The organism is Xanthomonas sp. SS, assembly GCF_014236835.1.
Lineage (GTDB): Bacteria > Pseudomonadota > Gammaproteobacteria > Xanthomonadales > Xanthomonadaceae > Xanthomonas_A.
Window position 1 is genome coordinate 1,772,281 of the sequence record NZ_CP051190.1, and the last position, 57,102, is coordinate 1,829,382.

The 57,102-nt window shown below is 69.5% G+C and carries 46 protein-coding genes (2 of these 46 cut by a window edge); 25 read left to right on the forward strand and 21 right to left on the reverse strand.

Features of this window, described 5'->3' with window-relative positions; genetic code table 11:
- Window positions 1–1,172: the 5' portion of an MFS transporter gene (locus HEP74_RS07135; RefSeq protein ID WP_185815821.1), read on the reverse strand. The gene continues 229 nt to the left of window position 1, outside the view; the window shows 1,172 of its 1,401 coding nt (coding positions 1–1,172); the start codon lies at window positions 1,170–1,172; its stop codon lies off the left edge, out of view.
- A gap of 191 nt (window positions 1,173–1,363) precedes the next feature.
- Between HEP74_RS07135 and HEP74_RS07140 the strand changes: the two genes are divergently transcribed.
- Window positions 1,364–2,182, forward strand: coding sequence for a helix-turn-helix transcriptional regulator (locus HEP74_RS07140; RefSeq protein ID WP_185815822.1), 819 nt, complete (start codon window positions 1,364–1,366; stop codon window positions 2,180–2,182).
- Between the two features lie 68 nt (window positions 2,183–2,250).
- Entirely contained in the window at window positions 2,251–3,807 is a 1,557-nt protein-coding gene (locus HEP74_RS07145; RefSeq protein ID WP_185815823.1) for a phospholipase D family protein, read from the forward strand.
- 119 nt (window positions 3,808–3,926) lie between these two features.
- Here the strand turns inward: HEP74_RS07145 and cheB are convergent, their stop codons facing one another.
- From cheB to HEP74_RS07200, 11 genes are all read right to left on the reverse strand, one after another.
- The gene (cheB, locus tag HEP74_RS07150) at window positions 3,927–5,006 is read right to left on the reverse strand and encodes a protein-glutamate methylesterase/protein-glutamine glutaminase (RefSeq protein ID WP_185815824.1); all 1,080 of its coding nucleotides are present in this window, start codon (window positions 5,004–5,006) and stop codon (window positions 3,927–3,929) included.
- A gap of 31 nt (window positions 5,007–5,037) precedes the next feature.
- Window positions 5,038–5,844 carry a CheR family methyltransferase gene (locus HEP74_RS07155; protein WP_185815825.1) on the reverse strand — a complete coding sequence of 269 codons (807 nt, stop codon included), beginning with the start codon at window positions 5,842–5,844 and terminating at the stop codon, window positions 5,038–5,040.
- Between the two features lie 13 nt (window positions 5,845–5,857).
- Complete coding sequence (locus HEP74_RS07160; protein ID WP_458309681.1) at window positions 5,858–7,117, reverse strand: EAL domain-containing response regulator; 1,260 nt, start codon at window positions 7,115–7,117, stop codon at window positions 5,858–5,860.
- Between the two features lie 53 nt (window positions 7,118–7,170).
- Window positions 7,171–7,704, reverse strand: coding sequence for a chemotaxis protein CheW (locus HEP74_RS07165; protein WP_185815827.1), 534 nt, complete (start codon window positions 7,702–7,704; stop codon window positions 7,171–7,173).
- 9 nt (window positions 7,705–7,713) lie between these two features.
- A complete protein-coding gene (locus HEP74_RS07170; protein WP_221893171.1) occupies window positions 7,714–9,642 on the reverse strand; it encodes a HAMP domain-containing methyl-accepting chemotaxis protein in 1,929 nt (642 codons plus the stop codon).
- 103 nt (window positions 9,643–9,745) lie between these two features.
- A complete protein-coding gene (locus tag HEP74_RS07175; RefSeq protein WP_185815829.1) occupies window positions 9,746–11,743 on the reverse strand; it encodes a methyl-accepting chemotaxis protein in 1,998 nt (665 codons plus the stop codon).
- 76 nt (window positions 11,744–11,819) lie between these two features.
- Window positions 11,820–13,868: a methyl-accepting chemotaxis protein gene (locus tag HEP74_RS07180; protein WP_524540790.1), complete on the reverse strand. Its 2,049-nt coding sequence runs from the start codon at window positions 13,866–13,868 to the stop codon at window positions 11,820–11,822.
- Between the two features lie 406 nt (window positions 13,869–14,274).
- Window positions 14,275–16,362 (reverse strand): chemotaxis protein CheA, encoded by a 2,088-nt coding sequence (locus tag HEP74_RS07185; protein ID WP_185815831.1) that lies wholly within the window; start codon window positions 16,360–16,362, stop codon window positions 14,275–14,277.
- A 13-nt stretch (window positions 16,363–16,375) separates the two neighbouring features.
- Window positions 16,376–16,696, reverse strand: a complete 321-nt coding sequence (locus HEP74_RS07190; RefSeq protein ID WP_185815832.1) for an STAS domain-containing protein — start codon at window positions 16,694–16,696, stop codon at window positions 16,376–16,378.
- Window positions 16,697–17,088: 392 nt separating this feature from the next.
- Window positions 17,089–20,784: a transcription-repair coupling factor gene (gene mfd, locus HEP74_RS07195; RefSeq protein WP_185815833.1), complete on the reverse strand. Its 3,696-nt coding sequence runs from the start codon at window positions 20,782–20,784 to the stop codon at window positions 17,089–17,091.
- A 233-nt stretch (window positions 20,785–21,017) separates the two neighbouring features.
- On the reverse strand, window positions 21,018–21,560 hold the full coding sequence (locus HEP74_RS07200; protein ID WP_145707860.1) for a GNAT family N-acetyltransferase: 543 nt from the start codon (window positions 21,558–21,560) through the stop codon (window positions 21,018–21,020).
- A gap of 115 nt (window positions 21,561–21,675) precedes the next feature.
- Here HEP74_RS07200 and HEP74_RS07205 point away from each other — a divergent pair, with 115 nt between their 5' ends.
- Together HEP74_RS07205 and HEP74_RS07210 are read left to right on the forward strand one after the other, a co-directional pair.
- Window positions 21,676–22,605 carry a cation diffusion facilitator family transporter gene (locus tag HEP74_RS07205; protein WP_185815834.1) on the forward strand — a complete coding sequence of 310 codons (930 nt, stop codon included), beginning with the start codon at window positions 21,676–21,678 and terminating at the stop codon, window positions 22,603–22,605.
- Window positions 22,606–22,651: 46 nt separating this feature from the next.
- The gene (locus tag HEP74_RS07210) at window positions 22,652–23,611 is read left to right on the forward strand and encodes a YwqG family protein (RefSeq protein ID WP_185815835.1); all 960 of its coding nucleotides are present in this window, start codon (window positions 22,652–22,654) and stop codon (window positions 23,609–23,611) included.
- Between the two features lie 60 nt (window positions 23,612–23,671).
- On the opposite strand, the gene HEP74_RS07215 is transcribed toward HEP74_RS07210, so the two are convergent.
- On the reverse strand, window positions 23,672–24,529 hold the full coding sequence (locus tag HEP74_RS07215; RefSeq protein WP_185815836.1) for a 23S rRNA (adenine(2030)-N(6))-methyltransferase RlmJ: 858 nt from the start codon (window positions 24,527–24,529) through the stop codon (window positions 23,672–23,674).
- Window positions 24,530–24,711: 182 nt separating this feature from the next.
- On the opposite strand from HEP74_RS07215, the gene HEP74_RS07220 reads away from it, so the two are divergent.
- The 12 genes from HEP74_RS07220 to HEP74_RS07275 all read left to right on the forward strand — a co-directional run bounded on the left by HEP74_RS07220 (window position 24,712) and on the right by HEP74_RS07275 (window position 37,640).
- The gene (locus HEP74_RS07220) at window positions 24,712–25,374 is read left to right on the forward strand and encodes a response regulator transcription factor (protein ID WP_185815837.1); all 663 of its coding nucleotides are present in this window, start codon (window positions 24,712–24,714) and stop codon (window positions 25,372–25,374) included.
- The gene (locus HEP74_RS07225) at window positions 25,371–26,825 is read left to right on the forward strand and encodes an ATP-binding protein (protein WP_185815838.1); all 1,455 of its coding nucleotides are present in this window, start codon (window positions 25,371–25,373) and stop codon (window positions 26,823–26,825) included. Before HEP74_RS07220 ends, HEP74_RS07225 begins: the two co-directional genes overlap by 4 nt.
- Window positions 26,826–27,176: 351 nt before the next feature.
- Window positions 27,177–27,533: a YgiW/YdeI family stress tolerance OB fold protein gene (locus tag HEP74_RS07230; RefSeq protein WP_185815839.1), complete on the forward strand. Its 357-nt coding sequence runs from the start codon at window positions 27,177–27,179 to the stop codon at window positions 27,531–27,533.
- A gap of 153 nt (window positions 27,534–27,686) precedes the next feature.
- Window positions 27,687–28,400, forward strand: a complete 714-nt coding sequence (gene creB / locus HEP74_RS07235) for a two-component system response regulator CreB (protein WP_185815840.1) — start codon at window positions 27,687–27,689, stop codon at window positions 28,398–28,400.
- Between the two features lies 1 nt (window position 28,401).
- Complete coding sequence (creC, locus tag HEP74_RS07240; RefSeq protein WP_185815841.1) at window positions 28,402–29,844, forward strand: two-component system sensor histidine kinase CreC; 1,443 nt, start codon at window positions 28,402–28,404, stop codon at window positions 29,842–29,844.
- A 455-nt stretch (window positions 29,845–30,299) separates the two neighbouring features.
- On the forward strand, window positions 30,300–31,616 hold the full coding sequence (gene creD / locus HEP74_RS07245; RefSeq protein ID WP_185815842.1) for a cell envelope integrity protein CreD: 1,317 nt from the start codon (window positions 30,300–30,302) through the stop codon (window positions 31,614–31,616).
- Window positions 31,617–31,641: 25 nt separating this feature from the next.
- Window positions 31,642–32,073, forward strand: a complete 432-nt coding sequence (locus HEP74_RS07250; protein ID WP_185815843.1) for a hypothetical protein — start codon at window positions 31,642–31,644, stop codon at window positions 32,071–32,073.
- A gap of 585 nt (window positions 32,074–32,658) precedes the next feature.
- Window positions 32,659–33,264 carry a GNAT family N-acetyltransferase gene (locus HEP74_RS07255; RefSeq protein ID WP_185815844.1) on the forward strand — a complete coding sequence of 202 codons (606 nt, stop codon included), beginning with the start codon at window positions 32,659–32,661 and terminating at the stop codon, window positions 33,262–33,264.
- Window positions 33,261–34,148, forward strand: coding sequence for a carbon-nitrogen hydrolase family protein (locus tag HEP74_RS07260; protein ID WP_185815845.1), 888 nt, complete (start codon window positions 33,261–33,263; stop codon window positions 34,146–34,148). Before HEP74_RS07255 ends, HEP74_RS07260 begins: the two co-directional genes overlap by 4 nt.
- A 292-nt stretch (window positions 34,149–34,440) precedes the next feature.
- Complete coding sequence (locus HEP74_RS07265; protein ID WP_185815846.1) at window positions 34,441–35,523, forward strand: DUF3616 domain-containing protein; 1,083 nt, start codon at window positions 34,441–34,443, stop codon at window positions 35,521–35,523.
- A 205-nt stretch (window positions 35,524–35,728) separates the two neighbouring features.
- Complete coding sequence (gene gltX, locus HEP74_RS07270; RefSeq protein WP_185815847.1) at window positions 35,729–37,135, forward strand: glutamate--tRNA ligase; 1,407 nt, start codon at window positions 35,729–35,731, stop codon at window positions 37,133–37,135.
- A gap of 16 nt (window positions 37,136–37,151) precedes the next feature.
- On the forward strand, window positions 37,152–37,640 hold the full coding sequence (locus tag HEP74_RS07275; protein WP_003472952.1) for a transcriptional repressor: 489 nt from the start codon (window positions 37,152–37,154) through the stop codon (window positions 37,638–37,640).
- Between the two features lie 256 nt (window positions 37,641–37,896).
- On the opposite strand, the gene HEP74_RS07280 is transcribed toward HEP74_RS07275, so the two are convergent.
- Window positions 37,897–38,262, reverse strand: a complete 366-nt coding sequence (locus HEP74_RS07280) for a hypothetical protein (RefSeq protein WP_185815848.1) — start codon at window positions 38,260–38,262, stop codon at window positions 37,897–37,899.
- A gap of 118 nt (window positions 38,263–38,380) precedes the next feature.
- Here HEP74_RS07280 and HEP74_RS07285 point away from each other — a divergent pair, with 118 nt between their 5' ends.
- Window positions 38,381–38,518, forward strand: a complete 138-nt coding sequence (locus HEP74_RS07285) for a hypothetical protein (RefSeq protein ID WP_185815849.1) — start codon at window positions 38,381–38,383, stop codon at window positions 38,516–38,518.
- A gap of 104 nt (window positions 38,519–38,622) precedes the next feature.
- Here HEP74_RS07285 and HEP74_RS07290 read toward each other — a convergent pair whose 3' ends face one another.
- Window positions 38,623–39,924 carry a sugar MFS transporter gene (locus tag HEP74_RS07290; RefSeq protein ID WP_185815850.1) on the reverse strand — a complete coding sequence of 434 codons (1,302 nt, stop codon included), beginning with the start codon at window positions 39,922–39,924 and terminating at the stop codon, window positions 38,623–38,625.
- A gap of 647 nt (window positions 39,925–40,571) precedes the next feature.
- Between HEP74_RS07290 and HEP74_RS07295 the strand changes: the two genes are divergently transcribed.
- Window positions 40,572–41,042, forward strand: coding sequence for a (R)-mandelonitrile lyase (locus HEP74_RS07295; RefSeq protein WP_185815851.1), 471 nt, complete (start codon window positions 40,572–40,574; stop codon window positions 41,040–41,042).
- A 160-nt stretch (window positions 41,043–41,202) separates the two neighbouring features.
- Here HEP74_RS07295 and HEP74_RS07300 read toward each other — a convergent pair whose 3' ends face one another.
- Window positions 41,203–41,805 (reverse strand): TetR/AcrR family transcriptional regulator, encoded by a 603-nt coding sequence (locus HEP74_RS07300; RefSeq protein ID WP_185815852.1) that lies wholly within the window; start codon window positions 41,803–41,805, stop codon window positions 41,203–41,205.
- 139 nt (window positions 41,806–41,944) lie between these two features.
- On the opposite strand from HEP74_RS07300, the gene HEP74_RS07305 reads away from it, so the two are divergent.
- From HEP74_RS07305 to HEP74_RS07320, 4 genes are read left to right on the forward strand one after another with little or no spacing between them, the layout of a single operon-like run.
- Window positions 41,945–43,156, forward strand: a complete 1,212-nt coding sequence (locus tag HEP74_RS07305) for an efflux RND transporter periplasmic adaptor subunit (protein ID WP_185815853.1) — start codon at window positions 41,945–41,947, stop codon at window positions 43,154–43,156.
- Between the two features lie 14 nt (window positions 43,157–43,170).
- Entirely contained in the window at window positions 43,171–46,320 is a 3,150-nt protein-coding gene (locus HEP74_RS07310; protein WP_185815854.1) for an efflux RND transporter permease subunit, read from the forward strand.
- A gap of 1 nt (window position 46,321) precedes the next feature.
- Complete coding sequence (adeC, locus tag HEP74_RS07315; protein WP_185815855.1) at window positions 46,322–47,788, forward strand: AdeC/AdeK/OprM family multidrug efflux complex outer membrane factor; 1,467 nt, start codon at window positions 46,322–46,324, stop codon at window positions 47,786–47,788.
- Between the two features lie 14 nt (window positions 47,789–47,802).
- Window positions 47,803–48,486: a TetR/AcrR family transcriptional regulator gene (locus HEP74_RS07320; RefSeq protein WP_185815856.1), complete on the forward strand. Its 684-nt coding sequence runs from the start codon at window positions 47,803–47,805 to the stop codon at window positions 48,484–48,486.
- On the opposite strand, the gene HEP74_RS07325 is transcribed toward HEP74_RS07320, so the two are convergent.
- Together HEP74_RS07325 and HEP74_RS07330 are read right to left on the reverse strand one after the other, a co-directional pair.
- Window positions 48,483–49,709, reverse strand: a complete 1,227-nt coding sequence (locus tag HEP74_RS07325) for an MFS transporter (protein WP_185815857.1) — start codon at window positions 49,707–49,709, stop codon at window positions 48,483–48,485. The genes HEP74_RS07320 and HEP74_RS07325 overlap by 4 nt on opposite strands.
- Entirely contained in the window at window positions 49,706–50,149 is a 444-nt protein-coding gene (locus HEP74_RS07330) for a MarR family winged helix-turn-helix transcriptional regulator (protein WP_185815858.1), read from the reverse strand. The genes HEP74_RS07325 and HEP74_RS07330 overlap by 4 nt, the downstream gene beginning before the upstream one ends.
- A 261-nt stretch (window positions 50,150–50,410) precedes the next feature.
- Between HEP74_RS07330 and HEP74_RS07335 the strand changes: the two genes are divergently transcribed.
- Window positions 50,411–51,562, forward strand: coding sequence for a winged helix-turn-helix domain-containing protein (locus tag HEP74_RS07335; protein ID WP_185815859.1), 1,152 nt, complete (start codon window positions 50,411–50,413; stop codon window positions 51,560–51,562).
- Window positions 51,563–51,730: 168 nt separating this feature from the next.
- Here the strand turns inward: HEP74_RS07335 and HEP74_RS07340 are convergent, their stop codons facing one another.
- Window positions 51,731–52,552 carry an alpha/beta fold hydrolase gene (locus HEP74_RS07340; RefSeq protein ID WP_185816539.1) on the reverse strand — a complete coding sequence of 274 codons (822 nt, stop codon included), beginning with the start codon at window positions 52,550–52,552 and terminating at the stop codon, window positions 51,731–51,733.
- Between the two features lie 363 nt (window positions 52,553–52,915).
- Between HEP74_RS07340 and HEP74_RS07345 the strand changes: the two genes are divergently transcribed.
- Window positions 52,916–53,989 carry an XdhC family protein gene (locus tag HEP74_RS07345; protein ID WP_185815860.1) on the forward strand — a complete coding sequence of 358 codons (1,074 nt, stop codon included), beginning with the start codon at window positions 52,916–52,918 and terminating at the stop codon, window positions 53,987–53,989.
- The gene (locus HEP74_RS07350; protein WP_185815861.1) at window positions 53,986–54,591 is read left to right on the forward strand and encodes a nucleotidyltransferase family protein; all 606 of its coding nucleotides are present in this window, start codon (window positions 53,986–53,988) and stop codon (window positions 54,589–54,591) included. Before HEP74_RS07345 ends, HEP74_RS07350 begins: the two co-directional genes overlap by 4 nt.
- A gap of 171 nt (window positions 54,592–54,762) precedes the next feature.
- Here HEP74_RS07350 and HEP74_RS07355 read toward each other — a convergent pair whose 3' ends face one another.
- Both HEP74_RS07355 and HEP74_RS07360 read right to left on the reverse strand, forming a co-directional pair.
- Complete coding sequence (locus HEP74_RS07355) at window positions 54,763–56,958, reverse strand: xanthine dehydrogenase family protein molybdopterin-binding subunit (RefSeq protein WP_185815862.1); 2,196 nt, start codon at window positions 56,956–56,958, stop codon at window positions 54,763–54,765.
- Window positions 56,959–56,980: 22 nt separating this feature from the next.
- A protein-coding gene (locus HEP74_RS07360) for an FAD binding domain-containing protein (protein ID WP_185815863.1) crosses the window boundary here: on the reverse strand, window positions 56,981–57,102 show its end. It continues 880 nt past the right edge of the window; the window shows 122 of its 1,002 coding nt (coding positions 881–1,002); its start codon lies beyond the right edge, outside the window; it ends in the stop codon at window positions 56,981–56,983.

The following is a 57,102-nucleotide window of genomic DNA, read 5'->3' on the forward strand; positions in this document are numbered from 1 at the left end:
AGCTTGATGCAGAACAGGTTGAAGGCGAAGTTGATGCCGGAGGAACGGATGCGGTTCTTCCACGCGCCGTAGTCGTCGGCGAAGGCCATGATCGAGAAGTGCAGCGGCAGCGCGAAGCCCAGCACCAGGCAGTTGACGAAGATCAGCCCCAGCCACAGCGTCTGCTGCGCCGGCCCGGTGGGCATGCACCACTGCAGCACGCCCAGCGCGGCCAGCGCCAGGTTGGTGTGCAGGTACAGCGCCAGCGGATCGAAACGGCGGCACAGCGCGTTGACCACGATCGCGCCGAGCACCGTGGCCAGCGCCACCATCGCGAAGAACAGCGAGGTGTAGCCGGCGCCGCCGCCGAGCACGTAGCTGATGAAGTACAGATAGCCGCCGCCGCGGATGTTGAATACGTTGATCAGCAGGAACGACATCAGCAGCACCAGCCGCATCTGGTCGTTGCGCAACAGCCCGCGCAGGTGCTCGCCGATGCCAGCCTCGCCCAGCAGGCTGACCGGCACGCGCTCGCGCACGGCGAAGAAGCAGCACAGGAACATCGCCACCGCCAGCAGGCTGAGCAGGCCCACGCCGAGCTGGTAGCCGTGCGCGGTATCGCCATTGCCGAGCACCCGCACCAGCCACGGCAGCCCGACCGAGACCAGGAAGCCGGCGATGCCGCACAGCACGAAGCGCCACGACTGCGCCGACACCACTTCGCGGTGGTCGCTGGTCATGCTGTTGATCAGCGCGCAATACGGCACGTTGATCGCGGTGTAGCACAGCGACAGCAGGAAATAGCTGGCGAAGGCGTAGGCGACCTTGGCCGCGTAGCTCAGCTGTGGGGTGCTGAAGGTCAGCACGCAAGCGATGCCGATCGGCAAGGCGATCCACAGCTGCCAGCCGCGGAAGCGGCCCCAGCGGCTGCGGGTGCGGTCGGCGAGCAGGCCCATCAGCGGATCGGACACCGCATCGGCGATGCGCAGCACGGTGAACAGCGTCCCGACCAGCGCCGGGGTCAGGCCGAACACGTCGGTGTAGAAGAACGTCAGGAAGTTGGCGATCAGGCAGGTGACGATGGTGCCGCCGGCATCGCCCAGGCCATAGCCGAACTTTTCCAGGCGCGAGAGGCGGTGCGTGGCGGCCTGTTCGGCGCCTGCGGCAACGGGGCCAACGGCGGTCGCATTCAACGGGACGGTTCCTGGCGGGCGCGGGATGCGGCGCCACCGCAAAGTCGCATGCCGGCGGCATCGGGACAAGAGCCGGTGCGGTATAAAAACGGTACGATTCCGACCTGCGCGGCTACGGCGGCGCGTGCGGCAATGCCGCGCCTTATTTGCTGCAGTGCAGCGTGCCATTCTCGCGGGGAGACGCTTCCGACATGCTCGAACTCGCAGTCGCCTATCCGATCCGGGTCCAGAACGGCGGCCTGTTCATTTCCCGCGGGGTCGGCGCGCATCCGACGCGGGTGATCCAGTCCTACGAGCTGATCTTCGTCGAGCGCGGCACTTTGTCGATCCGCGAACAGGACGACGACTTCCATATCGGCCCCGGCGAGACGCTGATCCTGTGGCCGGGGCGCGAACACGCCGGCCTGGGCCGCTTCTCCGACGAGCTGCGGTTCTACTGGGTGCATTTCGAACTGGCGCCAACCGCCGTCGCCGCGGACGAGGCGACGCTGCTGTCGATGCCGCAACGCACTGCGATCCGCGATCCGGAGCGTTTCGTCGGCCTGTTCCGCTGGTTCCTCGGCGAGCAGGAAGAACGGCGCACGCTGCCGATGCTGGAGCCGATCGTGCTGTCGATGCTGCAATGCGTGGCCGGCGCCTGGCCCGATCCGCACGACTCCGATCGCGCCGGCGTGGCGCTGGCGTACCGCGCCAAGCAACTGATCGGCACCCAGTTCCACACCGCGCTCACCGCGTCCACGCTGGCCGCGCAGCTGCATTGCAATCCGGACTACCTGGGCCGCATCTACCGCCGCGCGTTCGGCACCACGCTGACCGAGGCGATCCATCGCCAGCGCATCGCCTTTGCCGAGAAACTGCTGCTGGTGAACACCTGCACCGTCGACGAAGTCGCGCAGCGCGCCGGTTTCAGCGATTGCGGCTATTTCCGCCGCATCTTCCGCCAACGCCTGGGCATGACCCCGACCGCGTATCGGCGCTTGTACTGCAAGGAGCACATCAACTCGGGGTGAGCGCGTTCGCGCAGCGGCCTACACAGGGCATTGCCTACACTGCGCCGATGTCACGGAGAGTCCGCAAGATGAAGAAGGCGCTGAAATGGAGCGGCATCGCCCTGGCCGCATTCGTGCTGGCCTCGCTGGCGGCGCTGTACGGCTACGGCCGCTTCGCCGACCGCGCGCAGGGGCCGGCCAGTCACGCCTTGCCGGCGACCGCGCTGCAGACCCCGATCGACCGGGTGGTGGCGCCGCTGACCGCCGCGCATCCTGGGCACAGCGGCATGGTGATCCTGCCCGACAACGTGGAGGCGTTCGCGGTGCGCGCGGCGGCCGCGCGCGCGGCCGGGCGCAGCCTGGATCTGCAGTACTACATCTGGCATGCGGATTTCACCGGCAACCTGCTCTACAACGAGCTGCTGCGCGCTGCCGACCGCGGCGTGCGGGTGCGCCTGCTGCTGGACGACATGAACGTGCACGGCAGCAATTCGGTGCTGGCCGCGCTGGACAGTCATCCGCTGATCGAGGTGCGGCTGTTCAATCCGACCCGCGCCCGCGAAGGCACGCTGATGCGCGGGGTGGAACTGGTGCTGCGCTTCTTCAGCGTCAACCGGCGCATGCACAACAAGGCCTGGATCGCCGATGGGCGCATGGCGGTGGTGGGCGGGCGCAACGTCGGCGACGAATACTTCGATGCGGCGCGCGACACCAATTTCATGGACACCGATGTGGCGGTGGTGGGGCCGGCGGTGGCGCAGGCCGCGCAGATCTTCGACGCCTACTGGAACAGCCGCACCGCGGTGCCGCTCGGCGCGCTGGTACAGGCCGAGCCGGAGGCGCTGCCCAGGCTGCGCGCCAGCATTGATGCCGGCCTGGGTTCGGCGCGGGCGCATCCCTACGTGCAGCGCCTGCGGCAGGCGCCCAGCGTGCGCAACCTGGTCGAGGGCGAGCGCCCGATCCACTGGAGCGCCGAGGCGTCGATCGTGTCCGACCCGCCGGAGAAGGCCGAGGGCGCGCCGCCGCGCGCGGACTGGATGACGCCGCGGCTGGTCGGCGAAATGGCGCGAGCGCAGCGCGAACTGGCGCTGATCTCGCCGTACTTCGTGCCGGGCGCGGAGGGCATGCGCTGGATCGGCCAGTTGCGCCAGCGCGGCGTCGCGGTCGGCGTGCTGACCAATTCGCTGGCGGCCAACGACGTGGTCGCGGTGCACGGCGGCTATGCCGGCTACCGGGTGCCGCTGCTGCGCCAGGGCGTGGCGCTGTTCGAACTCAAGCCGCAGGGCGATCCGGGCGGCAGCCTGTTCGGCTCCAGCGGCGCCAGCCTGCACACCAAGGCGTTCGTGGTCGATGGGCGCGAAGGCTTCATCGGCTCGTTCAATCTCGACCCGCGCTCGATGAATCTCAATACCGAGATGGGCCTGCTGTTCCGCGATCGCGCGGCGGCGGCCGAACTCGAGCGGCTGTACCGGACGAAGGTGTCGGCGCCGGTGAGCTATCGGCTGGCGCTGCAGGATGGGGCGGTGCGCTGGCACGATGCGGCGGCGCGGCCGCCAACGACCTGGGAGCGCGAGCCGGAGGCGGGGATCTGGCGGCGTGCCGCGGCGCGCGTGATCGGTTGGTTGCCGGTGGAGTCGCAGCTGTAGCGGCACGGACCGTAGCGAAATTGTAGGAGCGGCTTCAGCCGCGACAGGCACTACCGATGGAATCTGTCGCGGCTGAAGCCGCTCCTACAGGGATGGCATTTCGGCGGCGGCGAGCCGCGCTAGGTCAGCTGCTGCACGATCTCGCGCGCCATCGAGCCCAGCGGCAGGATCTTTTCCGCGCCGCCGCGCTTGATCGCTTCCTTGGGCATGCCGAACACGATGCTGCTCTGTTCGTCCTGGGCCACGGTACGCGCGCCGGCCTGGCGCATCTCCAGCAGGCCGACCGCGCCGTCGTCGCCCATGCCGGTCATGATGATGCCCAGCGCATTGGCGCCGGCGGCGCGCGCGGCGGAGCGGAACAGCACGTCCACCGACGGCCGGTGCCGGTTCACCGGCGGCCCGTCCACCACCTCGACGAAATACTGCGCGCCGCTGCGGCGCAGCAGCATGTGCTTGCCGCCGGGCGCGATCAGCGCGCGGCCCGGGACCACGCGGTCGTTGTTGGCCGCTTCCTTCACCGCGATCTGGCACAGGCTGTCCAGCCGCGCGGCGAACGCGGCGGTGAACTTCTCCGGCATGTGCTGGACGATGACGATGCCGGGGCTGACCCGCGGCAGCGCGGTCAGCACTTCCTCCAGCGCCTGGGTGCCGCCGGTGGAGGTGCCGATCGCGATCACCCGTTCGGTGGTCTGCGCCAACGGGCGCCCGCCCTGCGCCGGCAGGATCACGTCGGCGGTGTGCTTGACCTCCGCTTCCACCGGCGGCGCGGCGCTGCGCGCGGCCAGGCGCTTGACGTTGGCGCGCGCGGCGGTGCGCACCGTGGCGACGAGTTCCTCGGCCGAGTCGGTAAGGAATTGCTTCAGCCCGAGCTTGGGCTTGGTCACCACCGCCACCGCGCCGGCGGCCAGCGCGTCCATGGTCACCCGCGCGCCCTTTTCGGTGAGGGTGGAACAGATCACCACCGGGGTGGGGCGCTCGCTCATGATCTTGCGCAGGAAGGTGATGCCGTCCATCTTCGGCATTTCCACGTCCAGCACGATCACGTCCGGCCATTGCTGGCGCATCTTCTCGATCGCCAGCAGCGGATCGGCCGCCGCGGCGATCACCTCGATCCCGGGCGCGTCGTTGAGCACCGCCACCAGCACCTGGCGCACCACCGCCGAATCGTCGACCACCATGGCCTTGATCGTCGTCGTCATCGGTCGTTCCTTGTAGATGCAGCAGGGGCGCTCATGGCTTGCGGTAGACCGACGGCGCCACCTGCACGACTTCGTTGTTGACGTCGTTGAGGCTTTCCGAATGGCCGATGCAGAAGATGCCGCCGCGCTTGAGCGTGGACAGCACCCGCGCGACCACTTCGCGCTTGGTCTGGCCGTTGAAGTAGATCATCACGTTGCGCAGGAAGATCACATCGAACTGGCCGAGGTTGGGCAGCGACGCATTGAGGTTGGCGTGCAGGAAGCGCACGTTGTCGCGCAGCTTGCGGTCGATCAGCAGGCTGCCTTCGTATTCGCCGCGGCCTTTCAGGCAGTAGCGCTTGAGCAGGGCGGGCGGCATGTGCTCGATGCGCTGCAGCGGATAGTGGCCGGTGCGCGCCTTGGCCAGCACCCGGGTGCTGATGTCGGTGCCGACCACTTCGTAGGCGCGTCCCTGCAGCGTGTCGTCCAGCACCATCGCCATGCTGTAGGCCTCCTCGCCGGTGGAACTGGCCGCGCTCCAGATGCGGAACGGCGTGTTGCCCTTGTGCTCGCTGGCCAGCTTGCGCAGCAGGTCGAAGTGCTTGGGTTCGCGGAAGAAGTAGGTTTCGTTGGTGGTCAGCAGGTCGATCGCGGTCTGCACCTCGCCGCTGCCTTCGCGGCTTTCCAGCAGCTTCATGTACTGCGTGTAGGTCTGCAGCGAATGCGCCTTCAGGCGCTTGCCCAGGCGCCCGCACAGCATCGCCTTCTTGGCCGGGGAAATGGTGATGCCGGCGGCGTCGAAGATGAAGCGCTGGAACCTGCCGAATTCCTGCTCGGTGATGGTGTCGGTGCTGGTCATGGTGGTCCGGGAGTCAGTGGTGCGGCGCTTGCGCCGAGGTGGGGCCGTGTTCCTGCAGCCGGGTCTGGTGCTCGAGCAGCCACGTGGTCAGTGCGCCGCCGCCCATCGGCCGCGCCAGCAAATAGCCCTGGCCCAGGTCGCAACCCAGTTCCTGCAGCAATTGCCAGTCCTCGACCGTTTCGATGCCTTCGGCGACGGTGCTCAGGCCCAGCCGCTGGGCCATGCCCAGCGCCGATTCCAGCACGGTGCGCAGATTGCGGCTGCGGTGCGCGTCGTGCACGAAGATGCGGTCGATCTTCAGTTCGGTGAAGGGGATGCGGGTCAGCTGTTGCAGCGAGGAAAAGCCGGTGCCGTAGTCGTCCAGCGACAGGCCGAAGCCCTGCAGCCGCAGCCGCGCCAGCATGCCCAACGCGCTGGCCTCGACCAGCGAGCTTTCGGTGATCTCCAGGATCACGTCGGCCGGCACCAGTCCGTGGCGGCGCAGTTGCGTTTGCAGTTCGTCGAGCAGCCCGGGGTCCTGCAGCAGGCACGGCGACACGTTGATCGCCAGGGTCAGGCGGAAACCGGACTGCTTCCAGGTCGCCAGCCGCGCCATCGCCTGGTCGGCGACGCTGGCGGTCAGCGCATGGATCAGGCCTTCGCGTTCGGCCAGGGCGATGAAGCGGTCTGGCGCGATCTGCCCGTTCTGCGGATGCCGCCAGCGCGCCAGCGCTTCCACGCCGCTGACCTGGCCGCTGCGCATGTCCACCTTGGGCTGGTACGCCACTTCGATGTCGCCGCGACGCAGCGCCTCGTGCAGCATCGCCGCGTCGGTGGGATCGCCGGCGCCGGCGTCGTTGCGCGCGGCCGGCAGCGGCTGCGGGTGCGCCTGCAACGCCGCATCGAGTTCGGCCGCGCGCAGCGGCTTTTCCAGGCCGGCCAGCACCTGCAGGCCGCTGGCGCGGCCGACCTGCAGCACCGAGTCGATCAGCGCCGAGCCGCGTTGCGAGGCGACCACGATCGGCACGCGCACGTTGCAGCGGGCCAGCGCATCGAGCAGCTGTACGCCGTCCATGCCGGGCATTTCCAGATCCACGATCAACAGCCCCGGCGCCGGCCCCTGGCTCACCCGCGCCAACGCCGCATGGCCGTCCGGCACGCCCTCCACCGCCACCGCGCCCAGCCGCAGGCACAGCGCCAGCGCATGCTCGCGCTGGACATGGCTGTCGTCGACGACCAGGACCGTACCGAATTGGCTGAGCGTGGCGATTTCGGGGGCGAGCGACATGCGGATTCCGTCGGTGGGCAAGGTGGACGCGGCGCGAGGCGCCACGCCGCGCGGGAAACTCAGGCGGCCATGCCTTCCTCGGCAGCCGACTCGACGCCGGCCATGGCGACGAACTCCTGGGTGGACAGCGCCGCATCGGCATCGAGCAGGATCACGAAACGTTCGCCGACCTTGCCCATGCCGTGGATGAAATCGCGGCGGATGCCGGCGCCGAACGCGGGGGCCGGGGCGATGTCGGCGGCGGCGATCTCCAGCACTTCGCTGACCGCGTCCACCAGCAGCCCCAGCACCTGGCGCTCGTTGCCGTTGGCGACTTCGACGATGACGATGCAGGTGCGCTTGGTGACCTCGCTGGCGGCGCGGCCGAAGCGTTGCTGCAGGTCCACCACCGGCACCACCGCGCCGCGCAGGTTGATCACCCCGCGCAAGGCCGGCGGCATCATCGGCACGTCGGTCGGCGTGCGGTATTCGATGATTTCCTTGATGCCGAGGATGCCGACGCCGAACATCTCCTTGCCGAGCAGGAAGGTCAGGAACTGGTCGGGAGCGAGATCGGTGCCGCCGAACGGGACGGTGGATGCGTGAGCGTTCATGGCTGGTCCTCAGAAACTGTCGAAATTGGCTTCGTCCGGCGCAGCGCCGGCCAGCGCGAGCTGGCTGTCGGCGAAACGCACGAACGGCTTGCGCGCTGGGGCGCGGGCGGGCTGCGGCGGCTTGCGCGCGGCTGCGGTCGCGGTCGCCGCGCGGCGCGCCGGGGCCACGCCGGCGAGCTTGAAGAAGCTCATCAGCTGCTGCAGTTGCTCGGCCTGGCCGCTCATTTCCTCGGCGGTGGCGGCCAGCTCCTCGGAGTTGGATGCGGCCTGCTGGGTGGTCTGGTTGAGCTGGCCGACCGCGGTATTGATCTGGCTCACGCCCGAGGCCTGTTCCTCGGAGGCGGCGGTGATTTCCTGTACCAGGTCGGAGGTGCGCTTGATCGACGGCACCATCTGATCGAGCAGCTTGCCGGCGTTCTCGGCCAGTTCGACACTGGAGCCGGCGACGTCGCCGATCTCCTGCGCGGCGACCTGGCTGCGTTCGGCCAGCTTGCGCACTTCCGCGGCAACGACCGCGAAGCCCTTGCCGTGCTCGCCGGCGCGCGCGGCTTCGATCGCCGCGTTCAGCGCCAGCAGGTTGGTCTGGTAGGCGATGTCGTCGATGATGCCGATCTTCTGCGCGATCTGCTTCATCGCCTGCACCGTGGCGCGGACCGATTCGCCGCCGTCCAGCGCCTGGCTGGAGGCCTTGCTGGCCATGCCGTCGGTGACCTTGGCGTTCTCGGTGTTCTGCGCGATCGAGGCGGTCATCTGCTCGATCGCGGCGCTGGTCTCCTCGACTCCGGCCGCCTGCTCGCTGGCCGCCTGGCTCAGCGACTGCGCGGTGGCGCTGACTTCCTCCGAGGCGCTGGCCAGCGCCTCGGCGCTGCCGTTGACCTCGCTGACCACCTGCGACAGGCGCGCGATGGTGTCGTTGACGTAGTTCTTCATCTCCGCGTAGGCGCCGTCGTAGCTCTTGTCGATGCTCTGGGTCAGGTCGCCATCGGACAGCGCACTCATCACCCGCACCACGTCCTGGATGCTGTTGCCGGTGGTGCCGACCAGGTCGTTCAGGCCCTGGCCCATCTCGCGCTGGAAACCGGCCAGGCCGTCCAGCGCGACCTGCTCGGAGAAGTCGCCGCGGTTGGCGGCCTGGACCACGCGGCGCTGGCCGTCGATGACCAGCTTCAGCCGCTCGACCATGCTGCGCATCGCATACAGCGCGCTGCCGTTGTCGTTGGCGCGTGTCCTGACGTCCAGGGCCAGATCGCCCTGCGCCACCTTGTTGGCGATCTCGGCCACGTAGGCCGGCTCGCCGCCGAGCAGGCGCATCAGCCCGCGCACGATGAACACCGAGATGCCGGCGCCGAGCAGCACGCATACCGCGAGCACCGCGACGATCCAGCTGCGCGCGCTGGCGTACAGCGCATCGCCCTGCGCGCTGGCGGCTTCGCCGCCCTTGACGTTGATCTCGACCAGCTTGTCCAGGGTCGCCGAGGAATCGTCGAACAGGGTCTGCTGGCGGCCGTTGAGCAGGGCCATCGCCTCGCTGGTCTTGAGCTCGCGCGACAGCTGCAGCACCTGCTTGTGCAGCGCCAGGTACTCGTCGAACTTGTGCGCGAAGTCGTCGTAGTCGGCCTTCTCCTCGGGCGAGGAAATCAGCTTGACGTAATGGTCGCGGTTGCTCGCGTAGTCGGCCAGGATCTTGTCCATGACCTGATCCAACTTGGCCATTTCCTCCGGGCGCTCGCTGACCACGTGCTGCAGCTCGGCCACGCGCAGGTCGGAGGTGTTGGTGTTCATCTGCTGGATGTAGCGGATGCTGGGCATCCAGTTCTCGGCCATGTCGGTCGAGGACTGGTTGACCTGGGCCAGCTTGTCGGTGGCGAACAGGCCCATGCCGAGCATCAACAGCAGCACCGAGGCGAAACCCAGGCCGATTCTTGTACCGATTTTCATGTTTGCAAACACGCGCGTGATCTCTTGAAGATGGAATGTGCGAGCGGTCCGGGCCCGCGCCGCGCGCCAGCTGTGCGGACGCAAGGCCGGACGCCGGGTTGGTTCAGAAGCTGTCGAAATGCAGTTCGTCCGGCGCCGTCACCAGCGCCAGCCCGGCCTCGCCGTAGCTGCGTGCCCGCGCCGGCGCCGCCGGCTTCCTGCCGGCGCGCGGCACCGCGACCGGCCGCCGCGGGGTCGCTGCCGCCTGGTTGGTGCGGAAGAAGCTCATCAGCTGCTGCAGTTGCTCGGCCTGGCCGCTCATCTCCTCGGCGGTGGCGGCCAGTTCCTCGGAATTGGACGCGGCCTGCTGCGTGGTCTGGTTGAGCTGGCCGACCGCGGCATTGATCTGGCCGACGCCGGAGGTCTGTTCCTCGGAGGCAGCGGTGATCTCCTGCACCAGGTCGGAAGTGCGCTTGATCGACGGCACCATCTGCTCGAGCAGCTTGCCGGCGTTCTCGGCCAGCTCGACGCTGGAGGTGGCGACGTCGCCGATCTCCTGCGCGGCGATCTGGCTGCGCTCGGCCAGCTTGCGCACTTCCGCGGCGACGACGGCGAAGCCCTTGCCGTGCTCGCCGGCACGTGCGGCCTCGATCGCCGCGTTCAGCGCCAGCAGGTTGGTCTGGTAGGCGATGTCGTCGATGATGCCGATCTTGTGCGCGATCTGTTTCATCGCCGCCACCGTGGAGCGCACCGCTTCGCCGCCTTCGATGGCTTCGCGCGCGGCCTTGGCCGCCATGCCGTCGGTGACCTTGGCGTTTTCGGTGTTCTGCGCGATCGAGGCGGTCATCTGCTCCAGCGAGGCGCTGGTTTCCTCCACGCCCGCGGCCTGCTCGCTGGCCGCCTGGCTCAGCGACTGCGCGGTGGCGCTGACTTCTTCCGAGGCGCTGGCCAGCGCCTCGGCGTTGATGTTGACCTCGCCGACCACCTGCGCCAGGCGCGCCACGGTGCCGTTGATGCTGTCGCACAGTTCCTTCAGCTGGCCGTGGCAGGCGACGTTGGCGGTGCGGGTCAGGTCGCCGTCCTCGATCGCCTTGAGCACCTGGCGCGCTTCGGTCAGCGGCCCGATCACCGTGTCCAGGGTCTGGTTGACGCCGTCGACGATGCGGCGGAAATCGCCCTGGTGCAGGCCGGCGTCGGCGCGCACCTCGAGACGGCCGGCGCCGGCGGCCTCGACCAGCAGGTTGGTGTCGCGGATCAGCGCGCGCAGGTTGCTGCGCACCTGCTCGATGGTGTCGTTGATGAACGCCTTCTTGCCAGGCAGCTGCGCCAGCGGCGCGTCAAAGTTGCCGCGGCCGAATTCGGCGACCACGCCCATCGCCAGCTTCTTGACCGCGATGTGGCCCACGACCATGCGATTGATGCCGTCGGCCATGCTGCGGAAATCGCCTTCGAAGCGCTGGCTGTCGATGGTCACATCGATGTCGCCGGCGTCGTGTTCGGCCGACATGTGGTTCATCTGCGCGATCAGCCCCAGCAGGTTGCGGCGCACCTGTTCGATGGTGTCGTTGATGAACGCCTTCTTGCCGGGGAAGCTCTCCAGCGGCGCCTGGAAATTGCCGCGGCCGAACTCGGCGACGCAGGCCATGGCCTTCCTCTTGCCCGCGATATGGCTGGCGACCATGCGGTTGATGCCCTCGGCGATGCTGCGGAAATCGCCTTCGAAGCGCTGGCTGTCGATGGTCACGTCGATGTCGCCGGCATCGTGCTCGCGCGACATGCGCCCGATCTCGTCGCCGATCTGGCGCACGCCGAACTGCACCTCGCGCAGCGCCAGCAGGATCTCGCAGGCCTGGTCGTTGCGCACCGTCGGCATCACCACCTCGAAATTGCCGCGGGCGAAGCGGGTCAGGGCGCTGGTGGCGATGCCCAGCGAGCGCGAGATCGCGTGCGCCACGTAGGCGAGCACCGCGCCGCCCAGCACCGCCGCGGCGATGGCCAGCGCCAGCACCTGGCCTGGCGGCAGCGCCAGCGCGAAGCCGGCCGCGCTGGCTGCCAACGGCAGCAGCACGGCGATGCAGCAGCCAGTCCATAGCTTGGAAGAGAGTGAGATGGCGTTGGACATCGCTGTGTACCTATCGGTGATGGGGTGGCGGGTCCCGGCCGTGTCGCGGCCGGTTCCGGGTGGGCTGGTACGGGGATCAGAAGGTTTCGAACGCGGTTTCGTCGAGCCGTGCCGCCGCAGGTGCAGCGCCGGCGAAGGCACGCAGGCGCGGCGCGCGCACCGGCGGTGCCGGGACGCGCCGCGGCAGCGGGGTAGGGGCGGACGCCGCGTTGGCGGGGCCGGTCCTGAAGAAGTTCATGAGCACCTGCAGTTGTTCGGCCTGGCTGCTGACTTCTTCGGCCGTGGCCGCCAGTTCTTCAGCGTTGGCTGCCGATTGCTGGGTGGTCTGGTTGAGCTGGACCACGGCGGTATTGATCTGGCCGACCCCGGAGGTCTGTTCCTCGGAGGCGGCGCTGATCTCCTGCACCAGGTCGGAGGTGCGGCGGATCGATGGCACCATCCCGTCGAGCAGGCGCCCGGCGCTTTCCGCCAGCTCCACGCTGGAACCGGCCACGTCGCCGATTTCGTGCGCGGCGATCTGGCTGCGCTCGGCCAGCTTGCGCACTTCCGCGGCCACGACGGCGAAGCCCTTGCCGTGCTCGCCGGCGCGCGCGGCCTCGATCGCCGCATTCAGCGCCAGCAGATTGGTCTGGTAGGCGATGTCGTCGATGATGCTGATCTTCCTGGCGATCTCCTTCATCGCGTTGACCGTGGCGCGCACCGCTTCGCCGCTCTCGGCGGCTTCGCGCGCGGCCTTGGCGGCCATGCCGTCGGTGACCTTGGCGTTTTCGGCGTTCTGCGAGATCGAGGCGGTCATCTGCTCCAGCGACGCGCTGGTCTCCTCCACGCCGGCCGCCTGTTCGCTGGCCGCCTGGCTCAGCGACTGCGCCGTGGCCGAGAGTTCCTCCGAGGCGCTGGCGAGCGTGACCGCATTGTTGTTGACCTCGTTAACGATGCCGGTGAGCTTGTCGATGGTGGCGTTGACGTAGCGTTGCATGTCGGCGAACGCGCCCTCGTAGCGGCCCTGCACCTTGCAGCTGAGGTCGCCGTCGGCGACCGCGCCCATCACCTTGATCACGTCGCCGACGCTGCGCAGGTTGCCGCGCGCCTGCTCGATGGTGTCGTTAATGAAGGCCTTCTTGCCGGGCAGTTGCGCCAGCGGCGCGTCGAAATTGCCGCGGCCGAATTCGGCGACCACGCCCATCGCCAGCTTCTTGACCGCGATGTGCGCGGCGACCATCTGGTTGATGCCGTTGCCCATCGCGCCGAAGTCGCCCTCGAACTTGGCGGTGTCGATGGCTGCGTCGATCTCGCCCTTGTCGTGCTCGGCGGACATGCGGTTGATCTCGGCGATCAGGTGCTTGAAGTTGCCGCGCACGTGTTCGACGGTGTCGTTGATGAAGGCCTTCTTGCCGGGCAGCTGCGCCAGCGGCGCGTCGAAGTTGCCGCGGCCGAATTCGGCGACCACGCCCAGCGCCAGCTTCTTGACCGCGATGTGCGCGGCCACCATCTGGTTGATGCCGTCGCCCATCGTGGCGAAGTCGCCCTCGCACCTGGCGGTGTCGATGACCACGTCGATCTCGCCCTTGTCGTGCTCGGCGGACATGCGGTTGATCTCGGCGATCAGCTGCTTGAAGTTGCCGCGCACGTGCTCGATGGTGTCGTTGATGAAGGCCTTCTTGCCGGGCAACTGCGCCAGCGGCGCGTCGAAGTTGCCGCGGCCGAACTCGGCGACCACGCCCAGCGCCAGCTTCTTGACCGCGATGTGTCCGCCGACCATGCGGTTGATGCCGTCGGCCATGCCGCGGAAATCGCCCTGGAACTGCGCGCTGTCGATGACCGCGTCGATCTCGCCGGCCTCGTGTTGGTCGGACATGCGCCGCATTTCCGCGATCAGCCCGGTCAGGTTGCGCCGCACCTGCTCGATGGTGTCGTTGATGAAGGCTTTCTTGCCCGGGAACGCGGCCAGCGGCGCGGCGAAGTTGCCGCGGCCGAATTCGGCCACGCAATCGATCGCCTGCTTGTTCACGCCGATGTGCCCGGCGACCATCGCGTTGATGCTCTGGGCCAGGTCGCGGTGGGTGCCGGGCCAGCGCGCCGGATCCATCGCCACCTCGCACTCGCCGGCGGCATGCGCGCTGGCCATGTGGCCGACGTCGGCGTGGAACTGGCGCAGGTCGGCCTGCGCGGTGCGCAGCAACTGCGTCACTTCGTTGTTGGCGGCGCCGGCTGCCGGCACGATCCGCTCCAGGTCGCCGCGCACCAGCGCGTCCAGCCCGGCGGTGGCCAGGTTCAGCGAGCGCGCCGCGGCGAGCACGGCCCAGCCCAGCACGCCGGCGCAGGCCAGCGTCGCGGCCGCGACCAGGGCCAGCGCGGCGCCCTGCGCGAGCGGCAGCAGCAGCGCCGTGGCGGCGGCAGCGGCGGGCAGGGCGACGGCGATGGCCGTCGTGATCAATAACGTGGTCGCGATCCGTGAGCGATAAGACATGGCAGCGGTTCCTGGCTAGCGTCTATGAATGGTGTGGGTGCGCGGCGGCACCCGCGGAGCGGCGTCAGGCCGCCAGCGAAGCGGTGGAAGGTTCGACTTGCGACAGCAGCGAGGGCACGTCCAGGATCAGCGCGACGCCGCCGCTGCCGAGGATGCTCGACCCGCTGATGCCCTTGACCCCGGCGAACACCTTGGCCAGCGGCTTGATCACGGTCTGCCATTCGCCCAGCAGCGTGTCCACCACCAGGCCGAAGCGCTGCGCGCCCTGGCGGATCACCACGATGCTCTCGCGCGCCGGCGGCGCGCCGGCGATGCCGAACAGCGAGCGCAGGCGCACGTACGGCAGCACCCCGCCGCGCAGGTCGATGTAGTCGCTCTGGTAGTTCGGCGCGAATTCCACGCATTCCTCGACCACGTCCAGCGGCACCACGAACACCGACTTGCCGACGCCGACCTGGAAACCGTTGATGATCGCCAGGGTCAGCGGCAGCCGCACCGAGATGGTGGTGCCCACGTCCTGCTGGCTGCTGATGTCCACGCTGCCGCGCAGCGCGGTGATGTTGCGCTTGACCACGTCCATGCCGACGCCGCGGCCGGACAGGTTGGTGACCTTCTCGGCGGTGGAGAAGCCCGGCTCGAAGATCAGCGCGAACACCTCGCGATCGGACAGGCTGCGACCGGGCTCGATCAAGCCGCGCTCCAGCGCCTTGGCCAGGATCCGCTCGCGATTCAAGCCGCCGCCGTCGTCGCTGATCTGGATGACCACGCTGCCCGAATCGTGGAACGCGTTGAGCCGCACCGTGCCGCGCACCGGCTTGCCGCGCGCCTGGCGCAGTTCGGCCGGTTCGATGCCGTGGTCCATCGCGTTGCGCACCAGGTGGGTCAGCGGATCGGCGATCTTTTCCACCACCGACTTATCCAGCTCGGTGTCCTCGCCGTTGACCACCAGCACGATGTCCTTGCCCAGTTCGCGCGCCACGTCGTGGACCACGCGATGGAAGCGGCTGAAGGTGCCGCCGATCTTGACCATGCGCAGCTGCAGCGCGCTCTCGCGCACGTCCTCGACCAGCCCGGCCAGGATCGAGGTGGATTCGAGCAGTTGCGCGTCGCCGGTGCGCTGGGCGTTGGCGCCGGTGCTGGCGACGGCGATGATCAGTTCGCCGACCAGGTCGATCATGCGGTCGAGCTTGTCGGCATCGACGCGGATCGAACCGCCTTCGCTGCGCGCGGCGAAGGGTGCCGCCACGGCCGCTGCGGCCTTGGCCGGCGCCGCCGGCAGGGCGGAGGCGGGTGCAGAGGGTGCCGCTGGCGCGGGCGCGGCCAGCACCGCCGCCGGCTCCGGACTGCCGAAGTTGGCGAAGTCGTCGGCGTGGCCGTGGCCGCCGGCCTCGGCCACCAGCAGCGGCAGCTCCAGGTTGGCGGCATCGCCGTGCGGATCCACCGCCACCACTTGCAGCTCGCAGTCGTCGCGGACGAATTCGAAGATGTCCTCGATCGCGGCCTGCTGCGCGTCGGAGCGCAGCAAAATATCGAAGCCCAGGTAGCAGGCTTCCGGGTCCAGTTCCGGCAGCGCCGGCACGCGCTCGTGGCGGGTGCGCACCGCCTCCAGCGTGCCCAGGCTGCGCAGGCAGCGGATCAGGTGCAGCGGCGAGTTGCCGAAGCGCAGCGCGTCGCTGAACAGCTGCAGCGAGATCCGCCAGTAGCCGGTCTGCGCCGCGGCGGTGGCCGCGACCGTGGTGGCGGCAGTCGCCGGCGCGGCGGCCGGTTGCAGATAGGTGTGCAGGCGCACCAGCAGCGGCTCGCCTTCGGCGGCGAGCACCGCTTCGTCGGCCTCGGCGCCGGCCGCCGCTTCCACCAGCGCGCGGATGTGGTCGCAGCACGCCAGCATCAGCTGGATCAGCTCCGAATCCAGCGCCACCGCGTGCTCGCGCACCAGGTCCAGCACGCTCTCCACCACGTGGGTGAAGCCCACCAGTTGCGCCAGGTCGAACAGCCCGCCGGAGCCCTTGATGGTGTGCGCGGCACGGAAGATGGCGTTGACCGCGTCCGGCCCGGCTTCGCCGCGTTCGGCTTCCAGCAGGTTGCGTTCCATGTCCTCGAGCAGGTCGCGGCTCTCGGCGATGAAGGTCTGCAGCAGTTGAGCGAAATTCATGAGCTGGCGCCGATCAGTGGAAGGTGTCGCTGGCGCCGGGCGCGAGCGTGTCGCGCAGGCCGAGCAGGTCGAGCGCGTCGGTGACCGGTGCGCTGCAGCCGTCGAGCTGGAACGGCCGGCCCAGCGCGCGCAGCGCGGCCTGGGTGGCGAGCAGCAGCTGGATGCCGGTGGCATCGATTTCGGTGACCGCCTGCAACTGCAGCTGCAGGCCGCCGGGGTGTTCCAGCGCCGGCAACAGCAGCGGCTTGAGTTCGCCGGCGCGGCGGATGGTCATGTCGCCATCCAGGCTCAGTTGCAGCGGCGGGGGCAGGGAGTCCGGGAGTTTCGAGCGCATGGGATGTCTCCGATTCGAGCAGGGGGAACGTCGAAATCCCGGCCGCGGCGCGGGTGCGAAACAAGCCGGTCGGGCTTGCTGTAAGCAGATATCGGCGCCTTTTCGGAATATTTAGGCCGAAAGACGCATTTGTCTCGCAAATCCTTGACAAGGATGAGCGGTTCAGTCTAGTGAGCGGCACCCCATTCCAGTTATGGGCGAGTGCCGTCCGCCACCACGAAATGGATGCATGCGCCGTGCCAGTACTGGGGTAGCGCTACCACAACAGAAAACGGCCGGGGAGGCCGGCCGTTTTTCGGAACGTTCGCGTTGTGCGCACCCGCGGTGCGCGACCGTCTGGATGCATGCCGCTGCGCGCAGGTGTCTTCTGCGCGCAGTTCAGGGCCTGGCGGTCAGCGCGGCGACAGCGCCGCCAGCAGGCCGCGTGCGGCGTTGAAGCGGTCCGCCGCTTCCGGCAGCGGCAGCTTCACCTTCAGCTTGTCCGGGCCGTCCATCGCGTACAGCTTGGGCTGCTTCTGGATCATCTGGATGATGGTCATCGGATCGATATTGGGCTTGGACTCGAACACGATGCGGCCGCCGTTCTCGCCAAGTTCCAGTTTGCGGATGCCCAGCGTGTTGGCCTGCAGCTTCAGCTCGGCGACCGCGAACAGGTGCTTCACCGCATCCGGTAGCAGGCCGAAGCGGTCGATCATCTCCACCTGCAGTTCGCGCAGCTGCTCGCTGTCGCGCGCGCTGGAGATGCGCTTGTACAGGGTCAGGCGGGTGTGCACGTCGGGCAGGTAGTCGTCCGGGATCAGCGCCGGCACATGCAGTTCCACCTCGGCGCCGCGCGCTTCCTCGCCGGCGTCCAGGTCCGGCAGCTTGCCCTGGCGGATGCTGCGCACCGCGCGTTCCAGCAGCTCGGTGTACAGGCTGAAGCCGACCTCGGCCATCTGCCCGCTCTGGTCCTCGCCGAGCAGTTCGCCGGCGCCGCGGATCTCCAGGTCGTGGGTGGCCAGGGTGAAGCCGGCACCGAGCTCGTCCATCGAGGCGATCGCGTCCAGCCGCTTCTGCGCATCGCCGGTGATGCTGCGCCGGTCCGGTACCAGCAGGTAAGCGTAGGCGCGGTGGTGCGAACGGCCGACGCGGCCGCGCAGCTGGTGCAGCTGGGCCAGGCCGAAGCGGTCGGCGCGGTTGATGACGATGGTGTTGGCGTTGGGGATGTCGATGCCCGATTCGATGATCGTGGTCGACAGCAGCACGTTGAAGCGCTGCTTCTGGAAATCCAGCATCACCCGTTCCAGCTCGCGCTCGGGCATCTGCCCGTGGGCGATGCCGATGCGCGCCTCGGGCACCAGCTCGCTCAGTTCGCGCTGCATGCGGCCGATGCTTTCCACGTCGTTGTGCAGGAAGTACAGCTGGCCGCCGCGCGCCAGCTCGCGCTGGAACGCCTCGCGCAGCAGCGCGTTGTCCCAGGCGGTGACGAAGGTCTGCACCGCCAGCCGGTTCGGCGGCGGGGTGGCGATGATCGACAGGTCGCGCAGCCCGGCCATGGCCATGTTCAGCGTGCGCGGGATCGGCGTGGCGGTGAGGGTGAGCAGGTGCACGTTGGCGCGCAGCGCCTTCAGCGCTTCCTTCTGGCGCACGCCGAAGCGCTGTTCCTCGTCGACCACGACCAGGCCCAGGTCCTTGAACTTCACGTCCGGTTGCAGCAGGCGGTGGGTGCCGATGATCACGTCGATGCCGCCGTCGGCGACCTTCTCCAGCTCGGCCTTGATCTCCTTGGCGCTTTTGAAGCGCGACAGCACTTCCACCCGCAGCGGCCAGTCGGCGAAGCGGTCGCGGAAGTTGCGGTAGTGCTGTTCGGCCAGCAGCGTGGTCGGCACCAGCACCGCCACTTGCTTGCCGGCGCTGGCCGCGGCGAACGCGGCGCGCACCGCGACCTCGGTCTTGCCGAAGCCGACGTCGCCGCAGACCACGCGGTCCATCGGTTGGCTGCTGCCCAGGTCGCGCAGGGTGGCCTCGATCGCGGCCAGCTGGTCGGTGGTCTCCTCGAACGGGAAGCCGGCCGCGAACGGTTCGTACATGGCCCGGTCCACCTGCAAGGCCAGGCCGGCGCGGGCGCGGCGCCGCGCCTGGATCTCCAGCAGTTCGGCGGCCACGTCGCGCACTTTCTCGGCGGCGCGGCGCTTGGCCTTGGTCCATTGTTCGCCGCCCAGCGAATGCAGCGGCGCGGTCTCGGCCGAGGCACCGGAGTAGCGGCTGATCAGGTGCAGCTGCGCGACCGGCACGTACAGGCGGTCGCCCTTGGCGTATTCGATCTCCAGGAACTCGCCGGGCATGCCGCCGGCATCGAGCACGATCAGCCCGCGGTAGCGGCCGACGCCGTGATCCTCGTGCACGATCGGCGCGCCTTCGGTCAGCTCGCCGAGGTCGCGGATGATCGCTTCCGGCTCGCGCCCGGCGCGGCGCGTGCGCCGCGGCTGGCCGGCGCGCTCGGGGAACAGCTGGCGCTCGGTGAGCACCGCGATGTGCGGATCGTCGAGGGCGAAGCCATCGTCCAGCGGTGCCACGGCGATGGCGAATGCAGCCGGCGCAGCATCGAGCCCGCCGGAGCCGAGCCCCTCTCCCTGCGGGAGAGGGGTTGGGGTGAGGGTGCGGCCGCTCGCGACCTGCTTTTTCTGCGCAGCTGTGGAAGACGCGGACGCTGACGAAGCAGCAGCCTTCTTCGATGAGGACGGCGCGAGCGCCGCACCCTCATCCGGCGCTTCGCGCCACCTTCTCCCGGGGGGGGAAGGGAGGAATGCGGCGAAGTTTGGGATCACCTCGGGCTTCAGCCCTGCCGCGGCCAGGACTTCCAGCAGCGCTTCGCGGCGGCCCGGCGAGTCGGCGGCGATCAGCACGCGGCCCGGGTAGCTGCCGAGGAAGCTCTTCAGCGCCTCGGCCGGAGCGGCGTCCTTGGCCGCCACCGGCAACGGCGGCAGCGGCTGGTCGCCCAGCGCCTGCGCCTCGTCGATGCGCGCGTGGTCGGCCGCCCAGACCTCGATGCGCGGCAGGCCGTTGAGCTTTTCGCGCAGCGTGTCCGGCGCCTGGTACAGCTCCTCGGGCGCCAGCAGCGGGCGCTCCACGTCGTGGCGGCGCTGCTCGTAGCGGTTCTGGGTCTGCGCCCAGAACGCATCGGCGGCGGCGCCCACGCCCGGCGCGAGCAGCGGCAGCACCGACTCGCCCAGATAGTCGAACAGGGTGGCGGTGGCATCGCGCGCCGCGGCGCCGGCGCCGCGCGTCTCCTGGAAGAACAGCGGCAGGTAGTATTCGATGCCCGACGGCGCCAGCCGCGCCTTCAGGTCCTGGTACAGCGCGCTGCGCCGGGTGTCCACGTCGAAGCGTTCGCGCAGCGTGGCCAGCACCCGCTCCACGCTGGCATCGTCCATCGGCACTTCGCGGCCGGGCAGCATCTTCACCGCCTGCACGTGGTCCAGCGAGCGCTGCGATTCCGGGTCGAAGGCGCGGATCGAGTCGATGTCCTCGTCCAGCAGTTCGATCCGCAACGGCGTGTCCGAGCCCATCGGGTACACGTCGAGCAGGCCGCCGCGCACCGCGAAATCGCCCGGGTCCATCACCTGCGGCACGTTGCGGTAGCCGGCGCTTTCCAGGCGGCGCTTTTCCGCCTCCAGGTCCAGGCGCTGGCCCACGTGCAGGTCGAAACTGCCGCCGACGATATAGCGCAACGGCGCCACGCGCTGCATCAGCGTCTGCACCGGCACCACCACGATGCCCTGTTTCAGCGTCGGCAGCCGGTGCAGCGCCGACAGGCGCTGGCTGACGATGTCCGGGTGCGGGCTGAACTGGTCGTAGGGCAGGGTTTCCCAATCCGGGAACGGCACCACCGGCAGGCTGCCGTCGCCGGCCAGCAGCGTGTGCAGGTCGGCCTCGATCTGGTGCGCGCTCTGGTTGTCGCGCGCGACCACCAGCAGCGGCCCGCGATGCGCCGCGGCGGCGCAGGCGATGTGCCAGGCCAGCGCGGTCGAGGACGCAGGGGCGCGCCAGAAGGCGCGGAGCTGGCCGGACTTGGGCAGCGGCGGAACGGGGAAGGAAAGAGGCGCCATTGACCGCTTAGTTTAGCAAGCTGGGATTGGGGAGTCGGGATTGGGGATTGGCCGCAAGCGTGCGCGGGGTGCGGCGCGGTCGCGTGGCCGGGCACAGCGGAGGCGGGCGGCGCAGGCTGTGGCTGCGTCCGCAGCACTGAGGGTGAGCCGCTGGGGCTCGCGAATCCATGAGCGGTTCGCGGTCTGCAGGTGGGTTATGCACCTCGCGGCGGCCCGAGCAGGGCCGCCCTCGCTCAGTTGCCCAGTTCCAGCACCACGCGCACCAGCCCCGGGGTGTCCGGATGCGGCATCGGCTGGAAGCCCAGCGATTCGGCCAGTTGCAGCATCGGCAGATTGCTTTCCAGCACATCGCCGTAGAGCCGGTCCAGGTACTTGCGCCGCGCCCACTTGACCAGCTTGCGCATCAGCTGCCGGCCCAGGCCCTGGCCGGCGACGAAGCTGCTGACCAGGATCGCGTATTCGGCCTCGCGGGTGCCGGGCGTGATCGCCGCGCGCGCCACTGCGCCGACCACCGCTTCGCCCGGCGGCAGCGGTTCGGCCGCGACCAGGGTCAGTTCGGTCTTCGGATTGGGATGGGTCAAGCGCTGCGCCATGTCCTCGGTCAGTTCCTGTACCGAATGCAGGAATCGTTCGCGGATCTCGGTCGGCCCGAGCAGGCTGAAGGCGCCTTGCAGCGGCGCGCTGTCTTCCGGCCGGATCGGCCGGATCAGCAGCTCGCGGCCGCTGGGCAAGGTGAAGTTTTCATGCCACGGAGGCATGCGGTTGCGGGTAGCCATTGCCGGATGATCCTCGACGAAGCCTGGATTCTCGCATTACCCGGGGCGGATGCCGTGAACGCAGCGCTCACCGCGTTTGCCTACCCTGTGCGGGGATTTTCGATAAGGATAGGCCATGTCCGGCAGCGGCGATTCGCGGCGCGCCATCTTCTTCGCGCTCGGCGCCAACCTGGCCATCGCCCTGGCCAAGGGCGCGGCGGCGCTGGCCACCGGCTCGGGCGCGATGCTGGCCGAGACCGTGCATTCGCTGGCCGACTGCGGCAACCAGCTGCTGTTGCTGCTGGGCATGCGCCAGGCCAAGCGCCCGGCCAGCGCCGAGTATCCACTGGGCTACGGCCGCGCGATCTACTTCTGGTCGTTCCTGGTGGCGGTGATGCTGTTCTGCATCGGCGGCATGTTTTCGGTGTACGAGGGCGTGCACAAACTGCTGCAGCCCGAGCCGTTGAGCAGTTGGGGCTGGGCGGTGGGCGTGCTGGGCTTTGCCCTCGTCGCCGAGGGCGTGTCGCTGCGCACCTGCCTGCAGGAGATCGCCAAGGTGCGCGGCGAGCGTTCGCTGTGGACCTGGTTCCGCGAAAGCCGCCAGGCCGAGCTGATCGTGATCTTCGGCGAGGACCTGGCGGCGCTGCTCGGCCTGGCGCTGGCCCTGGCCGCGGTGCTGTTGACCGTGCTGACCGGCAATCCGCTGTGGGACGCGCTGGGCACCATCGCCATCGGTGCGCTGCTGATCGTGGTCGCGGTGCTGGTGGCGATCGAGATCAAGGCGATGCTGATCGGGCAGAGCGTGGACCCGGCAATGCAGCGGCAATTGCATGCGTTCTTCCAGGCGCAACCGGAGATCGAGCGGGTGATCCACCTGATCGCGATGCAACTGGGCGAGGACGTGATGGTGTCGGTGCAGGCCACGCTGCGGCAGAAGCACGATGCGGCGGCGCTGCTGGCCGACATCACCCGCATCGAGCGCGGCCTGAAGCAGCAGTTCCCGGCGGTGCGCTGGAGCTTCTTCGAGCCGGAGCCGGGCGCCGCCGCGGCCGCTTCCGGCAGCTGAGCGGCATTGCTACAGTGGCGCCCGGTCCATCGCGGGCGACAACGGAATGAAGACCTCGAACGCTGTGCTGCTGTCCACCGTGATCACCCTGGCGCTGGTCGCGGTGCTGGGTGGGCTGATGCTGGGCGGCTTCTGGTGGCTCAAGCGCACGATGCAGGCGCCGCCGACGGTGGCGCCACCGTCCAGCGCCGCGCCCGCGGCGAAGGTGCCGGCCGATGCGGTGCTGGCGCCGTACCGGCAACGCCTGGATGCCACGCGCAAGCCGGTGGCGCAGCTGCGCCTGCAGCCGATGGCGCAGGACGATCGCCTGGCCAGCAAGGTCGGCGGCCGCCCGTACTGGACCGCGGACAAGGCCTACCCGCGCGACGCCCATGGCCAGCCGCTGGCGCTGCTGGCGCAGGTGGACCTGGCGAAGATGCCGCCGCTGCGCGGCTATCCCACCCAAGGCATGCTGCAGTTCTTCATCGGCAGCGACGATTTCTATGGCGCCAACCTCGACGGCGCCACCGACCTGGCTGCATTGAGCGCGCAACGCAATTTCCGCGTGGTGTATTGGCCGCGGCCGGAGGCGTCGGCGCGGCAGGCCGAGGTGCCGTTGCCGGCCGCCGACGCGCTGCCGTTCGATCCGGCGCATCCGCGGGCGATGCATTTCGCTGTCGGCGAGGAAAGCATCGGCACCAGCGACGTGCACTTCGAACAGGCGCTGGGCCGGCCGTTGGACGAGGTCACCGCTGCCTACGCCGGCCGCCACGCGCTGCCGCAGGACGACGTGGACGAGGCGCTGTACGACGCATTGAATCGCAGCGGGCACAAGCTCGGCGGCTATCCGGAGTTCACCCAGGAGGATCCGCGCACGCCGCAGGACGCGCAGGTCCTGCTGCTGCAGCTGGACAGCGACGACGCCATGATGTGGGGCGACAGCGGCATCGCCAACTTCTTCATCGATCCGGCCGACCTGCAGCGCGGCGATTTCAGCCGGGTCGCCTACAACTGGGATTGCTATTGACCGAGCGCCGTGTGTGACAGGCACGCGGTTGCGGCGTGGCGGGACGTCCCGCGCGCCGGCTCACTCCTCGCGCTTGAGCCACTCCAGGCGGCTGGAGGCGCCGGCCTCGCCCAGGTGCTGCTTCAGCGCCGGCAGCGCGCTGGCCAGCGCCTGCTCGAACTGCCACGGCGGATTGAGCAGCAGCATGCCGCTGCCGTTGAGCCGCAGCGGCGAATCGTCGGGGCGCACCTGCAGTTCGGCCAGCAGCACCGACTTGGCCGGCATCGCCGCGGCCTTGCGGAAGAACGGCTGCAGGCTGCGGCGCTGCTTGATCGGATACCACACCGCGCACATCGCCTGCGGCCAGCGGGTCAGGGTCTCGCGCAGCGCCGCGGCGATCAGCGGGTATTCGGCGTCCTGCGATTCGTAGGGCGGATCGATCAGCACCAGGCCGCGGCCGATCTTGGCCGCGCCGGCCTTCGGCGGCACGAACGCCTTGATCGCCGCATAGCCGTCGCCGGCATGCACCTGCACGCGGCGGTCGTTGGCGAACAGCGCCTTGAGTTCGGCCGCTTCCTCGGGCTGCAGTTCGCAGGCGGCGAGCCGGTCCTGTTCGCGCATGGCCTGGGCGACCAGCAGCGGCGAGCCGGGATAGGCGAGCAGGGCGCCCACCGGGTTGTCGGCCTGCACCGCGCGCAGGTAGCGCTCCAGCACCTCGGGCAAGGTGGGCAGGCCCATCAGCTTCAGCACCCCGGCCGCGGCCTCGCCGGTCTTGCGGCTCTCGCTGCCGGCGAACAGGTAGCGGCCGCGCCCGGCATGGGTGTCGAGCACGAAGAACGGGCTGTCCTTGCGCTTGAGCGCATCGATCAGCGCGAGCAGCACGGTGTGCTTGAGCGCGTCGGCATGGTTGCCGGCGTGGTAGGCGTGGCGATAGTTCATCGGCGCAGTGTACGGGTCGCACCGGCGCGGAGCCATGCCGGCACGCGTTGGGCGCCGCGGCGGTCGAGCGGGCAGGGCGGGTGTCGGTCCGCCTGCGCGGGGGCCTCGCGGCGGTGCCACCGCGCATCGCGTATGGTCGCGACCATCAGATTCCCTTAAGCCCGGCCCGCTATTTTTCCCCGATGCGCATCCTCCTGGTAGAAGACGATCTTTCGCTCGGCGACACCCTGCGCGGGTGGCTGAAGCTGGACGGCTACACCGTGGACTGGCTGACCCGTGGCGACGAGGCGCGCACCGCGCTGCAGGCGCAGCCCTACCAGTGCTTGCTGCTCGACCGCGGCCTGCCCGGGCTCGACGGCGACGCCTTGCTGCGCACGCTGCGCGCGGCGCGGGTGACCACGCCGGTGCTGATGATCACCGCGCGCGATGCGCTGGAAGACCGGGTGCAGGGCCTGGACCTGGGCGCCGACGACTATCTGGTCAAGCCGTTCGACCTGGAAGAGCTGTCGGCGCGCATTCGCGCCGCGTTGCGCCGTGGCGGCGGCGATCCCGCGGTGCTGCTGTCGCACGGCGAGGTGACGCTGGACCCGGTGGCCAAGCGCGTCACCCGCAACGGCGAGCCGGTGGCGTTGACCGCGCGCGAGTACGCGGTGCTGCATGCGCTGCTGGCGCGCAAGGGCCATATCGTCGGCCGCGACCAGCTCGAGGATGCGCTGTACGGCTGGGGCGAGGAAGTGGAGAGCAACGCGATCGAGGTACATATCTCGCACCTGCGCAAGAAGCTGGGCAGCGCGCTGATCGTCACGATCCGGCGCCAGGGCTACTGCCTGGGAGCGCCGCGATGAGGTGGCCGCGCTGGCGACGCGCCGCGGCGGCCGCGCCGCCGCCGGCGGATGCGCGCTATTCGCTGCGCCGGCGGCTGATCGCCACCACGCTGGGATCAAGCATCGCCTGCTGGCTGGTCAGCCTGGCGGTCATCGTCGGCGTGGCCTGGACCGAAACCAGCGACGTGTTCGACGATGCGCTGGAAGAAAGCGCGCGCCTGGTCGCGGCCTTCGGCCCCGGCCTGTTGCACGGCGATGCGCCGGCGGAGGACGGCGACGCGGCGGCGGACGCCGACGGCGGCGTGCGCCTGTACTACCAGATCGTCGATCGCCACGGCACGGTGCTGCGCCGCTCAGCCGACGTGCCGCGGCAGCCGTTCGTGCCGCCGAGTCAGGTGCATGGCGACGATGCCACGACCACCGTGCTGCACGCGCAGCGGCTGTGGCGCGTGCACGTGCTGCACGCACGCGCGCAGGATCTCTACGTGCAGGTCGCGCAGCCGCTGCAAGAACGCACCGAACTGCTCGAGGACATGGCCGAGAACCTGGTATGGCCGGCGCTGGCGCTGCTGGTGTTGCTGGCCGCGCTCAACTGGTGGGTGATCCGCCGCCAGCTGCGGCCGCTGGAGCGCCTGGCCGAGGACATCGGCCGGCAATCGCCGCAGGCGTTGACCGCGGTGTCCGCGGCCGGCCAGGCCGACGAGCTGCGTCCGATCGTGCAGGCGCTCAACGGCGTGCTCGCGCGGCTGGGCGAGGCGCTGCAGTCCGAGCGCCGCTTCACCGCCGATGCGGCGCACGAACTGCGCACACCGCTGGCCGGGCTGCGCATGAAGATCCAGCTGATGCAGCGCAGCCACGCCGCTACCCTGGACCCGGCGCAGCGCCAGGACCTGGCGACGCTGCGTGCCGACGTGGACCGCGCCACGGCGTTGGTGGACAACCTGCTGATGCTGGCGCGGCTGGATCCGCAGCAACCCGGCAGCCTGGCCTGCACGGCCGTGGCGTTGCCGGCGCTGGTCGATGCGGTGCTGGCCGACATCGCGCCGGCGGCGGCGACCAAGCGCATCGACGTGCACGTGGACATCGGCGTGGACACGGTCTGGGCGCATGCCGACTTGCTGCGCAGCGCGCTGCGCAACCTGCTCGACAACGCGGTGCGCTACGGCAAGGCGGAAGGCCAGGTGCGCATCGACGCCAGCGCGGTGCGCGGCGCCACGGGCGCGCCATCGGCGGTGCGCATCGTCGTGCGCGACGACGGCCCCGGCGTGGCACCAGGCGATCTGGCCCGGCTCACCCAGCGCTTCTTCCGCGTGCTGGGCAATGCCGGGCAGGGCAGCGGGCTGGGCCTGTCGCTGGTGGAGCGCATCGTCGCCCTGCACGGCGGGCAGTTGCGCCTGGACTCCGGCGGCGAGGGCATGGGCCTGGCGGTGCGCATCGAGTTACCGAAGCGCGAGCCGCCGGCGACCGGTTAGAACGCGGCTTGTAGCAATCGCAGCGCCGATCGCGTGCGTGCTCGCGCTGGGCGATCGACAGCGGCGGCATGTGCGATGCGCAACGCGAACCCGCCGAGCCAGGCGGCGCGTCGATTTGTGCGACATGCAAAGCCCTGGAGCGCGACATGTGCCGCCGCTGCGTGCGGCTCCCGATACCGCCAGCTGCCATGCGTGCCGTCGATGCCGCACCACGAGCATGCCGATCGACGCCGCTTCCGATCCAGGCGGTGCGCCTGAATCGCAGCCCGAGACATCAGATCCACTTCAGGTTCGCGCGTTCCAATGGCGTCCATGGCGATCGGCCATGACATCGACCCCAAGGAGCACTCCATGCGCAAGACCCTTCTTTCCACGTTTGCCGCCGCCATCGCCGTCCTCGCCAGCGGCCAGGCCGTCGCGCAATACACCGGCCCCAGCAGCGTGCCGGTGACCACGGTCAAGCAGTTGCTGGAGCAGGGCAAGGACGAGCAGCAGGTGGTGCTGCGCGGGAACATCGTGTCCCACGACGGCGGCGACCGCTATACCTTCCGCGACGCGACCGGCAGCGTGAAGGTCGAGATCGATGCGCACCGGCTGCCGGCCGGGCGGGCGTTCGACGACAAGGCGCAGGTCGAGCTGCTGGGCGAATTCGACAAGGACTTCCGTTCCGCCGAAGTCGAAGTGGACGAGGTGCGCTTCCTGCGCTGAGCCGGCGTCGCGTCGCAGTGTCGGCCGCGGCGCCGCGCTGCGGCCGGCCATGGCTGCGCGCGCGCTGGCGCCGGCGGCCGATGCCTGACCCGGATCGCCTGCGGCGCCGCGTTGCGGCGCGGCGGCCGCTGCACGCCGAACCCCGCTGCGGCTATGCTGCGCGCCATGTCCGCGTCCACCGCCCCGTGTGTCCTCGTTGTCGAGGACGAATCCGCCATCGCCGATACCGTGCTGTACGCCTTGCGCAGCGAGGGCTACCAGGTGCGGCACTGCCTGCTCGGGCGCGAGGCGCTGGCACAGGTGCGCGCCGGCGGCATCGACGTGGTGGTGCTGGATGTCGGCCTGCCCGACCTGGGCGGCTTCGAGGTGTGCCGCGAACTGCGCAGCTTCAGCCAGGTGCCGGTGATCTTCCTGACCGCACGCAACGACGAGATCGACCGCGTGCTCGGCCTGGAACTGGGCGCCGACGACTACATGGCCAAACCCTTCTCGCCACGCGAACTGGTCGCGCGGGTGCGTGCTCGGCTGCGGCGGCCGGCGCCTGCGGCGAGCGCGGAAGCGGAACCGGGCTGGCAGCGGCACGGTGAGTTCGCGATCGACCGCGACGGCCGCCGCATCCACTACGGCGACGCCGCCCTGGACCTGACCCGCTACGAATACGCGCTGCTGGCCGCGCTGCTGCAACGGCCGGGCGCCATCCTCAGCCGCGCGCAGCTGATGGACCGCGGCTGGGACAGCAGCGCCGACAGCGCCGACCGCACCGTGGACACCCACATCAAGACCCTGCGCGCCAAGCTGCGCGCGGCTGGCGCCGCGCACGACCCGATCCGCACCCATCGCGGCATCGGCTACGCGCTGGAGCAGTGAGATGCGGCTGGGGCTGAGGCTGTTCCTGGGCTTCTTCCTGATCGTCGGCGTCGCCGCGTTCTTCGTGATGCGGGTGTTCGTCAACGAGGTCAAGCCCGGCGTGCGCCAGGCGATGGAATCGACCCTGGTGGACGCGGCCAACGTGCTGGCGCAGATGGCGGCCACCGACCTCAAGGCCGGACGCATCGACAGCGGCGCCTTCGCCCGCGACCTCGGCGCGGCGCAGCGGCGCAATCCGCGCGCGATGGTGTGGCGCTTCCCCAAGCGCAGCGTCGATTACCGGGTCACCATCACCGACGCGGCCGGCGTGGTGGTGTTCGATTCGCGCGGCCAGGACCTGGGCCGCGACAACTCGCGTTGGAACGACGTCTACCGCACCCTGCGCGGCGAGTACGGCGCACGCTCCAGTGCCGAGGGCGACGGCGACCCCAACCACACGGTGATGCACGTGGCCGCGCCGATCTACGACCCGGACGACGCCCGGCGCCTGATCGGCGTGCTGACCCTGTCGCAGCCCAACCGCAGCATCGAGCCGTTCATCGTCGCCAGCCAGCGAAACATTCTGTTGCGCGGCGCGTGGCTGATCGGCATCTCCGCGCTGATCGGGCTGTTGATGACCTGGGGCCTGCTGCGCGGCATCGGCCGGCTCAACCGCTACGCGCAGGCGGTCAGCGCCGGCGAGCCGGTGCCGCCGCCGCCGCCGCGCCGCGACGAGATCGGCGATCTGGGCCGCGCGCTGGAGACGATGCGGCGCAAGCTCGAGGGCAAGGCCTATGTCGAGCAGTACGTGCAGTCGCTGACCCACGAGATGAAGAGTCCGCTGGCGGCGATCCGCGGCGCCGCCGAGCTGCTGCAGGAACCGTTGCCGGACGCGGAGCGGCAACGCTTCGTGCGCAACATCGCCGAGCAGCAGCAGCGCCTCACCGAAACCATCGACAAGCTGCTGGCGCTGGCCGAAGTGGAACAGCACGGCTGGCTGCAGCGGCGCGAGCGCATCGCGCTGGCGCCGCTGTTCGCGCAACTGGCCGAAGCGCTGGCGCCGCAGCTGCGCGCCAGCGGCGTGCAGTTGCAGGTGCAGGCACCGGAAGCGGAACTGGCGTTGGCCGGGGATCCCTATCTGCTGCGCCAGGCCCTGCACAATCTGCTCGACAACGCGATCGCGTTCTCGCCGGATGGCGGGGTCGTGGTGCTGCGCGCCGAGCGCGACGCTGACGCGCGCATCGCGCTGCTGGTGGAGGACGCAGGCCCCGGGGTCCCGGATTACGCGCTGGAGCGGGTATTCGAGCGCTTCTATTCGCTGGCGCGGCCGGCCACCGGGCAGCGCAGTTCGGGCCTGGGCCTGCCGTTCGTGCGCGAAGTGGCGCGGCTGCACGGTGGCGAGGCGAGCTTGCGCAACCGCGAGAGCGGCGGCGCGGTGGCGCGGCTGTCGCTGCCGGCGGCCTGAGCGGCGCCTGCATTCACTGCGGGATCGGATCCGGGGTGGCGCGGCCATCGGTTCCTGCGGCGTGGTTGACTGCAAGCGCTGGAGGCTTCGCTCGTCGCGACTGAAGTCGCTCCCACAAGGGACTTGCGGCCAACTCGCTGGATGGACTGTAGGAGGGGCTTCAGCCCCGACAGGCGGCTGGCAGCATTGCGCTTCCTGGCTTCCTCGTCGCGGCTGAAGCCGCTCCTACAGGGCTTTGGCCGGCTTGCTGGGTACACTGTGGGAGGGGCTTCAGCCCCGACGCTGTCCGCCGCCAATCTTGGTCCCCGCAGCGCTTGCGAGCAAACGCCTTGCGCGATGGCGTTTGCGATCCCGCCTGCCGCACGCCCACCCACTTCACACTCACTTCAAATTCGCCTCAAACCCCGCACACGCAGGCGCGGCACCCTGGCGTCCTCCATCACCGAGGACCGTCGATGAAATCCCTCAAGCTCGTTCTGCGATTCGCCACCATCGGCGGATTGATTCTGTTGCTGCTGATCCCGCTGCTGATGATCCGCGGCACCGTGCAAGACCGCCAGCGCTACCGCGACGAGGCGGTGGAACGCGTGTCGCAAAGCAAGGCCGGCGAACAGCGCCTGCTCGGCCCGTTGCGGGTGGTGCCGTGGACGCAGGTGCGCGATGTCGCGGTGGTCGATGCCGATGGCAAGCGCAGCGTCAAGCGCGAAACCGAAAACGGCTACGACGTGCAGACGCCGAGGCATCTGGCGATCAACGGCGAGCTGAAGCCGTCGCAGCGCAGCATCGGCCTGTTCAAGGTGCAGGTGTACAGCTGGCATGCGCGGCTCAAGGCGCAGTTCGACGATCTCGACTACGAAGCGGTCGAAGGCCGCAGCTATGGTCAGCCATATCTGGTGGTCGGCATCCAGGACGTGCGCGGGCTGGTCGGTACGCCCAATCTGCGCACCGACGGCAAGGCGCTGGCGCTGCAGCCGGGTTCGCTGGCGCTGGCCGGCCAATCCAAGGGCGTGCATGCGCTGCTGCCGGCGCTGGCCGATGCGCACCAGGGCAAGCTCACCGACCTGCACAGCGTGGAAATGGAATTCGTGCTCGACGGCACCCAGGGCCTGTCGATTGTGCCGGTCGGCGACGACAACCAGATCGCGCTGACCTCGCCGTGGCCGCACCCGCTGTTCGGCGGCCGCTTCCTGCCCAACGAGCGCCGCATCACCGAGCAAGGCTTCCAGGCCAGCTGGGCGCTGTCGTCGCTGGCCACCGGCGCGCAGGCGCAACTGTTCTCGGGCGGCGAGATCGATGCGCTGCGCGTGGACCTGGTCGATCCGGTCGACGTCTATACCCAGGCCGATCGCGCCAGCAAATACGGCATCCTGTTCGTGGTACTGACCTTCGTCGCCTTCGCCCTGTTCGAACTGATCAAGCGCCTGCCAATCCATCCGCTGCAATACCTGCTGGTCGGCCTGGCGCTGGCGATCTTCTTCCTGCTGCTGCTCAGCCTGTCCGAGCACATCCCGTTCTGGCAGGCGTACCTGGTCTCGGCAGTGGCCTGCATCGGCCTGCAGTTCTTCTACCTGTCCGGGGTATTGCGCAGCCGCGCCCGCGCCGCCGGCTTCGCCAGCATGCTCACCGTGCTGTACGGCGCGCTGTACGGATTGCTGGCCTCGGAAGACAACGCCTTGCTGATGGGCTCGCTGCTGCTGTTCGGCATCCTCGCCGCGATCATGTGGATCACCCGCAAGATCGACTGGTACGAACTCGGCGCGGCACTGCGCTGAACCGGCACGCGACCAGGACCCCGCCATGTCGGCACATACCCATCTGCATCGTCGCGTCCAGGCCCTGTTGCCGGACGCACTGGACACCCGCGGCCTGCACCGCGGCAATGCCGGCGCGGCGCTGGCGCGCAGCGCCCAGGCGGCGCTGGTCACCGCCGCCGACCGCGGCGGCGCGCTGTGGCTGCGGTTGAGCGAACGCAGCCGCGAGGCGCTGGCCACGCACGGTCTGGGGTTCCTGGCGGCGGCGTTGCAGGCCCGCGCCGCCTTGCCGGGCGAGGCCGAACCGTGGCGCTACTGCGCGTGGCGCGCCTTGCGCGGCGATTCGGCCTGGGCACCGGCCGGGCAGGGCGAGCAGCGCGCGCACGGACCAGGCTTCGTGACCTGGGAAGCGCAGGGGCGCGCACGGCTGCTGGTGCTGCCGGCACAGGCGGCGCTGCTGTGCCGCTGGTGGCGCTGAGGCGCGCGCCGGCATTGGCGAGAAAAGCGTTGTGCGCGCCGCCTAGGCCACGCCTGCTTGCGCGATAGGCCCGTTGGCGACATGCGCCGAATTGCGACGTCGGCGACAGACACGATCGCGCACTGGCATCGCGGCCACGCACGCCACCGCAGGACGCAATGACCGGGCAGGGACGCCCACCGCCAAGGACGGCGACATGCGTGGAGAGGCCAGACAGGCGCTATCGCGCAACGCTACAGCGGTATGGACGCCGCCGCAGGACGCAATGAATGGGCAGGGACGCCCACCGCCAAGGACGGCGACATGCGTGGAGAGGCCAGACAGGCGCTATCGCGCAACGCTACAGCGGTATGGATGCCGCCTCAGGACGCAATGAACGGACAGGGACGCCCCACCGCCAAGGATGGCGGCATGCGTGGATAGGCCGAACAGGCGCTATCGCGCAACGCAACAGCGGTCATGGACGCCGCCACAGGACGCAGCACCGGGCAGGACGCCCGCCGCCAGGGACGGCGCAGGAGCAACACCGACCAGGGCATCGCCAAGCCGGCAGCGCCACGGAAACGCCTGCGGTAGAGTTCACGGATGGACTCTCCGCTTCCCATCCAGCGCCTGCGCGGCGCGCAGATCGCCCCGTTCCTGGACGATGTCGCGCGGCTGCGCATCGCCGTGTTCCGCGACTGGCCGTATCTGTATGCCGGCGACCTGGACTACGAGCGCGACTACCTGTCCGCCTATGCCGCCTCGCCCGACAGCGTGTTCGTGCTGGCGCGCGACGGCGAGCGCGTAGTCGGCGCCTCCACCGGGCTGCCGCTGGCCGACGATGCCGAGGCATTCGGCGCGGCGTTCGCCGACAGCCCCATCGCGGTCACGGACGTGTTCTATTTCGGCGAATCGGTGCTGCTGCCCGCGTATCGCGGCCGCGGCGTCGGCCATGCCTTCTTCGATCATCGCCAAGCGCATGCGCGCGCGCTCGGCCGTTTCGCGCTGACCGCGTTCTGCGCGGTGGACCGCGATCCCGACGATCCGCGCCGCCCGCCCGGCTACCGCGGCAACGACGTGTTCTGGCACAAGCGCGGCTATGTGCGGCAGCCGTCGCTGCGCATGCAGCTGGCGTGGGACGAAATCGACCGCGGCGAGATCCTGCATACCCTGAGTTTCTGGACCCGCCCACTGGAGCCTGCCGCATGAAGATCGCCGTCGCCAAATACCCGATCGGCGCGCCGGTCGATTTCGCCGCCTTCGCCGACAAGCAGGCGGCCTTGATCGGCCAGGCCGCGCAGGCCGGCGCGCAGCTGGCGGTGCTGCCCGAATACCTGTCGCTGGAACTGGCCGCGACCTTCGCCGCGGCCGTGTCCGAGGACCTGCCGGCCTCGCTGGCGGCGATCCAGGCGTTGCACCCGCAGTATCTGGCGCTGTTCGCGCAGCTGGCGCAGCGGCATCGCCTGCATCTGGTCGCCGGCAGCTTCCTGCTGGCCAGCGGCGAGGGCCGCTACCGCAACCGCGCCTACTGGTTCGCGCCCGACGGCAGCCACGGCTGGCAGGACAAGCTGCAGCTGACCGGCTTCGAGAAGGCCACCGGCCTGATCGACGGCGGCGACGCGCTGAAGGTGTTCGCCGCGGGCGACGGCGTGCGCGCCGGCGTGGCGGTCTGCTACGACAGCGAATTCCCGCTGCCGGTGCGCGCCCAGTACGAGGCCGGCGCGCGGCTGCTGGTGGTGCCCAGTTGCACCGACACCGAGGCCGGCGCCACCCGCGTGCGCATCGGCTGCCTGGCGCGCGCGCTGGAGAACCGCATCTTCGTCGCGCAGTCGGTCACCGCCGGGCTGGCCGAGTGGAGTCCGGCGCTGGACGTGAACACCGGCGAGGCGGCGATCTACGCGCCGATGGACGCCGGCTTCCCGGCCGACGGCATCGTCGCGCAGACCCAGGGCGAGCAGGTCTGGGCGCTGGCGGAGCTGGATTTCGCCGCGTTCGAGGCCAGCCGCGCCCGTGCCCAGGTCGCCAACGATCGCGACTGGCGCGGTCAGCTGGCGCCGGCCATCGTGCGCGCGGAGCTGGGCGGCTTCGAGTAGCCGCCTGGTCGATCCATGCGCAGGCGCTGGGCTCGGCCGGCCGTCACCGCTGCCACGCCAGCGCCATCCGCCTGGTGCAGCGCCGCCGCTAGCGTGGCTTTGCGCCCAAAGCAGTCACCGACATACCGAACGGCGCTGAGCCAGCGGCCGCGCGCCGAGACCATGGCGAAGACCGCGCCGAACGAACGGCCTTCGCCATCCGCCACCGCCGCATGCGTTGCGCAACACACGCCATCCGAACGCACGATGCGCTCTGCTGTCGCCTCCGCTCCGCTACCCGGCTCATCGCCCCATGCCCAAGACTCTGCTGCCGCACGCCGTGCGCCTGGAATTCGCGCCCGGCGCGCTGGTCCACGCCAACCTGTCCGGCGCCGCCTTCACCGACGACTGGCTGTGGGTGGCCGGCGACGAAGCCTGCGCGGTCGATCGCCTGCACGCGCTGGCGCCGGTCGGCGGCGAGGCGCTGCGCTTCGGTGAAGGCCGCAGCTTCGCCCTCGGCGAACTGCTCGACCTGCCCGGCGACCACGACGAGGAGGCCGACCTGGAAGGCATGGCGCTGTCGCCCGGCTACCTGTGGGTGGTCGGCTCGCACGGCATGAAGCGCAAGAACGCCAAGCCCGATCGCGACGATGCCGCCAACGGCCAGCGCCTGGCCAAGCTCAAGCTCGACGCCAACCGGCGCCTGCTCGCCTGCCTGCCGATCGAGCGCGATGCCGACGGTGCGCCGCAGCTGGTCCGCGAAGCGGCCGACGGCCGCCGCGCGCTGCGGCTGAAGGGCGATGCCAAGCACAACCAGCTCACCGCACTGCTCGAAGACGATGCGCATTTCGGCGCCTATCTGAAGATTCCCGGCAAGGACAACGGCTTCGATATCGAAGGCATGGCGGTGGACGGCCAGCGCCTGCTGCTGGGCCTGCGCGGCCCGGTGCTGCGCGGCTGGGCCGGACTGCTGGAGATTGAGGTGGAGGCGCATCACGACCATCTGCGGCTGGTGCCGCTGGACGCGGAGGGCACCTTGCTGCGCAAGCATTTCCTGCAACTGGGCGGGCTGGGCGTGCGCGACCTGCATTTCCACGGCCAGGACCTGTACCTGCTGGCCGGCCCGACCATGGTGCTGAACGGCGAGATCCGCCTGTTCCGCTGGCCCGGCGCGCGCGCGGCGCTGACCGCCAACCGCGAGCCGGTGCGGTTCCAGCGCGAGCTGATCAAATCGCTGGCGCTGCCGCACGGCGAGGACAGCGATCGCGCCGAAGCGCTGTGCAACCTGCCGCCGGCGCTGTCCGGCGGCGTGCCGAGCTGGCTGGTGCTGTACGACGCGCCGGGACCGGCGCGCAGCGACGGCGAGTGCGTCGTGCACGGCGATCTGCTGCGCTAGCGCCTGCCCGAATCGTGGCCCGGGTGAATCGCCAGAGTTCAGGTCTTTTGTAGGAGCGGCTTCAGCCGCGACAGGCGTTGCCGGTAGTGCCTGTCGCGGCTGAAGCCGCTCCTACAATGGAAAAGCTTAGGCACGGCACCGCCTCCGGGCACCGTCGCGCACGGCGGGGTAAAATCGCCCGATTCCCGTTTGCTCCGAGTGTTCCATGGCCTGCCGCACCCGTTTCGCCCCCAGTCCCACCGGTTACCTGCACATCGGCGGCGCGCGTACCGCGCTGTACTGCTGGCTAGAGGCGCGCCACCGCGGCGGCGAGTTCGTGCTGCGCATCGAGGACACCGACCGCGAGCGCAGCACCCAGGCGGCGATCGACGCCATCCTGGAAGCGATGGACTGGCTCGGCCTGGATTACGACGAAGGCCCGGTCTACCAGACTCAGCGCATCGCCCGCTACCAGGAAGTGGCCGAACAGCTGCTCGCCGCCGGCAAGGCCTACTACGCCTACGAGACCCGCGAGGAACTCGACGCGATGCGCGAGGCGGCCATGGCCAAGCAGGAAAAGCCGCGCTACAACGGCGCCGCACGTGAGCAGAACCTGGCCTACCGCGACGACCCGAACCGGGTGATCCGCTTCAAGAACCCGGTCGGCGGCAGCGTGGTGTTCGACGACCTGATCAAGGGCCGCATCGAGATCGCCAACAGCGAACTCGACGACATGGTGATCTTCCGCCCCGACGGCTACCCCACCTACAACTTCGCGGTAGTGGTGGACGACTGGGACATGGGCATCACCGAAGTCATCCGCGGCGACGACCACATCAACAACACCCCGCGCCAGATCAACATCTACGAAGCGCTGGGCGCGCCGGTGCCGAAGTTCGCGCACATGCCGATGATCCTGGACGAGCAGGGCGCCAAGCTGTCCAAGCGCACCGGTGCGGCCGACGTGATGCAGTACAAGGACGCCGGCTACCTGCCGCATGCGCTGATCAACTACCTGGCGCGGCTGGGCTGGTCGCACGGCGACCAGGAACTGTTCGGCCGCCAGGAGCTGATCGACCTGTTCGACGTCAAGGACGTCAACTCCAAGGCCGCGCGGCTGGACATGGCCAAGCTCGGCTGGGTCAACCAGCATTATCTGAAGTCCGACGATCCGGCCACGATCGCGCCGCAGCTGGAGGACCAACTGGCCAAGCTCGGCATCGACCCGGCGACCGGCCCGGCCGCGGCCGACGTGGTGGTGGCGCTGCGCGAGCGCGTGCAGACGCTGAAGGAAATGGCCGAGAAGGCGGTGGTCTGGTACCGGCCGCTGGAGACCTATGACGAAGCGGCGGTGGCCAAGCACCTGAAGCCGGGCGCCGAACTGGCGCTGGGCAAGGCGCGCGAGCTGCTGGCCGCACTGGGCGAGTGGAGCGTGGACGGCGTGTCCGCCGCGCTGCACGACGCGGCCGCGGCGCTGGAGATCGGCATGGGCAAGGTGGCGCAGCCGCTGCGCGTGGCCATCACCGGCACCCAGGTCAGCCCCGATATCTCGCACACGGTGTACCTGGCCGGGCGCGAGCAGGCCTTGAAACGCATCGATGCCGCGCTCATCAAGATCCCAGCGGGAAGCTGATTCCCCGGAGAAGCCCATGTCCAGCAAGAAGACCGCCTGCACCGAGCCGCACCACCACGTCCACGACGCCGACGACTTCGTCAAGGTGGTGGAGCGGGTGAGCCGCGAACGCGGGCTGCGGCTGACCCCGATCCGCGCCAACGTGCTGCGCCTGATCGCCGAGGCGGGGCGGCCGGTGAAGGCCTACGACCTGCTGGAATGGGTGCGCGAGGGCAAGAGCGTGGGCGCCGATGCGCCGCCCACCGTGTACCGCGCGCTGGATTTCCTGATGGCCAACGGCTTCGTGCACAAGCTCGAGTCGGTCAACGCCTTCGTCGCCTGCCACCACCCCAGCAGCGCCCAGCACTCGGTGCCGTTCCTGATCTGCGATCGCTGCCACAGCGCGGTCGAACTGGAGGACCGCGACGTGGTCGCGCAGCTGGAACAGCGCGCCAAGGCGCTGGGCTTCCAGCCGCAGGCGCAGACCCTGGAAGTGCACGGGCTGTGCGCGCGCTGCGCGGGGTAGGGCGCTGCGCTTCCGGAAATGTTGTGCGGAGCTGCCCGCGACGCTGTGCGTCGTGCCGCCGCGCGCGGGCATACGGCCACGAAGCGCTGCCTGCCGATCGCCTGGGGCCTCGCCGCCGCCGCTGCAGTGGATCGCGGATGGCGTCGGCTGACGCAAGCAAACCGTTAGGGAACGCCGACTTGGTGTAGCGTCGGACGTTGCGATCCGACGCAGATTCGAGCCCTTGCACCGGCGTGCCGAGGATCCGCCGCCCGCCTCAGCCATGCTCCAGCACATCGCCGAAGCGCAGCCGCGTCCACGCTTCGGCCGCCGCTTGTGCGAGCGCAACCGAAACGCTGCTGCCCTCGGCCAGGGTGGTATCGCCGCGCGGATCGATGACTTCCCATTCCCAGGTCCGCGTCCGCTTGGGCAGCCACGCCGCGAGCAGCAGTGCAGGCAGCTCCGCGTTCCCGGTGACGACATCGCAGCGCCAGATCAACAGGTCCGCCAGCGTGTCGCGCTGCCAGCGCGGCCGCGCCGTGTCGTCCGCGTCGCGCATCGGCGCAGGACGCGCGCGCTGCAGCGGCGCGGCGAAGGCGTGCGCCTCGTGCGTGCCGGGAATCGGATAGGTCGTCTTGTGCATGCTCGCTTCCTCTGTGACAAAGAAGGCGTGCCGGGAGACCTGCGAGAGACCCCATCGGACACACCCGCATCGACCGGCGCTGCCGGTGGCTGGTGTCGCGGGTGCCCGATTGGCTGAGATGTCGCCGCTGGATGCGGCGACGGCCGGGCTACCATCCGGCCTGCTCTCTTTCGACCGCCGCAGCGTACCCATTCCAGGGTGCCGCGACAAGCGCTTTTTGTTGCCGCAAACTATTGTTTTTACTTGGGATATGTGAGCAATCGGCGCGCTGTCGGTGCGGTCGCTGGCTGCCCGGCGGAGCAGCCGCGGCGATGCCACCGCGGTCGAACGGCAAATCGCCGCAGGGCCGCCTGCGTGCGGCTAGGCTGCGGGTGCAGGCGACGTCTTCGCGCCCCACAGTGCGTAGAACAGCACGTACAACTCGCATGCGGCGGTCAGTAGGAAGGCCTGTTGCAGGCCGACGTGGTCGGCCAGCCAGCCCTGCACCACCACCAGCGCGCCGCCGGCGATGGCCATGATCAGCAGGCCGGAGCCTTCCTCGGTGAGCGGACCCAGGCCCTTGATGCCGAGGGTGAAGATGGTCGGGAACATGATCGAGTGGAACAGGCCCACCGCGATCAGCGACCACATCGCGACGTGGCCGGTGGTGAACACGGTCAGCAGCACCACCGCGAACGCGCCGATCGAGAACAGCGCCAGCACGGTTTCCGGCGCGATGCGGCGCATCAGCGCGCTGCCGGCGAAGCGCCCCACCATCATCCCGCCCCACAGCAGGAACAGGTAGTGCGAGGCCTGTTCGTGGGTGAGGTTGCCGATGTGCGGCTGCGATACGAAATTGATGAACAGGTTGGACACGCCGATCTCGGCGATCAGGTAGATGAAGATGGCCGGGATACCGAGCACCAGATTGCGATGCCGCCACAGCGAATGGCTGGCGCGCTGCGCGCCGGTGGCGCGCTGGGTGGCCTGGCCGAGCGCGGGCAACTTGAAGCGGGCGATGACCACCGCCAGCAGCACCAGCACCACGGCGACGATGAGGTAGGGCAACTGCACCGACTGCGCGTCGGCCAGGCGTTCGGCCTGGGTCAGCACCGCATCGCCCTTGGCGGTGCCCGAGGCCGAGCGGCCGAGGATCAGGTAACCGCCGAACAGCGGCGCCAGCGTGGTGCCGACCGAGTTGAACGCCTGCACCAGGTTGAGCCGCGCCGAGGCGGTGTCCGGGCTGCCGATCACCGCGACATAGGGATTGGCCGCGACCTGCAGCAAGGTGATGCCGCTGGCGATCACGAACAGCGAGCCGAGGGTGATGCCGTACGAGACCAGCCGCGCGGCCGCGATCATGCCAAGCGCGCCCAGCGCCATGATGCCCAGGCCGATCACCAGCGCGCGCTGATAGCCGATACGTTCGATCAGCTTGGCCGACGGCAGCGAGGCGAAGAAGTAAGCGATGAACCAGACCGACTCGATCAGCGTGGCCTGGGTATAGCTCAGCTCGAACACGCTGCGCAGGTGCGGCAGCAGCGTGTTGTTGATGACGGTGATGAAGCCCCACATGAAGAACAGCGAGGCCAGCAGCGACAGCGCGGCGCGGTAGGACGGCGCGTTGCCGGTGAGCGGTGCGGAGTGGGAAAGCGGAGCCGCCGGCCCCATCGGTCCTGCCATCGTGGGTGTGTCCTCTGCGCTGTTGCGGGGTCTGTCGTCGGGCACGCGCGGGCGTGTGCCTGCGCTGCAACAGCGCAGCTGTCGCGCGGGTTGCGGCGTTGTCGCGCAGGGCCGCAAACGATGTCGCGGCGCCAGCGCAGGGGCGAGGATAGGCGCCGCGCTTCGCGCACGACCAATGATTTAAATCGCGGCGGTTATACGGTTATTGCAATGCTGCACTGCAGCGGAGCGTCGTTCTGGCGGCTGTGTGGATGCGTCTTCTGCGACTGGTCGGCAGCGACTGGTTCGCCTGCCGCAACAGGCGCCGCGTTGCATTTCGCGGCCAACCTATGTGCTGTGGACGCGGTCGCAGGGCATGGGTGCACAGAGGCGCGCGTGGTGTCGCTGTGGTGCATGAGCGAAGAATGCGCGGACGGAGCGACGAGAACATGGCCGGCGAACCGCGGGAGTTATCTGCGACGATAGTCGTGGACGCCGAAGCAGGGCTTGCCATTCATGCGCGGCGGTCATGTGTATCGCGCGGCTTTGCTGCAACGCCGCCGGACGATTGATGAGCGGCGCTTATGGCGGCATGTACGCGTCATGGGCTAGTGCCGCCAGCGCTGCGCGCCTACAGTCGCTGCAGACGTCCATGCAAGGAGAATCTGATGAGCCTGTTCGCCACTGCCATGTCGCTGTCGATGATGGCCGCTGCGGTTCCCGACGATGACGCCAAGCCGATCAGGATCGCCCGTGCCGGCAGCACCGCGTCGGCGGTCGGTCCGGCGGCGTATTTCACCGGCACGGTGCGCATCGATGCGCCGTTCCAGGGCGAGGCGCCGGCGCGCGTCGGCGGCGCCACGGTCAGTTTCGAACCGGGCGCGCGCACGGCCTGGCACACCCATCCCTTGGGGCAGACCCTGATCGTCACCGCCGGCGTCGGCCATGTGCAGGAATGGGGCAAGCCGGCGCAGGAGATCCGCCCCGGCGACATCGTGTGGATTCCGCCGGGGGTCAAGCATTGGCACGGCGCCAGCGCGCAGGTGGCGATGACCCACATCGCCATCGCCGAAGCGGTGGACGGCTCGCCGGTGACCTGGCTGGAGCCGGTGTCGGAGAGTCAGTACCGCGGGGAGTGATAGGCGGGGCGTCTCGCCTGTCGATCTTGATGCCGGCCTCACGCGCTCAGCTGGGACTGCCGCCCAACCTTGTAGGAGCGGCTTCAGCCGCGACAGGCTCTATCGGTAATGCCTGTCGCGGCTGAAGCCGCTCCTACAGAGGCGCCTATTGGCGCTCCAGCTACGCTCCATAGCCGCCGAAGAACACCTGCAGCGCGCGCCGCGTCGCGTCGCGCAGGTATTCCGGCGACGGGTTCTTCAGTGCGCCGAACAGGCACGGCATCAGCGTTTCCGCTTCCAGCAGCCCGGCCAGGTGGCGGGCGGCGGTGGTCGGGTCGGCGCGGCGCAAGCGGCCCTGGTCCATCTGTGCCTGCAGGAACGTGCCGAGGCGGTGCATGCCCTGGTCGGGCCCGCTCTGGAAGAACAGCAGGCCGATGTCCGAGCGGCCGGAGACGCCGATGATGGTCTGCCACACCTGCAACGACTGCGCCGAGCACAGGAACGCCAGGGCGTCTTCGCCCAGGCGCTGCAACGCGGTCGGCAAATCGTCCTTGGACTGTTCCAGCGTGGCCAGGATCGGATCCATGAACTGTTCCGCGACGCTGTGCGCCACCGCCACGAACAACTCCTCCTTGGACGGGAAATAGCCGTACAGGGTGCGTTTGGAGCTTCCGGCGCGGGTGGCGATCTGGGTCATCGAGGCGCCCTCGAAGCCGGCCTCCAGGAACACCGCGGCCGCCGCTTCGACGATCGCTTCGCGTTTGGCTTCGGTCCTGACGCGCATCGCTGTGCCATGGGAGATGGCGCTTAAGTATACCGAGAGGGCAGAAATGATTGACGGCGCCGAATTGCGCGAATAGTATACCGAACCGTACCGTTTAGATTCTTTCAGCCTCCCTGCGTTCCCACCCGGAGATTCCCCCGTGCGTCCTGTCCTGTCCTCTCGTCTATCGCTGGCCCTGGCCGTGGCGGCCACCTCGCTGTTGAGCGCGTGCGGTTCGCCCCCGGGCGGTCCGCCGCCGCAGGAGGGCACGCCGGAGATGGGCGTGGTCACCGTCGCCACGCGGCCGGTCACCCTGACCACCGAGTTGCCGGGGCGCACGCTGCCGTACCTGATCGCCGACGTGCGGCCGCAGGTGAACGGCATCATCCAGGTGCGCAAGTTCCGCGAAGGCGGCGAGGTCAAGGCCGGCGAGACGCTGTACCAGATCGATCCGTCCAGCTACCGCGCCACCTACGACAGCTACGTGGCGGCGCTGGGCAAGGCCCAGGCCACGCTGCGCACCGCGCGGCTGAAGGCCGAGCGCTACCGCGAACTGGTCAAGGTGTCGGCGATCAGCAAGCAGGACAACGACGATGCCGACGCCGCACTGGGCCAGGCCGAGGCGGACGTCGCCGCGGCCAAGGCCAACGTGGAGAGCGCGCGCATCAACCTGGCCTATGCGCGGGTGGATGCGCCGATTTCCGGGCGCATCGGCAAGTCCAGCGTGACCGCCGGCGCGCTGGTCACCGCCAGCCAGTCGACCGCGCTGGCCACCATCCAGCAGTTGGACCCGATCTACGTCGATGTCACCCAGCCCAGCGCTTCGCTGCTGCGGCTCAGGCAGGCGCTGGCCAGCGGCGAGCTGGAAAAGGCCGACGCCACCGCGGCCAAGGTGAATCTGCTGCTGGAAGACGGCAGCGCGTATCCGCTGCAGGGCCGGCTGGAATTCTCCGATGTCACCGTCGACCAGAACACCGGCTCGATCACCTTGCGCGCTGTGTTCCCGAATCCGAACGCGGACCTGCTGCCCGGCATGTACGTGCGCGCGGTGCTGCAGGAAGGGGTGAAGGACGACGGCCTGCTGGTGCCGCAGCGCGCGGTGTCGCGCAACGGCGCCGGCAAGCCGACCGCGTACGTGGTCGGCAGCGACCACAAGCTGCAGCTGCGCGTGCTGGAGACCGACCGTGCGGTCGGCGACCAATGGCTGGTGCGCAGCGGGCTCAAGCCCGGCGAGCAACTGGTGGTCGAAGGCCAGTCGCGGGCGCAGCCCGGGGCGACGGTCAAGACCGTGCCGTGGCAGCCGAAGCCGGCCGCCGCGGGCGCGCCTGCTGCAGCCGCACCCGCCGCGGCCGCGCCGCGCGCGGCCAACTGAGGCGCTAGACCGTCATGGCACGTTTCTTCATCGATCGTCCGATCTTCGCCTGGGTGCTGGCCATCATCGTGATGCTGGCCGGCATCCTCTCCGTCGTTACCTTGCCCATCGCGCAATACCCGAGCATCGCCCCGCCCGCCGTGGCGATCACCGCCAACTATCCCGGCGCTTCGGCCAAGACCCTCGAGGACACCGTCACCCAGGTCATCGAGCAGAAGATGAAGGGTCTGGACCACCTGAGCTACATGGCCTCCACCAGCGAGTCCAGCGGCCAGGTCACCATCACCCTGACCTTCGACAACGGCACCGACCCGGACACCGCGCAGGTGCAGGTGCAGAACAAGCTGTCGCTGGCCACGCCGTTGCTGCCGCAGGAAGTGCAGCAGCAGGGCGTGACCGTGACCAAGTCGGCGACCAACTTCCTCAACGTGCTGGCCTTCACCTCCGAAGACGGCAGCATGAGCGATTCGGACCTGTCCGATTACGTGGCCGCCAACGTGCAGGAAGCGATCAGCCGCGTCGAAGGCGTCGGCGACACCACCCTGTTCGGTTCGCAGTATTCGATGCGGATCTGGCTGGACCCGAACAAGCTGAGCAACTTCAGCCTGACCCCGCTGGACGTGAAAACTGCGGTGCAGGCGCAGAACGCGCAGGTCTCGGCCGGCCAGCTCGGCGCGCTGCCGGCGGCCGCCAACCAGCAGCTCAACGCGACCATCACCGCGCAGACGCGGCTGAAGACCGCCGCCGAGTTCGAGGACATCCTGCTGCGCACGCAATCCGACGGTTCGCAGGTGCGCCTGCGCGACGTGGCGCGGATCGAGCTGGGCAGCGAGAGCTACAACACCGTCGGCCGCTACAACGGCAAGCCCGCCGCCGGCCTGGCGATCAAGCTCGCCACCGGCGCCAACGCGCTGGACACGGTCAAGGCGATCGACGCCAGCATGGCCGAGCAGGAGAAGTTCTTCCCGCCGGGCATGAAGGTGCAGAAGCCGTACGACACCACGCCGTTCGTGCGCATCTCGATCGAAGAGGTGGTGCGCACCCTGATCGAGGCGGTGGTGCTGGTATTCCTGGTGATGTACCTGTTCCTGCAGAACTTCCGCGCCACGCTGATCCCGACCATCGCCGTGCCGGTGGTGCTGCTGGGCACCTTCGGCGTGCTGGCCGTGTTCGGCTACACCATCAACACCCTGACCATGTTCGCGATGGTGCTGGCGATCGGCCTGCTGGTGGACGACGCGATCGTGGTGGTGGAGAACGTCGAGCGGGTGATGAACGAGGAGCAGCTGCCGCCGAAGGAAGCCACGCGCAAGTCGATGGGGCAGATCACCGGCGCGCTGGTCGGCGTGGCCCTGGTGCTGGCGGCGGTGTTCGTGCCGATGGCGTTCTTCGGCGGCTCCACCGGCGTGATCTATCGCCAGTTCTCGATCACCATCGTCGCGGCGATGACGCTGTCGGTGCTGGTGGCGATGGTGCTGACCCCGGCGCTGTGCGCGACCCTGCTCAAGCCGGCCAAGCAGCACGGCATGGCCACCACCGGCTTCTTCGGTTGGTTCAACCGCGTGTTCGACCGTGGCAACGGCCGCTACCAGGGCGCGGTGCGGCACATGCTGGGCAAGGGCTGGCGCTACATGATCGCCTACGCGGTGGTGCTGGCGCTGGTGGTGTTCGGCTTCATGAAACTGCCGGTCGGGTTCCTGCCGGACGAGGACCAGGGCACGCTGTTCGTGCTGGTGCAGTTGCCGCCGGGCGCCACTGCGGCGCGCACCGATGCGGTGATCCGTCAGGTCGAGCAGCATTTCCTGGTCGAGCAGAAGGACTCGGTCGCCGGCGTGTTCGCCGTGTCTGGTTTCAGTTTCGCCGGCAGCGGGCAGAACGTCGGCTTCGCCTTCGTCAAGCTGCGGCCGTGGGACGAGCGCACCGGCAAGGGCCAGAGCGTGACCGAAGTGGCGGGGAAGGCGGGCGCGTTCTTCGCCGGCATCCGCGACGCCAGGGTGTTCGCGTTCGCGCCGCCGGCGGTGTCGGAACTGGGCAATGCCACCGGCTTCGACCTGATGCTGCAGGACCGCGCCAATCTCGGCCACGACGCACTGATGCAGGCGCGCAACCAGTTGCTGGCCGAGTTGTCGCAGGACAAGCGGCTGGTCGCGGTGCGCCCGAACGGGCAGGAAGACACGCCCGAGTTCAGGCTGGACATCGATCCGCACAAGGCCGAAACGCTGGGCCTGTCGATTTCCGATATCAACAACACCTTCTCCAGCGCCTGGGGCAGCACCTACGTCAACGACTTCATCGACAAGGGCCGGGTCAAGAAGGTGATGCTGCAGGCCGATGCGCCGTACCGCATGCTGCCGGAGGACATCGACCGCTGGTACGTGCGCAACAGCGCCGGCACCATGGTCGCGTTCAATTCCTTCGCCAAGGCCAGCTGGACCACCGGTTCGCCGCGGCTGGAGCGCTACAACAGCGTGCCGTCGGTGGAGATCCTGGGCATGGCGCTGCCGGGCGCGGCGTCCAGCGGCGAGGCGCTGGCCATCGTCGAGGCCGCGGCGGCCAAGCTGCCGCCGGGCATCGGCTTCGAGTGGACCGGGCTGTCGCGGCAGGAGAAGGCGTCCAGCGGCCAGACCGGCATGCTGTACGGGCTGTCGATCCTGATCGTGTTCCTGTGCCTTGCCGCGCTGTACGAAAGCTGGGCGATTCCGTTCGCGGTGATCCTGGTGGTGCCGCTGGGCGTGTTCGGCGCGCTGCTCGGCGCGGTGCTGACCTGGAAGATGAACGACGTGTACTTCCAGGTCGGGCTGCTGACCACGATCGGCCTGGCCTGCAAGAACGCGATCCTGATCGTGGAGTTCGCCCGCGAACTGCACGAGGGCGGCAAGAGCTTGCTGGAGTCGGCGCTGGAAGCGGCGCGCATGCGCCTGCGGCCGATCCTGATGACCTCGATGGCGTTCATCCTCGGCGTGGTGCCGATGGTGCTGGGCAGCGGCGCCGGTGCCGGCGCGCAGCATGCGCTGGGCACCGCGGTGATCGGCGGCATGTTGTCGGGCACGGTGCTGGCGATCTTCTTCGTGCCGCTGTTCTTCGTGCTGGTGTGCGGCCTGTTCAAGCGCCGCGCCGGCAACCCCGACGACCCGTCCGCCGCGCGCGTCGCGGAAGGAGCCTGACATGTCCCGTTCGATCCTGACCCCGCTGGCGCTGGCGGTGTCCACCTTGCTTGCCGGCTGCAGCCTGATGCCGGCCTACGAACGCCCGGCGGCGCCGGTGCCGGCGCAGTTCGACGGCGCCGCCGCCGACAGCGGCGCGCAGACCGTCGCCGTTCCCGTCGCCGACATCGGCTGGCGCGCGGTGTTCACCGATCCCAGGCTGCAGCAGGTGATCGAGCTGGCGCTGGACAACAACCGCGACCTGCGCGTGGCCGCGCTCAACATCGACCAGGCCTGGGCGCAGTACCGCGTGCAGCGCGCCGACCTGGCGCCGGGCGTGGACCTGGGCGGCAGCGGCAACGGCTCGCGCACGCCGGGCGACCTGTCCGGCACCGGGCAACCGCTGGTGGCGCACAGCTACAGCGCCACGCTCGGCATCAGCGCCTACGAGCTGGATCTGTTCGGCCGCGTGCGCAGCCTCAAGGAACAGGCGCTGCAGCAATTCCTGTCCACCACCGAGGCGCAGCGCAGTACCCACATCAGCCTGATCGCGCAGGTCGCCACGGCCTATCTGACCCTGGCCGCCGACCAGGATCTGCTGCGCCTGGCGCAGGACACGCTGACCAGCCAGGGCGAGAGCTACCGGCTGCAGCAACGCAGTTTCGAACTGGGCGCGGCCTCGGCGCTGACCCTGCGGCAGGCGCAGACCACGGTGGAAAGCGCGCGGGTGGACGTGGAACGCTACACCGCGCAGGTGGCGCAGGATCGCAATGCGCTGCGCCTGCTGGCGGGCACGGAAGTGCCGAGCGCGCTGCTGCCGACCGCGCTGCCGGACAGCGCCAGCGCCGACGCCAACATCCTGGCCGGCATTCCGGCGGGGCTGCCGTCGGAACTGCTGCAGCGCCGCCCTGACATCCTGCAGGCCGAGCGCACCTTGCAGGCCGCCAACGCCAACATCGGCGCGGCGCGCGCCGCGTTCTATCCGAGCATCAGCCTGACCGCCTCGGCCGGCAGCGCTAGCGCCGGCCTGTCGGGCCTGTTCAAGGGCGGCTCGGGCAGCTGGAGCTTCGCGCCCAGCATCTCGTTGCCGATCTTCGACGGTGGCCGCAACCGCGCCAATCTCGATGTCGCCAAGGTGCAGCGCGACATCGACGTGGCCTCCTACGAGAAGGCGATCCAGACCGCGTTCCGCGAGGTCTCCGACGCGCTCGCCGAGCGCAGCACGCTGGGCCGCCAGCTGCAGGCGCAACAGGCGCTGGTGGACGCGTCCGCCGACAGCTACCGGCTGTCGCAGGCGCGCTTCGAACGCGGCGTGGACAGCTACCTCGGCGCGCTGGATGCGCAGCGCACGCTGTACAGCGCCGAGCAGACCCTGATCGACACGCGGCTGTCGCGCTTCACCAACCTGGTGACCTTCTACAAGGCGCTGGGCGGCGGCTGGGTGGAGATGGCCGCGTCCACGGACGCGACGGCCTCGACGGGGCGCTAGCGGTGCCGCGCCAGGTGTCCGCGCCGGCACCGGCGCGGCGGCGTGGCGAGCGGAGCGCGACGCGCGAAAAGCACGCCGCGATCCTGGACGCGGCGCGGCGGCTGTTCTCCCGCAATGGCTTCGACCACACCAACATGGACGCCATCGCCGCCTGCGCGGACGTGTCCAAGGCCACCGTCTATGCGCATTTCGCCAGCAAGGACGCGCTGTTCCAGGCCACGGTGGACGCGATGGCGAGCGAGATGCCGGATCGCTGGGATGCGCTGCTCGCCATCGGCGGGCCGCTGCAGCTGCGGCTGACGGCGGTGGCGCAGGACCTGATGGCGATGACCGCCGCGCCGATGCTGCAGGCCATCCAGCGCATGCTCGCGCTGTCCACGCAGGTGTCACAGCAGCGTGCCGAGACGTACTGGGACCTGTGTTTCGCGCGCTACGATCGTGCCATGCAGCGGTTGCTGCGTGCCGAGATCCGACAGGGCACGCTGGCGATCGCCGACGTGGCGCAGGCGTCAGCGCAGTTCTTCGCGCTGATCGCCAGCGCGTCGGCGTTGCGCGGCTTGCTGACCGGCGAGCCGGGCGCGCCGCAGCGGCCGGGCGCACGTTGCGTGGAAAGCGCGGTGGCGTTGTTCGTGCGCGGCTACCGCGCGCAGGCGAATCCTGCGCCGGCAACGCGCCGGCGCGTCGCCGCCAGGCCCTAGGCGGGCTGTGCGGCCGCCAGCGGTCGCTGTTCGCGGATCGGCAGATTGACCAGCGCCGCTGCCACGGCCAGGGCCATGTCGGCGTACCACATCCACTGGTAGTTGCCGAAACGCTCCAGCGCCACGCCGCCGAGCCAGGCGCCGAAGAAGCCGCCGATCTGGTGCGACAGCAGGGTCAGGCCGAACAGCGTGCCCAGGTAGCGCGGCCCGAACAGTTTGCCGATCAGGCCGGCGGTCGGCGGGACCGTCGCCAGCCAGGTGAAACCGAGCGCAGCGGCGAACAGGTAGAAGGTCAGCGGCGTCGGTGGCGCGAGCAGGTACAGGGCGATCAATACCGCGCGGCTGGCGTACATCGCCAGCAGCAGCCACTTCATGCGCAGGCGTTCGCCGAGCTTGCCGGCGATCAGGCTACCGGCGACGTTGAACAGGCCGATCAGCGCGATGGCGATGGCCGACACGCTGGGCGCCAGCCCGCACAACGCGATTTCTCCAGGCAGGTGGGTCACCAGAAACGCGATGTGCACGCCGCAGGTGAAAAAGCCCAGGTGCAGGCACCAATAGCTGCGGTCGCGCAGGGCGATGCGCAACTGCGCGCGCATGCCGCCGTCCGGCGCGGCCGCGATCGCCACCTGCGCCTGGCCCTTGCGGCGCAGCGGCCAGGCCAGCGGCAGGGTCAGCAGCGACAACGCGGCCATGCCGGTCATCGCCATCGCCCAACCTGCGGCGCCGATCATCCATTGCACCAGCGGCGCGAACAGGAACTGGCCGAGCGAGCCGCCGGCGTTGATCAGCCCGGCGGCGAACGAGCGCCGTTCCGGCGCGATGCGATGCGCGGTGGCGCCGATCAGCACCGAGAAGCTGCCGGCACCGGCGCCCGCCGCGGCGAGCAGGCCCAGGCTGACGATCAGGCCCCATTCGCTCGGCAACCAGGGCGCCAGGCCCAGACCCAGCGCCAGCAGCACCCCGCCCAGCCACAGCACCGGCAGTGGGCCGCGCTGGTCGGCGATGGCGCCGAAGACAGGCTGCACCGCGCCCCACACGAACTGGCCGACCGCCAGCGCGAAGCTGATCGCGGCGATGCCGACGCCGCTGCTGCGGTGGATCGGCTCGACGAACAGGCCGGTGGTCTGGCGCGCGCCCATGGTCAGCATCAGCGTCGCCGAGGCGATGATCAGCAGGCCCCAGTGGCGGCTGGCCTGCGCGTGCGGCGCCGCGGCGCTCATGCGGCGGCGTCCTCGCGCTCGGCGCACAGCGCGCGTTCCAGCTGACGCAGCTGGCGGTGCAGGGCGTCGATGGCCGCATCGCCGGCCAGCGCGTCGATGCGCGCCTGCGCGCGTTCCCAGTGCGGCAGCGCGCGCCTGAGCAGGCGCCGGCCGGCGGCGCTGACCACCACCAGCTTCTGCCGCGCATCGTCGCCGCGGCGTTGCTCGATCCAGCCGGCCGCCTGCATCGGCTTGAGATTGCGCGACAGCGTGCTGCGGTCCATGCCCAGGCGCTCGGCCAGCGCGCCGAGCTGCTGCGCGGTGCCGGCGCGGCGCAGGATCGAATACTCGTTCAGGCTCAGCCCCACCGCGCTTAGCTCGCGGTCGTAGACCTGCGAGGTACGCCGCGCGGCGCGGCGCAGCAGGAAACAGGTGCAGCGGCAGGGGGCGGTATCGTCCATGTTTCGCAAAGTACGTGCATATGCATGCAATTGGCAAGCGCCGGGTGGATGGGGAAGGCGACATGTCGCGGCCGTCTGCGGGCGACGCGGGCGCGGCATGCCCCGGTTGGTCCACGGCATGCGAACGGATGGCGCGGCTCGCGTGCAGCTGCAGCGGCGCCACGCTCGGCCCAGGCGCAACGACGCACGCGGGCGCGCGCTCGCGGGTCGCATGCATTGCTATGCTCTGCGACGCCTTGCGCTTGCCGGAGTGCCATCCCGATGCCGAACACACGCACCGCCTCTGTGCCGATCGCCGCCGCGCGGGCGCGTGCGCTGTGGCTGGATGCGCAGCGGCTGACCACCCCGGCGCCGTTCGGCGCGGGCGCCGAGGCGGTGCGGCAGGCCACCGCGCACCTGGGCTACGTGCAGATCGACACCATCCACGTGATCGAACGCAGCCACCACCACGTGCTGTACAGCCGCATTCCCGCCTATCGCAAGCAGGATCTGGAACAGGCGCAGGCGCAGGACAAGTCGGTGTTCGAATACTGGACGCATGCGCTGGCCTATGTGCCGATCGCCGACTACCGCATGTATGTGGCGCAGATGGCCCGCTACCGTGCCCAGGCGGACGCGGCCGGCAAGATCGATCCGGCCGACTACGCCAGGTTGCTGCGGCGCATCCGCAACGACGGGCCGTTGTCGATCCGCGATATCGACGACGACGTGCTGGTCGAGAAGACCCATCCGTGGGGCAGCCGCAAGCCGTCGCGCGCGGCGTTGCGCTACGGCTTCTTCAGCGGCGACCTGGTGGTCAGCCAGCGCAGCGGCATGCTCAAGACCTACGAGCTGGCCGCGCGCCATTTCGGCTGGAGCCGGCGCCCACGGCCGGCCAGCGACGTGCAGTACGCGCGCTATCTGTTGGAGCGCGCGCTGAGTGCGCAGGGCCTGGTCGGCGTGGATTCGATCTGCTACGGCGATGCCGGCGCCAAGCCCGCGGTGCGCGCGCTGATCGCTGCGGCGGTCGCCGCCAAACGCCTGGTCCCGGTGCATCTGCAGGGCCAGGAGCAGGCCGCGCTGTGGGCTGCGCCGGCGCTGCTGGAGCATGCGCCGCCGCTGCCGGACGATTCTCTCGCGCAGCTGCTGTCGCCGTTCGATCCGTTGCTGATCCAGCGCAAGCGGCTGCAGCAGTTCTTCGGCTACGAACATCGCTTCGAGGCCTACGTGCCGGCGCCGCAGCGGGTGCTCGGCTATTTCGCGCTGCCGGTGCTGGTCGGCGACCGCATCGTCGCGGCGCTGGATCTGAAGATGGATCGCCAGGCGGGCAGGCTACTGATCCAGAAATGGACCTGGCTGGTGCCGCAGCGGCCGGCGCTGAAGGTGGCGATCGATACGGCGCTGCAGCGCTTCGAGCGGTTTCATCTGCAATAGCGCAGGCGCTGCGCGCCCTGCCGCGCACGTCGTGGTTCGTGGTGCAGATCATGGAACCGTGCATCGCGCTGGACTTGCCGCGCTTGCTGCGTGCAGCGCGCAGCGGAACACCATGCTGGCCGCCGTGCAACTGCCGGCGCACACGCGTTGCGTGCGCCGGCGAGCGGATCAGGCCTTGAAGAAGGCCAGCAGATCCTGGTTGATCTCGTCCGGGTGGGTGGTGCACATGCCGTGCGGGTAGCCCTTGTAGACCTTCAGCGTGGCGTGCTTGACCAGCTTGGCCGACAGCAGCGCCGAGTCGGCGATCGGCACGATCTGGTCGTCGTCGCCGTGCAGGATCAGCACCGGCACGTCGATCTGCTTCAGGTCCTCGGTGAAGTCGGTTTCCGAGAACGCCTTGATGCAGTCGTAGTGGGCCTTGGCGCCGCCCATCATGCCCTGCCGCCACCAGTTGTCCATGGCGCCCTGCGAGATCTTGGCGCCGTCGCGGTTGTAGCCGTAGAACGGCACCGGCACCTCCTTGTAGAACTGCGCGCGGTTGGCCGCGAGCTGGGTGCGGAAGCCGTCGAACACGTCCATCGGCAGGCCGCCCGGGTTGTTTGCGGTCTTGAGCATGATCGGCGGCACCGCGCCGATCAGCACCGCCTTGGCCACGCGGCCGGCGCCGTGCTTGGCGACATAGCGCGCCACTTCGCCGCCGCCGGTGGAATGGCCGACGTGGATCGCGTTCTTCAGGTCCAGATGCTTGGCCAGCGCGGCCACGTCGGCGGCGTAGGTGTCCATGTCGTTGCCGTTCGCGGTCTGCGTGGAACGGCCATGGCCGCGACGGTCGTGGGCGATGACGCGGTAGCCCTGGGCGACGAAGAACAGCATCTGCGCGTCCCAGTCGTCGGCGCTGAGCGGCCAGCCGTGATGGAACACGATGGGCTGGCCGGTGCCCCAGTCCTTGTAGAAGATGTCGGTTCCGTCTTGCGTGGTGATGCTGGGCATGGTGGTGTCCTGATGGGCGTGCGGGCTGGCCGCAGGCGTGGGGGAAAGGCCGGTTCGGCCCGGTGCGGCGATGCCTGCCAGGGGCAGGGCGGTCAATGCGGCGGCGCCGAGCAGCAGGCGCCGCCTGACAGGATCGGCGATGCCGGTGTGCGTCGTGTGAGCGTCCATTGCAGTTCCCGCGTCGAAAGCAGCGATGCAGATGATGCGCGGCGCCGCGTAATGCCGATTGCATAATCCTGCTGGTTTGCCGCGCCACGCCGCGAGCATGCGCGGTGGCGCCATCGCGCTTTCGTCGCCGCCAAGTCACCTCGTCACCACAGGCCGCTGCTTAGGCTGTGGGTTCCCCCCAGCCTGCGCCGCCGCATGTCCGCTGCCAGACACTGTTTCCACGATGCCATCGCCGCCTGCCGTGCGCGCGCGCCTGCGGTGCTGGCGGTGGTGATGGCCACCGAAGGCTCCACCTACGCGCATGCCGGTGCGGTGGCGCTGTTCGGCGCCGACGGCGCGCAGCAGGGCTGGCTCAGCGGCGGTTGCCTGGAGCCGGAGATCGCGCGTTGCGCGGCGGCCGCGGCAGTGGCGGGCGAACTGGCCTGGATGGATATCGACACGCGCGACGACGAGGACCTGCTGTCCGGTTCGGCGGTGGGCTGCCGTGGCCGCCTGCATCTGGCCTTGCTGCCGTTGCGCGCCTTGCCCGGGTTCGACCGCCTGGCGCAGGCGTGGCTGCAGCGGCGCGGTGCGTTGCGCCTGGCGCTGGATGCCGACGGCGGCATCGTCGCGGCGGTGGCCGGCGAAACCTTGCAGTGGCGTTTGCGGTGCCAGGCGTGGGCTGGCGCGGCGGCTTGCAGCGGCCAGGTGCAGGTGCCGCCGCCGCCGCGGGTCAGCGTGTTCGGCGCCGGCCCGGAAACCGCCGTGCTGCTGCCGCTGCTGCGGCAACTGGGCTGGATGACCACGCTGGTGGAACAGCGTCCGCGCTGGGCGGCGCAGGCGGCGCTGGCCGACCAGGCCTTGGCGTGCACGCCGACCCGTGCGCTGGACGCTTGCGTCGACAGCGACGCGGCCTTGGTGATGCACCATCATTTCGAACTGGACCGTGAGGCGTTGGCGACGCTGGCGGCGAGCGCGATCCCGTTCCTGGGGCTGCTGGGGCCGGCGCGCCGGCGCGAGGACCTGTTCCGCCTGTTGCGCCCGCAGCAGCACGCGCAACTGTTGCCGCGGCTGCATTCGCCGATCGGGCTGCGCCTCGGCGGCAGCGGCGCGGAGGCGATCGCGCTGAGCATCGCCGCGCAATTGCAAGGCATCCGCGACGTGCAGCAGGTCAGCACCATTCACGAACCGAACCGTTGCAGCGTGACCCGCTTGTACGGCGGCGATGGCGCGTCGGCCGCGCTCGTGCCGTTGCGCGCCGACAGCGGCGCGCGGGGTGCGGCGCGATGAGCGATGCGCACGCCGCGCTGATTCTCGCCGCCGGTGCCAGCCGCCGCCTCGGCCATGCCAAGCAGGCGCTGACCCGCGATGGCGAGCCCTTGCTGCGGCGCGCGGCACGGCTGGCGCTGGCCTCGTCGCCGGCCCGCTGCGTGGTGGTGCTGGGTGCGCAGGCCGAGGCGCTGCGCCAGGCGCTGGACGACCTGCCGGTGGAGATCGTGGTCAATCGCGATTGGTCGACCGGCATGGGCGGCAGCCTGGCCTGCCTGCGCGCGGCGCTGCAGGGCGATGCGTCGATCACCCACAGCCTGGTGCTTGGCTGCGATCAGCCGGCGCTGGAGGCGGCGCACTTGCAGGATCTGCTGGCTGCGTCGCGGCGCGCCACCTCCGGTTGCGCGGTCAGCGCCTACGCCGGCGTGCGCGGCATGCCGGCGGTGGTGGCGCAGGCGTGCTGGCACGCGTTGCCGTTGGGCGGCGACCAGGGCCTGCGCGGGTTGTTCGAGGCGATGGCACCGGACAGCCTCGGCTGCATCGTCGCCCCGGCGCTGGCGCTGGACCTGGACACGCCGCAGGACGTGCAGGCCGCGGTGGAACGCGGCTGGTTGGATCCGTAAGCCACAGGGCAACCCGCCTTTGTAGGAGCGGCTTCAGCCGCGACCCGTTGCCTGATACGTCATGGTTGCCTGATACGTCATGTCGCGGCTGAAGCCGCTCCTACACGGCATGGGAGGGCAATGACATAAGCGGACGTCGCGAGGCCAACCGCGCGGCGCCTCGATGGCCGCTCAGCCGATCAGCTTGTCCGGCGTGATCGGCAGTTCGCGGATGCGCTTGCCGGTGGCATGGAACACGGCGTTGGCGATCGCGGCGGGAATGCCGACCATGCCCAGTTCGCCCATGCCCTTGACCCCTAGCGGGTTGACGATCTTGTCGTCTTCCTCGACGAACATGGTCTCGATCAGGTGCACGTCGGCGTTGACCGGCACGTGGTAGTCGGCCAGCGAGGCATTGAGCATGCGCCCGTAGCGATGGTCGACCTCGGTGCCTTCGCTGAGCGCCATGCCGATGCCCATCACCACGCCGCCGATCTCCTGGCTGTGCGAGGTCAACGGATTCATGATCTTGCCGCAGGCGGTGGCCTCGATGACCCGGGTCACCTGCACCATGCCGGTGTCCGGGTCGACCTTGACCTCGATGAACTGCGCGCCGTGCGCGGCGGTGGCGTACTTCTTGCGCTCGGCCGAAGGCTTGGACTCGTGCACCACTTCCAGTTCCTGCAAACCGTGCTGGCGCATCAGCTTGGCGACCTCCAGGCCGGCCTCGGGCTTGCCGGTCGGGCGCAGCTTGCCGTCGGCCAGTTCCACCGCATCCACGTCCAGCCCGCTGAACGCGGCTTGCCCGTCCTGCCTGGCCAGTTCCAGCAGCTTGCCGCGGATCTCGCGCGCGGCGCCGTGGATCGCGCTGCCGACACTGGCGGTGGTCCACGAGCCGCCCTGCGACGGCGCCTTCGGCAGGCGCGTGTCGCCGAGTTCGAACTGCACACGCTTGGCATCCAGGCCCAGGTATTCGGCGGCGATCAGGGTCATCACCGTGTAGGTGCCGGGGCCGATGTCGGCGGTGGCGCTACCGACCTGGGCGCTGCCGTCGGCCTTCAACACCACCCGTGCCAGCGCCGGCATCTGCATCGCCGCCCAGGTGCCGGTGGCCATGCCCCAGCCGACCAGCAGGCGGCCGTCGCGCATCGAGCGCGGCTCGGGCGTGCGCTTGCTCCAACCGAAGGTCTCGGCCGCGAGCGAATAGCATTCGCGCAAGGCCTTGCTCGAGAACGGCTTGCCGCTCTCCGGGTCGGTTTCGGCGTAGTTGGCCAGGCGCAATTGCAGTGGGTCCATCTTCAGCGCATAGGCCAGTTCGTCCATCGCGCACTCGATGCCGAACATCTGGCTGATGGTGCCGGGTGCGCGCATCGCCTGCGGCGTCGGCAGGTCGGTCTCCACCACCTCGAAGCGGTCCTCCACGTTGGGGCAGGCGTACAGCGAGCGCGCGTTGCGGAAGAAGGCCTCGTTGAACGCCTCGATGCGCGAGGTGTTGAGCACGTGCCGGTAGCGGATCGCCTGCAGCTTGCCGGCGGCGTCGGCGCCCAGCCCCAGTTCCACCCGGTAGTAGGGGCGGTAGCCGTGGCCGCTGAACATCTGTCGCCGCGTGTAGACGATCTTGACCGGGCGGCCGACCGCCTTGGACACCGCGCCGAGCAAAAAGGTGTAGTAGTTCGGGCGCAGGCACGAGCCGAACGCGCCGCCGACGAACAGCGACACCACGTTGACCCGCTCGATCGGAATGCCGAAGTAGCCGGCCAGCTGTTCGCGGTCCTGGTGCACGTTCTGGCTCTTGTTGACCACGGTCAGCGTGTCGCCGATCCAGTAGCCGATGCCGCCATGCGGTTCCATCGGGTTGTGGTGCTCGATCGGCATCGTGTACGCGGCTTCCACCTTGACCTTGGCCGCGGCGAACGCGGCGGCCGGGTTGCCGCGCGGCTTCGGCGATTCCTCCGGGGTGGGATCGTGCGCCTGACCGAGCAGCGCGTCGAAATCGGTGTGCGCGGTTTCGGCGGCGTAGTCCACCTGGATCAGCCGCGACGCATGCCGCGCCTGCTCGAAGGTGCTGGCGACCACCACCGCGATCGGTTGCGCGCTGAAATGGATGCGGTCGTCGACCAGCGCGCGGAACGACAGATCTTCGCCTTTCTTCTTGACCTCGTCGGACACCGGCTTGACCGAATTCAGATGGGTCAACACCTTGATCACCCCCGGCGCGGCCTCGGCAGCACGGGTGTCGATGCGCACGATGCGGCCCTTGGCGATGGTGCTGGTGAGGATGTAGCCGTGGGTCAGGTGCGGGATCTGGAATTCCGCCGCATAGCGCGCCTTGCCGGTGACCTTGGCGTAACCGTCGACGCGGCGCATTTCCTTGCCGATGTAGTTCATTGCGGGTTCTCCGGTTCGGTGCTCACGCGGCGTCGCTGCCGCTGGCGCGGTGCAGGGCGCGGATCATCGCGTGCGTGCCCATCGGCACCTTGTAGGCGTTGTGCGCCAGCGGGCGCGCGGCGGCCATCTCCGCCTGCGCGGCGG

Bases quoted from the DNA above. Each gene is read 5' to 3' on its own strand.
- HEP74_RS07225 (WP_185815838.1), top strand. From the start codon at position 25,371: ATGAGGTGGCCGCGCTGGCGACGCGCCGCGGCGGCCGCGCCGCCGCCG.
- HEP74_RS07145 (WP_185815823.1), top strand. From the start codon at position 2,251: ATGAAGAAGGCGCTGAAATGGAGCGGCATCGCCCTGGCCGCATTCGTG.
- HEP74_RS07340 (WP_185816539.1), bottom strand. From the start codon at position 52,552: ATGCCCAGCATCACCACGCAAGACGGAACCGACATCTTCTACAAGGAC.
- mfd (WP_185815833.1), bottom strand. From the start codon at position 20,784: ATGGCGCCTCTTTCCTTCCCCGTTCCGCCGCTGCCCAAGTCCGGCCAG.
- HEP74_RS07330 (WP_185815858.1), bottom strand. From the start codon at position 50,149: ATGGACGATACCGCCCCCTGCCGCTGCACCTGTTTCCTGCTGCGCCGC.
- HEP74_RS07220 (WP_185815837.1), top strand. From the start codon at position 24,712: ATGCGCATCCTCCTGGTAGAAGACGATCTTTCGCTCGGCGACACCCTG.
- gltX (WP_185815847.1), top strand. From the start codon at position 35,729: ATGGCCTGCCGCACCCGTTTCGCCCCCAGTCCCACCGGTTACCTGCAC.
- HEP74_RS07275 (WP_003472952.1), top strand. From the start codon at position 37,152: ATGTCCAGCAAGAAGACCGCCTGCACCGAGCCGCACCACCACGTCCAC.
- HEP74_RS07200 (WP_145707860.1), bottom strand. From the start codon at position 21,560: ATGGCTACCCGCAACCGCATGCCTCCGTGGCATGAAAACTTCACCTTG.
- HEP74_RS07295 (WP_185815851.1), top strand. From the start codon at position 40,572: ATGAGCCTGTTCGCCACTGCCATGTCGCTGTCGATGATGGCCGCTGCG.
- HEP74_RS07165 (WP_185815827.1), bottom strand. From the start codon at position 7,704: ATGAACGCTCACGCATCCACCGTCCCGTTCGGCGGCACCGATCTCGCT.
- creC (WP_185815841.1), top strand. From the start codon at position 28,402: ATGCGGCTGGGGCTGAGGCTGTTCCTGGGCTTCTTCCTGATCGTCGGC.
- HEP74_RS07355 (WP_185815862.1), bottom strand. From the start codon at position 56,958: ATGAACTACATCGGCAAGGAAATGCGCCGCGTCGACGGTTACGCCAAG.
- HEP74_RS07205 (WP_185815834.1), top strand. From the start codon at position 21,676: ATGTCCGGCAGCGGCGATTCGCGGCGCGCCATCTTCTTCGCGCTCGGC.
- HEP74_RS07345 (WP_185815860.1), top strand. From the start codon at position 52,916: ATGTCCGCTGCCAGACACTGTTTCCACGATGCCATCGCCGCCTGCCGT.
- HEP74_RS07290 (WP_185815850.1), bottom strand. From the start codon at position 39,924: ATGGCAGGACCGATGGGGCCGGCGGCTCCGCTTTCCCACTCCGCACCG.
- HEP74_RS07310 (WP_185815854.1), top strand. From the start codon at position 43,171: ATGGCACGTTTCTTCATCGATCGTCCGATCTTCGCCTGGGTGCTGGCC.
- HEP74_RS07265 (WP_185815846.1), top strand. From the start codon at position 34,441: ATGCCCAAGACTCTGCTGCCGCACGCCGTGCGCCTGGAATTCGCGCCC.
- HEP74_RS07300 (WP_185815852.1), bottom strand. From the start codon at position 41,805: ATGCGCGTCAGGACCGAAGCCAAACGCGAAGCGATCGTCGAAGCGGCG.
- HEP74_RS07155 (WP_185815825.1), bottom strand. From the start codon at position 5,844: ATGACCAGCACCGACACCATCACCGAGCAGGAATTCGGCAGGTTCCAG.
- HEP74_RS07170 (WP_221893171.1), bottom strand. From the start codon at position 9,642: ATGAAAATCGGTACAAGAATCGGCCTGGGTTTCGCCTCGGTGCTGCTG.
- HEP74_RS07185 (WP_185815831.1), bottom strand. From the start codon at position 16,362: ATGAATTTCGCTCAACTGCTGCAGACCTTCATCGCCGAGAGCCGCGAC.
- HEP74_RS07190 (WP_185815832.1), bottom strand. From the start codon at position 16,696: ATGCGCTCGAAACTCCCGGACTCCCTGCCCCCGCCGCTGCAACTGAGC.
- cheB (WP_185815824.1), bottom strand. From the start codon at position 5,006: ATGACGACGACGATCAAGGCCATGGTGGTCGACGATTCGGCGGTGGTG.
- HEP74_RS07230 (WP_185815839.1), top strand. From the start codon at position 27,177: ATGCGCAAGACCCTTCTTTCCACGTTTGCCGCCGCCATCGCCGTCCTC.
- creB (WP_185815840.1), top strand. From the start codon at position 27,687: ATGCTGCGCGCCATGTCCGCGTCCACCGCCCCGTGTGTCCTCGTTGTC.
- HEP74_RS07215 (WP_185815836.1), bottom strand. From the start codon at position 24,529: ATGAACTATCGCCACGCCTACCACGCCGGCAACCATGCCGACGCGCTC.
- HEP74_RS07335 (WP_185815859.1), top strand. From the start codon at position 50,411: ATGCCGAACACACGCACCGCCTCTGTGCCGATCGCCGCCGCGCGGGCG.
- HEP74_RS07175 (WP_185815829.1), bottom strand. From the start codon at position 11,743: ATGTCCAACGCCATCTCACTCTCTTCCAAGCTATGGACTGGCTGCTGC.
- HEP74_RS07180 (WP_524540790.1), bottom strand. From the start codon at position 13,868: ATGGCCAGCGCGCATGCCGCCGGCGAGTGCGAGGTGGCGATGGATCCG.
- adeC (WP_185815855.1), top strand. From the start codon at position 46,322: ATGTCCCGTTCGATCCTGACCCCGCTGGCGCTGGCGGTGTCCACCTTG.
- HEP74_RS07280 (WP_185815848.1), bottom strand. From the start codon at position 38,262: ATGCACAAGACGACCTATCCGATTCCCGGCACGCACGAGGCGCACGCC.
- HEP74_RS07250 (WP_185815843.1), top strand. From the start codon at position 31,642: ATGTCGGCACATACCCATCTGCATCGTCGCGTCCAGGCCCTGTTGCCG.
- HEP74_RS07255 (WP_185815844.1), top strand. From the start codon at position 32,659: ATGGACTCTCCGCTTCCCATCCAGCGCCTGCGCGGCGCGCAGATCGCC.
- HEP74_RS07350 (WP_185815861.1), top strand. From the start codon at position 53,986: ATGAGCGATGCGCACGCCGCGCTGATTCTCGCCGCCGGTGCCAGCCGC.
- HEP74_RS07260 (WP_185815845.1), top strand. From the start codon at position 33,261: ATGAAGATCGCCGTCGCCAAATACCCGATCGGCGCGCCGGTCGATTTC.
- HEP74_RS07325 (WP_185815857.1), bottom strand. From the start codon at position 49,709: ATGAGCGCCGCGGCGCCGCACGCGCAGGCCAGCCGCCACTGGGGCCTG.
- HEP74_RS07285 (WP_185815849.1), top strand. From the start codon at position 38,381: ATGTCGCCGCTGGATGCGGCGACGGCCGGGCTACCATCCGGCCTGCTC.
- HEP74_RS07140 (WP_185815822.1), top strand. From the start codon at position 1,364: ATGCTCGAACTCGCAGTCGCCTATCCGATCCGGGTCCAGAACGGCGGC.
- creD (WP_185815842.1), top strand. From the start codon at position 30,300: ATGAAATCCCTCAAGCTCGTTCTGCGATTCGCCACCATCGGCGGATTG.
- HEP74_RS07210 (WP_185815835.1), top strand. From the start codon at position 22,652: ATGAAGACCTCGAACGCTGTGCTGCTGTCCACCGTGATCACCCTGGCG.